This is a genomic window from Pseudomonas sp. GD04019, from assembly GCF_029837695.1.
GTDB lineage: Bacteria > Pseudomonadota > Gammaproteobacteria > Pseudomonadales > Pseudomonadaceae > Aquipseudomonas.
On sequence record NZ_JAOEEA010000010.1, the window covers coordinates 1 to 55728 of the forward strand.

The 55728-nt window shown below is 65.5% G+C and carries 56 protein-coding genes (1 of these 56 only partly in view); 31 read left to right on the top strand and 25 right to left on the bottom strand.

Annotated elements, in window-relative coordinates; all coding sequences use genetic code 11:
• Positions 1–12 precede the first annotated feature (12 nt).
• The 3 genes from N7607_RS16195 to nfuA all read right to left on the bottom strand — a co-directional run bounded on the left by N7607_RS16195 (position 13) and on the right by nfuA (position 2920).
• Complete coding sequence (locus N7607_RS16195) at positions 13–969, bottom strand: diguanylate cyclase (protein WP_279924029.1); 957 nt, start codon at positions 967–969, stop codon at positions 13–15.
• A 2-nt stretch (positions 970–971) separates the two neighbouring features.
• On the bottom strand, positions 972–1973 hold the full coding sequence (locus tag N7607_RS16200; protein WP_279924030.1) for a response regulator: 1002 nt from the start codon (positions 1971–1973) through the stop codon (positions 972–974).
• Positions 1974–2335: 362 nt separating this feature from the next.
• The gene (nfuA, locus tag N7607_RS16205; RefSeq protein ID WP_279924031.1) at positions 2336–2920 is read right to left on the bottom strand and encodes a Fe-S biogenesis protein NfuA; all 585 of its coding nucleotides are present in this window, start codon (positions 2918–2920) and stop codon (positions 2336–2338) included.
• A gap of 137 nt (positions 2921–3057) precedes the next feature.
• Between nfuA and N7607_RS16210 the strand changes: the two genes are divergently transcribed.
• On the top strand, positions 3058–4008 hold the full coding sequence (locus N7607_RS16210; RefSeq protein ID WP_279924032.1) for an adenosine deaminase: 951 nt from the start codon (positions 3058–3060) through the stop codon (positions 4006–4008).
• Positions 4009–4049: 41 nt separating this feature from the next.
• Complete coding sequence (locus tag N7607_RS16215) at positions 4050–4838, top strand: outer membrane protein OmpK (protein ID WP_279924033.1); 789 nt, start codon at positions 4050–4052, stop codon at positions 4836–4838.
• 137 nt (positions 4839–4975) lie between these two features.
• Here N7607_RS16215 and N7607_RS16220 read toward each other — a convergent pair whose 3' ends face one another.
• Complete coding sequence (locus N7607_RS16220; protein ID WP_279924034.1) at positions 4976–7252, bottom strand: fatty acid cis/trans isomerase; 2277 nt, start codon at positions 7250–7252, stop codon at positions 4976–4978.
• A gap of 155 nt (positions 7253–7407) precedes the next feature.
• Between N7607_RS16220 and metH the strand changes: the two genes are divergently transcribed.
• The 5 genes from metH to N7607_RS16245 all read left to right on the top strand — a co-directional run bounded on the left by metH (position 7408) and on the right by N7607_RS16245 (position 13566).
• Positions 7408–11118, top strand: coding sequence for a methionine synthase (gene metH, locus N7607_RS16225; RefSeq protein WP_279865940.1), 3711 nt, complete (start codon positions 7408–7410; stop codon positions 11116–11118).
• A gap of 46 nt (positions 11119–11164) precedes the next feature.
• A complete protein-coding gene (locus N7607_RS16230) occupies positions 11165–11617 on the top strand; it encodes a hypothetical protein (protein ID WP_279865941.1) in 453 nt (150 codons plus the stop codon).
• A 158-nt stretch (positions 11618–11775) separates the two neighbouring features.
• Positions 11776–12339 (top strand): nicotinamide riboside transporter PnuC, encoded by a 564-nt coding sequence (gene pnuC, locus N7607_RS16235; RefSeq protein WP_279865942.1) that lies wholly within the window; start codon positions 11776–11778, stop codon positions 12337–12339.
• Positions 12336–12857, top strand: coding sequence for an AAA family ATPase (locus tag N7607_RS16240; protein WP_279865943.1), 522 nt, complete (start codon positions 12336–12338; stop codon positions 12855–12857). The genes pnuC and N7607_RS16240 overlap by 4 nt, the downstream gene beginning before the upstream one ends.
• Positions 12858–12912: 55 nt before the next feature.
• Positions 12913–13566, top strand: a complete 654-nt coding sequence (locus N7607_RS16245; RefSeq protein WP_279865944.1) for a potassium channel family protein — start codon at positions 12913–12915, stop codon at positions 13564–13566.
• 259 nt (positions 13567–13825) lie between these two features.
• On the opposite strand, the gene N7607_RS16250 is transcribed toward N7607_RS16245, so the two are convergent.
• On the bottom strand, positions 13826–14371 hold the full coding sequence (locus N7607_RS16250) for a hypothetical protein (protein WP_279865945.1): 546 nt from the start codon (positions 14369–14371) through the stop codon (positions 13826–13828).
• 212 nt (positions 14372–14583) lie between these two features.
• Between N7607_RS16250 and osmE the strand changes: the two genes are divergently transcribed.
• Complete coding sequence (gene osmE / locus N7607_RS16255) at positions 14584–14916, top strand: osmotically-inducible lipoprotein OsmE (protein ID WP_279865946.1); 333 nt, start codon at positions 14584–14586, stop codon at positions 14914–14916.
• A 470-nt stretch (positions 14917–15386) separates the two neighbouring features.
• On the opposite strand, the gene N7607_RS16260 is transcribed toward osmE, so the two are convergent.
• The gene (locus N7607_RS16260) at positions 15387–15680 is read right to left on the bottom strand and encodes a DUF1883 domain-containing protein (RefSeq protein ID WP_279865947.1); all 294 of its coding nucleotides are present in this window, start codon (positions 15678–15680) and stop codon (positions 15387–15389) included.
• A 147-nt stretch (positions 15681–15827) separates the two neighbouring features.
• Between N7607_RS16260 and N7607_RS16265 the strand changes: the two genes are divergently transcribed.
• Genes N7607_RS16265 through N7607_RS16295 form a run of 7 tightly spaced genes read left to right on the top strand, consistent with a single transcriptional unit; the run spans position 15828 to position 21665 of the window.
• Positions 15828–16304 (top strand): DUF2846 domain-containing protein, encoded by a 477-nt coding sequence (locus tag N7607_RS16265; protein WP_279865949.1) that lies wholly within the window; start codon positions 15828–15830, stop codon positions 16302–16304.
• A 16-nt stretch (positions 16305–16320) separates the two neighbouring features.
• Complete coding sequence (locus N7607_RS16270; RefSeq protein ID WP_279865951.1) at positions 16321–16923, top strand: hypothetical protein; 603 nt, start codon at positions 16321–16323, stop codon at positions 16921–16923.
• Positions 16924–16949: 26 nt separating this feature from the next.
• A complete protein-coding gene (locus N7607_RS16275; protein ID WP_279865952.1) occupies positions 16950–17270 on the top strand; it encodes a cupin domain-containing protein in 321 nt (106 codons plus the stop codon).
• A 48-nt stretch (positions 17271–17318) separates the two neighbouring features.
• Positions 17319–18350, top strand: a complete 1032-nt coding sequence (locus N7607_RS16280) for an RNA methyltransferase (RefSeq protein ID WP_279865953.1) — start codon at positions 17319–17321, stop codon at positions 18348–18350.
• A 53-nt stretch (positions 18351–18403) separates the two neighbouring features.
• Positions 18404–19291: an alpha/beta hydrolase gene (locus N7607_RS16285; protein WP_279865954.1), complete on the top strand. Its 888-nt coding sequence runs from the start codon at positions 18404–18406 to the stop codon at positions 19289–19291.
• A gap of 43 nt (positions 19292–19334) precedes the next feature.
• Positions 19335–20636, top strand: coding sequence for a leucine-rich repeat-containing protein kinase family protein (locus N7607_RS16290; RefSeq protein WP_279865955.1), 1302 nt, complete (start codon positions 19335–19337; stop codon positions 20634–20636).
• A 60-nt stretch (positions 20637–20696) separates the two neighbouring features.
• The gene (locus N7607_RS16295) at positions 20697–21665 is read left to right on the top strand and encodes an endonuclease/exonuclease/phosphatase family protein (protein WP_279865956.1); all 969 of its coding nucleotides are present in this window, start codon (positions 20697–20699) and stop codon (positions 21663–21665) included.
• Between the two features lie 3 nt (positions 21666–21668).
• On the opposite strand, the gene N7607_RS16300 is transcribed toward N7607_RS16295, so the two are convergent.
• From N7607_RS16300 to N7607_RS16320, 5 genes are read right to left on the bottom strand one after another with little or no spacing between them, the layout of a single operon-like run.
• Positions 21669–22745, bottom strand: coding sequence for a polyamine ABC transporter substrate-binding protein (locus N7607_RS16300; RefSeq protein ID WP_279865957.1), 1077 nt, complete (start codon positions 22743–22745; stop codon positions 21669–21671).
• 51 nt (positions 22746–22796) lie between these two features.
• Entirely contained in the window at positions 22797–23138 is a 342-nt protein-coding gene (locus N7607_RS16305; protein ID WP_279866125.1) for a cupin domain-containing protein, read from the bottom strand.
• A gap of 14 nt (positions 23139–23152) precedes the next feature.
• Positions 23153–24559: an FAD-binding oxidoreductase gene (locus N7607_RS16310; RefSeq protein ID WP_279865958.1), complete on the bottom strand. Its 1407-nt coding sequence runs from the start codon at positions 24557–24559 to the stop codon at positions 23153–23155.
• Between the two features lie 45 nt (positions 24560–24604).
• A complete protein-coding gene (locus tag N7607_RS16315) occupies positions 24605–25426 on the bottom strand; it encodes a nuclear transport factor 2 family protein (protein WP_279865960.1) in 822 nt (273 codons plus the stop codon).
• 52 nt (positions 25427–25478) lie between these two features.
• Positions 25479–26258: an AraC family transcriptional regulator gene (locus tag N7607_RS16320; protein ID WP_279865961.1), complete on the bottom strand. Its 780-nt coding sequence runs from the start codon at positions 26256–26258 to the stop codon at positions 25479–25481.
• Between the two features lie 228 nt (positions 26259–26486).
• Here N7607_RS16320 and N7607_RS16325 point away from each other — a divergent pair, with 228 nt between their 5' ends.
• Both N7607_RS16325 and N7607_RS16330 read left to right on the top strand, forming a co-directional pair.
• Positions 26487–27431 carry a triacylglycerol lipase gene (locus tag N7607_RS16325; protein WP_279865962.1) on the top strand — a complete coding sequence of 315 codons (945 nt, stop codon included), beginning with the start codon at positions 26487–26489 and terminating at the stop codon, positions 27429–27431.
• 54 nt (positions 27432–27485) lie between these two features.
• Positions 27486–28532 (top strand): lipase secretion chaperone, encoded by a 1047-nt coding sequence (locus N7607_RS16330; protein WP_279865963.1) that lies wholly within the window; start codon positions 27486–27488, stop codon positions 28530–28532.
• On the opposite strand, the gene N7607_RS16335 is transcribed toward N7607_RS16330, so the two are convergent.
• Complete coding sequence (locus tag N7607_RS16335; protein WP_279865964.1) at positions 28529–29401, bottom strand: DMT family transporter; 873 nt, start codon at positions 29399–29401, stop codon at positions 28529–28531. The genes N7607_RS16330 and N7607_RS16335 overlap by 4 nt on opposite strands.
• Before the next feature lie 91 nt (positions 29402–29492).
• Between N7607_RS16335 and N7607_RS16340 the strand changes: the two genes are divergently transcribed.
• Together N7607_RS16340 and N7607_RS16345 are read left to right on the top strand one after the other, a co-directional pair.
• Positions 29493–30407, top strand: a complete 915-nt coding sequence (locus N7607_RS16340) for a LysR substrate-binding domain-containing protein (RefSeq protein WP_279865965.1) — start codon at positions 29493–29495, stop codon at positions 30405–30407.
• Positions 30408–30430: 23 nt separating this feature from the next.
• On the top strand, positions 30431–30649 hold the full coding sequence (locus N7607_RS16345) for a DUF2970 domain-containing protein (protein WP_279865966.1): 219 nt from the start codon (positions 30431–30433) through the stop codon (positions 30647–30649).
• On the opposite strand, the gene N7607_RS16350 is transcribed toward N7607_RS16345, so the two are convergent.
• Positions 30646–31632 (bottom strand): ABC transporter substrate-binding protein, encoded by a 987-nt coding sequence (locus tag N7607_RS16350; RefSeq protein WP_279865967.1) that lies wholly within the window; start codon positions 31630–31632, stop codon positions 30646–30648. The genes N7607_RS16345 and N7607_RS16350 overlap by 4 nt on opposite strands.
• Before the next feature lie 552 nt (positions 31633–32184).
• Here N7607_RS16350 and N7607_RS16355 point away from each other — a divergent pair.
• Both N7607_RS16355 and N7607_RS16360 read left to right on the top strand, forming a co-directional pair.
• Entirely contained in the window at positions 32185–33843 is a 1659-nt protein-coding gene (locus tag N7607_RS16355) for a nitrite/sulfite reductase (protein ID WP_279865968.1), read from the top strand.
• On the top strand, positions 33827–34324 hold the full coding sequence (locus N7607_RS16360; protein WP_279865969.1) for a DUF934 domain-containing protein: 498 nt from the start codon (positions 33827–33829) through the stop codon (positions 34322–34324). The genes N7607_RS16355 and N7607_RS16360 overlap by 17 nt, the downstream gene beginning before the upstream one ends.
• A 129-nt stretch (positions 34325–34453) precedes the next feature.
• Here N7607_RS16360 and N7607_RS16365 read toward each other — a convergent pair whose 3' ends face one another.
• Positions 34454–35032: a TetR/AcrR family transcriptional regulator gene (locus N7607_RS16365; protein ID WP_279865971.1), complete on the bottom strand. Its 579-nt coding sequence runs from the start codon at positions 35030–35032 to the stop codon at positions 34454–34456.
• A gap of 106 nt (positions 35033–35138) precedes the next feature.
• Here N7607_RS16365 and N7607_RS16370 point away from each other — a divergent pair, with 106 nt between their 5' ends.
• On the top strand, positions 35139–35576 hold the full coding sequence (locus N7607_RS16370; protein WP_279865973.1) for a hotdog fold domain-containing protein: 438 nt from the start codon (positions 35139–35141) through the stop codon (positions 35574–35576).
• 46 nt (positions 35577–35622) lie between these two features.
• On the opposite strand, the gene N7607_RS16375 is transcribed toward N7607_RS16370, so the two are convergent.
• Together N7607_RS16375 and sohB are read right to left on the bottom strand one after the other, a co-directional pair.
• A complete protein-coding gene (locus N7607_RS16375; RefSeq protein ID WP_279865975.1) occupies positions 35623–36612 on the bottom strand; it encodes a YhdH/YhfP family quinone oxidoreductase in 990 nt (329 codons plus the stop codon).
• A 10-nt stretch (positions 36613–36622) separates the two neighbouring features.
• Positions 36623–37645 (bottom strand): protease SohB, encoded by a 1023-nt coding sequence (sohB, locus tag N7607_RS16380; protein ID WP_279865977.1) that lies wholly within the window; start codon positions 37643–37645, stop codon positions 36623–36625.
• A gap of 209 nt (positions 37646–37854) precedes the next feature.
• Between sohB and N7607_RS16385 the strand changes: the two genes are divergently transcribed.
• The 4 genes from N7607_RS16385 (at position 37855) to N7607_RS16400 (ending at position 41012) form a co-directional block, all read left to right on the top strand.
• Positions 37855–38565 carry a histidine phosphatase family protein gene (locus N7607_RS16385; protein WP_279865978.1) on the top strand — a complete coding sequence of 237 codons (711 nt, stop codon included), beginning with the start codon at positions 37855–37857 and terminating at the stop codon, positions 38563–38565.
• 61 nt (positions 38566–38626) lie between these two features.
• The gene (locus N7607_RS16390) at positions 38627–38941 is read left to right on the top strand and encodes an SCP2 sterol-binding domain-containing protein (RefSeq protein WP_137972692.1); all 315 of its coding nucleotides are present in this window, start codon (positions 38627–38629) and stop codon (positions 38939–38941) included.
• Positions 38942–39152: 211 nt separating this feature from the next.
• Complete coding sequence (locus N7607_RS16395) at positions 39153–40220, top strand: phosphotransferase family protein (RefSeq protein ID WP_279865980.1); 1068 nt, start codon at positions 39153–39155, stop codon at positions 40218–40220.
• Between the two features lie 24 nt (positions 40221–40244).
• Positions 40245–41012, top strand: a complete 768-nt coding sequence (locus N7607_RS16400) for an SDR family oxidoreductase (RefSeq protein ID WP_192400806.1) — start codon at positions 40245–40247, stop codon at positions 41010–41012.
• A 59-nt stretch (positions 41013–41071) separates the two neighbouring features.
• Here the strand turns inward: N7607_RS16400 and N7607_RS16405 are convergent, their stop codons facing one another.
• Positions 41072–41722, bottom strand: coding sequence for a hypothetical protein (locus N7607_RS16405; protein WP_279865981.1), 651 nt, complete (start codon positions 41720–41722; stop codon positions 41072–41074).
• 100 nt (positions 41723–41822) lie between these two features.
• Between N7607_RS16405 and N7607_RS16410 the strand changes: the two genes are divergently transcribed.
• Positions 41823–42599 (top strand): TSUP family transporter, encoded by a 777-nt coding sequence (locus N7607_RS16410; RefSeq protein ID WP_279865983.1) that lies wholly within the window; start codon positions 41823–41825, stop codon positions 42597–42599.
• A 9-nt stretch (positions 42600–42608) separates the two neighbouring features.
• A complete protein-coding gene (locus N7607_RS16415; RefSeq protein WP_279865985.1) occupies positions 42609–42974 on the top strand; it encodes a glyoxalase superfamily protein in 366 nt (121 codons plus the stop codon).
• Between the two features lie 3 nt (positions 42975–42977).
• On the opposite strand, the gene nudC is transcribed toward N7607_RS16415, so the two are convergent.
• The 3 genes from nudC to N7607_RS16430 are packed head-to-tail and all read right to left on the bottom strand — an operon-like array spanning position 42978 to position 46313.
• Positions 42978–43811: an NAD(+) diphosphatase gene (gene nudC / locus N7607_RS16420; RefSeq protein WP_279865986.1), complete on the bottom strand. Its 834-nt coding sequence runs from the start codon at positions 43809–43811 to the stop codon at positions 42978–42980.
• On the bottom strand, positions 43811–45484 hold the full coding sequence (locus N7607_RS16425; protein WP_279865987.1) for a ferrous iron transporter B: 1674 nt from the start codon (positions 45482–45484) through the stop codon (positions 43811–43813). Before N7607_RS16425 ends, nudC begins: the two co-directional genes overlap by 1 nt.
• A 16-nt stretch (positions 45485–45500) precedes the next feature.
• Positions 45501–46313 carry a crotonase/enoyl-CoA hydratase family protein gene (locus N7607_RS16430; protein ID WP_279865988.1) on the bottom strand — a complete coding sequence of 271 codons (813 nt, stop codon included), beginning with the start codon at positions 46311–46313 and terminating at the stop codon, positions 45501–45503.
• 222 nt (positions 46314–46535) lie between these two features.
• On the opposite strand from N7607_RS16430, the gene nhaB reads away from it, so the two are divergent.
• Positions 46536–48032: a sodium/proton antiporter NhaB gene (gene nhaB, locus N7607_RS16435; protein WP_279865989.1), complete on the top strand. Its 1497-nt coding sequence runs from the start codon at positions 46536–46538 to the stop codon at positions 48030–48032.
• A 9-nt stretch (positions 48033–48041) separates the two neighbouring features.
• Here the strand turns inward: nhaB and N7607_RS16440 are convergent, their stop codons facing one another.
• The 5 genes from N7607_RS16440 to N7607_RS16460 form a co-directional block, all read right to left on the bottom strand.
• The gene (locus N7607_RS16440) at positions 48042–49385 is read right to left on the bottom strand and encodes an amino acid permease (protein ID WP_279865990.1); all 1344 of its coding nucleotides are present in this window, start codon (positions 49383–49385) and stop codon (positions 48042–48044) included.
• Positions 49386–49426: 41 nt separating this feature from the next.
• Positions 49427–51679, bottom strand: coding sequence for an Orn/Lys/Arg decarboxylase N-terminal domain-containing protein (locus N7607_RS16445; protein ID WP_279865991.1), 2253 nt, complete (start codon positions 51677–51679; stop codon positions 49427–49429).
• Between the two features lie 127 nt (positions 51680–51806).
• Entirely contained in the window at positions 51807–52550 is a 744-nt protein-coding gene (gene dnaQ / locus N7607_RS16450; protein ID WP_279865992.1) for a DNA polymerase III subunit epsilon, read from the bottom strand.
• A complete protein-coding gene (rnhA, locus tag N7607_RS16455; protein ID WP_279865993.1) occupies positions 52543–52998 on the bottom strand; it encodes a ribonuclease HI in 456 nt (151 codons plus the stop codon). Before rnhA ends, dnaQ begins: the two co-directional genes overlap by 8 nt.
• Positions 52999–53006: 8 nt before the next feature.
• On the bottom strand, positions 53007–53765 hold the full coding sequence (locus N7607_RS16460) for a methyltransferase domain-containing protein (RefSeq protein ID WP_279865994.1): 759 nt from the start codon (positions 53763–53765) through the stop codon (positions 53007–53009).
• Positions 53766–53838: 73 nt separating this feature from the next.
• Here N7607_RS16460 and gloB point away from each other — a divergent pair, with 73 nt between their 5' ends.
• Both gloB and N7607_RS16470 read left to right on the top strand, forming a co-directional pair.
• A complete protein-coding gene (gene gloB, locus N7607_RS16465; RefSeq protein ID WP_279865995.1) occupies positions 53839–54621 on the top strand; it encodes a hydroxyacylglutathione hydrolase in 783 nt (260 codons plus the stop codon).
• A 92-nt stretch (positions 54622–54713) separates the two neighbouring features.
• Positions 54714–55728, top strand: the 5' portion of a protein-coding gene (locus N7607_RS16470) for a LysM peptidoglycan-binding domain-containing protein (protein WP_279865996.1). It continues 566 nt past the right edge of the window; only the first 1015 of its 1581 coding nucleotides appear in the window; its start codon is at positions 54714–54716; its stop codon lies off the right edge, out of view.

The following is a 55728-nucleotide window of genomic DNA, read 5'->3' on the forward strand; positions in this document are numbered from 1 at the left end:
ACGCAGTTTCAACTAGCCGCCGTGTACCGAGACCTGATTGCGCCCGCCGTGTTTGGACTGGTACAGGGCACGGTCGGCCCATTCGATCAGTTGCTGATGGTCCTGGCTGGTCTGTCCCAGGTCCGCCACGCCGAGGCTGATGGTGAAGCGGATTTCCTGGCCATCGGCCTCGACCACCAGCGCCTCCACCAATTGGCGCAGGCGTTCGGCGAAAAGACGGGCGCTGACCTTGTCGACGTCCGGCAGCAGCACCACGAACTCTTCGCCGCCATAGCGCCCGGCGATGTCGGTGTCGCGGATGGCCTCGCGCACCACCTCGGCGACGAACTGGATCACCTTGTCGCCAGCCGGATGACCGTAGGTGTCGTTGATCTTCTTGAAATGGTCGATATCGAAGATCACCAGCGCCGCCATGCTGCCGTAGCGGCGATGGCGCGAGTATTCGCGGCGCAGCTCCTCTTCCCAGTACCCGCGGTTGTTCAGGCCGGTGAGCCGGTCGGTGCGCGACAGGTGCTTGAGCTGGCTGTTGGCCGACTGCAGCTGGTGCTTGTTCACCGCCACATCGGTGACGTCATAGATGATCAGGCAGATGTGCTCGATGCGGCTGTTGGTGGCCTGCAGCGGCAGGATGGTGGTGTTCTGGTACATGAAGTCTTCCTGCCCGGTGATGGGCTGGTAGTTCTTGAACCGCACCAGGTAAGGCCGCTGCTCCCAGATGGTGAACGCCGGGGTGCCGAGGGTGGCGACGCTGTCCACCTTGTGGCGGAACCACTCCTGCTCCACCTCGGGGAACAGGTCGAAGAAGGACTTGTGCAGCACCTCTTCCGGGGTGCGCCCGGAGCGGTTCTCCATGAAGCTGTTCCACACCTCGACGCTGAACTCGCGATTCAGCACCACCACGCCCACGTCGATGCTCTGCACTATCGTCAGCAGCCAGTGGAACTCGTTGAGATCGATGTTCTCGGCCATGTTCAACCCATCATGTAGGCGAGTTTTTTGGTCAGCAGCGGCACCGAGTCCTCGGTGAACAGCAGCATCAGGTCGAAGTGGATATCGTGCCCCTCGATGCTGTAGCTGAACTCCACCGCCAGGGTCTTGCGCCAGCGCTGCTGATTGATGCGGATCAGCTCGTCGATCGGCGCATGCTGGCCGAGAATCTGCGGGTGGCCCTGGGAGAACTTGATGTTGATCTGCTCGGCGATGCCGCTGAGGCAGGCGCCGATCAGCACGCTGGACATGTCCAGCAGCATCTCCATGGAGGAGCTCTCGGTGGCGCTGCGGTGCAGCAGCTTGGCCATGTCGGCCACTTCCGAGTCATGGAAGATCAGCAGCGCCTCGCCGGAAATGCCGCCGCCGATATAGCCCTGGCACACGGCGGTGAGGCGTTCGTCGCTCTGCGCATCGGCTAGCGCCATGTGCAGCTCACCGACCTCGAGGATGTTGACGTTGGGCAGCGGTAGTTGCACGAACACGCCCAGCACCCGCGCCAGCAGCGCGGCGGCGCGGCCCATGGCGACGTTGATCACCTCGCGGAAGGCATCGCGGAAGTTCACCGACGGCTCGCCCAGCTCGCTCAGCTCTCGCGGCGGCGCGGCGGCGGCCGCGTCGAACAGACCGAGGCGCTGCAGGGTCTCGCGCACCAGTTCGGGCTCGGCCGGCTTCTTCAGGAAGGCCAGCGCGCCCAGCTCGGTGACGCGGCGCACGGCCTCGTCCTGCACATCGCCGGAAACCACGATGACCCGGCACTCCAGCCCCTCGTCACGCAGGCCGGCGAGCACGCCGTAGCCGTCCAGCACCGGCATGGTCAGGTCGAGCAAAAGCAGATCGATGCCGCCCTCGCGAATCCGCTGCAGGGCCTCCGCCCCATTGGTGGCCTGGCTGATCTGCACGGGCCATTCCGCCGGCAAGGCACGCAGCAGCTGCTTGCGCGCCATGGCGGAGTCATCGCAGACCAGCAGGGAAATGGTCGCCATCGGCAATCCTCGTAACGCATGGGCCGGATCGATACTGCCAGCCTTCTTGTTAGCACTGTTGCCGCGTCGAGTCACGACCATGCGGCAAAGGGGCCCATAAGGAAGCACCTTTCGCCGGCAAAAGCCATATCAATGTGCCATCACCTGCAGTCTATATCGCCATTTGCGAAGGCGCGCACGCTTGGACCGAAGCCTTTCCCTCTAAAGCGCCACCACTACGGCTGAACCCATGGCCCCGCCCAACCCCAGGCGCCCAGGAGTCACCGAAGATTGCCCGACGTCGCGCGGTACAGTAGCGGGAGCGATCTCCCGGGCCAAAAAAAAGGCGCCCGCAGGCGCCTTTTTCCAACAGCGAGGAGCACTCAGTAGTAGGCGTTCTCGCGGTTGCTGTGGTCGGTCACGTCGCGCACGCCCTTGAGCTCGGGAATGCGCTCCAGCAGGGTCTTCTCGATGCCTTCCTTGAGCGTGTAGTCGGCCTGGCCACAGCCCTGGCAACCACCGCCGAAGCGCAGCACGGCGATGCCTTCCTCGACCACGTCCACCAGGCTCACCTGGCCGCCGTGGCTGGCCAGGCCTGGGTTGATCTCGGTCTGCAGGTAGTAGTTGATGCGCTCGGTGACCGGGCTGTCCTCGTTGACCATCGGCACCTTGGCGTTCGGCGCCTTGATGGTCAGCTGGCCGCCCATGCGGTCGGTGGCGTAGTCGACCACGGCGTCTTCCAGGAAGGGTTCGCTGACGGCATCGATCCAGGCGGTGAATTCCTTCAGCGCCAGGGCAGTGTCTTCGGCCTTCTGCTCTCCCGGCTTGCAGTAGGCGATACAGGTTTCCGCGTAGGGCGTGCCGGGCTGGGTGATGAACACACGAATGCCGATGCCGGTGGTGTTCTGCTTCTTCAGCAGATCGGACAGGTAATCGTGGGCCGCGTCGGTAATGATGATGGCGCTCATGGCAACTCCTCGCAAAACATGGAGGCCAGTGTACGCCAATCGACCGGCAGGGATAAAGTCCTAGTAATTTAGTAGGAATAATTCCCAGCACCGACTCCGCTAGAATGCGCACTCGATCTCCCTGAGTTAGTCCCACCATGACCGATTGGATCACCGCCCTGCCCAAGGCCGAACTGCACCTGCACCTGGAAGGTTCGCTGGAGCCCGAGCTGCTGTTCGCCCTGGCCGAGCGCAACAAGATCGCCCTGCCCTGGGCCGACGTGGACAGCCTGCGCGGCGCCTACGCCTTCAACAACCTGCAGGAATTCCTCGACCTCTACTACCAGGGCGCCAACGTGCTGCGCACCGAGCAGGACTTCTACGACCTGACCTGGGCCTACCTGCTCAAGTGCCAGGAACAGGGAGTGATCCACACCGAACCCTTCTTCGACCCGCAGACCCACACCGACCGCGGCATCCCCTTCGAGGTGGTGCTGCGCGGCATCCAGCAGGCACTTATCGATGGCGAGAAGCAGCTGGGCATCAGCCACGGCCTGATCCTCAGCTTCTTGCGCCACCTGTCCGAGGAAGAGGCGTTCAAGACCCTGGAACAGGCCATGCCGTTCCGCGACGCCTTTGTCGCCGTCGGCCTGGACAGCTCGGAGATGGGCTTCCCGCCGCGCCTGTTCGAGCGGGTGTTCGCCAAGGCCCGCAGCGAAGGCCTGCTGACCGTCGCCCATGCCGGCGAGGAAGGCCCGCCCGAGTACATCTGGGAGGCGCTGGACCTGCTCAAGATCGAGCGGATCGACCACGGCGTGCGCGCCATCGAGGACGAGCGTCTGATGCAGCGCATCATCGACGAGCAGATCCCGCTGACCGTCTGCCCGCTGTCCAACATCAAGCTCTGCGTGTTCGACCATATGCGCCAGCACAACATCCTGCAAATGCTCGAACGCGGCGTGAAAGTGACGGTGAACTCGGACGACCCGGCCTACTTCGGCGGCTACGTCGGCGAGAACTTCGCCGCCCTGGAGCGCGACCTGGGCATGACCCGCGAGCAGGCCGCCCGTCTGGCCAGCAACAGCCTCGAAGCGAGACTGGTAAAGTAGCGCGCTTTTTTCGTCACCCCAGTCAAGAATCGGAGTTGCAGATGTCCCGTTTCGCCACCAGCCTGAGCCTGGCCGCCACCCTTCTCAGCGGCCAGGCCATGGCCGCCGACCTGTTGCAATGGCAGGACAACAGCCTGACCTACCTCAACGGCATCGACTTCAAGGTCGACCCGCCCCGGCAGCAGACCCTGACCTTCGAGCACGCCAGCGGCTGGAGCTTCGGCGACCTGTTCGTCTTCGTCGATGGCATCAAGTACAACACCGAGGCCACCAACGGCGCCGGTGACGGCCACAGCTTCTACGGCGAGATCAGCCCGCGCCTGTCGTTCGGCAAACTCAGCGGCAGCGACCTGGCGTTCGGCCCGATCAAGGACGTGCTGCTGGCCGCCACCTACGAGTTCGGCGAGGACGATGTCGACTCCTACCTGCTCGGCCCGGCCGTTGACCTGAACGTGCCCGGCTTCGACTTCTTCCAGCTCAACACCTACTACCGCGAGACCGACGGCAAGCGCGACGGCAGCGGCGTGTGGCAGATCACCCCGGCCTGGAGCTACACCGTGGCTGTGGGCAACTCGGACCTGGTCATCGACGGCTTCATGGACTGGGTGGTGGACAACGACGACAGCTACCACGCCAACCTGCACTTCAACCCACAGATCAAGTACGACATGGCCAAGGCCATGGGCTGGGGCAAGCGCTTCTACGTGGGCGTCGAGTACGACTACTGGAGCGACAAGTACGGCATCGACGATGACAGCGTGCTGGGCGACGAGATCCTCGGCGGCACCGACCAGAGCGCCATCAGCCTGCTACTCAAGGGCCACTTCTAAGCGCCTGCTGCTGACACAAAAAAGCCCGCCATCACGGCGGGCTTTTTTATGGCTTCCAGCTCCTGTAGGGCGGGTGCAACCCGCGTCGCTGTCCATCGCGGGTTGCACCCGCCCTACACATGCCCCTCGTCAAATCATCAGAGGTTCTGGTAGCGGTTCATGTCCAGCACGCCCGCCTCCACCGGCTCGGTCTCTCGGATATAGGCCGACAGGTCGTGGAAGTAGTGCCAGAACTGCGGGTGGCTGCGGCGAATGCCCCAACGCTGCACCACCTTGTCCAACGCCGCCGGGTCGCGCGCCTGCTCCAGGGCTCCGACGAACTCCGGCACCTGGCTCGCCGGCAGGCTGAACATGAAGTTCGGATAGCTGGTGAGCACCCCCGGATACACCGTCAGGGTATCCAGCCCCGGCTGGTAGCGCAGGGATTCGCCAGTCATGAAGGCCACGTTGCTGTGCGCGCGGTTGCGCAGCAGGCTGTACACCTCGCGCTTGCCGTCGGCCAGCTCGACCCGCAGCAGGGTCGTTTCCGGCAGATGGTCGATCACCTTGAGCCCGCCGGCCGGACGCCCGGTCAGGCGACTCAGGGCCTGCTCGGCATCCTCCAGCTCCGCTGGCAGGCCCGGACGATGGCAATCGGCGCCCTCGCAACGGTTGAGCGGGTCGGGCCGCGCATTGAGGTCGGCATAGCGGGCCAGCAACGCCTGGGCGAAGGCGCCCTTGGCGCCCTGCTCCGGCAAATCGATGCCGGTGGCGGTATCCAGATCGGCCTCGGTGTAGTCCAGCCACATTTTCAATTTGCCGCCGTCCTGGTACCAGTCGTCCAGGTAGACCTGGCGCGACTGTGCTGGCAGCAGGCGAAGGAAGTTCAGCTCGGCGCCATTGCGGATCAGGTCGAAGTACAGGCGGGTCTGCGCCTGATGGGCGACATTGCCGAACACATCGAAGTTGACCACCAGTTGGTAGTAGGTGCGCTCGAACAGTGGGTAGTCCATTAGCCACATCGTCTGCGGGATCTCGCCGATCAGGCCCTTGCGCACCATGGCGCTGTCGTAGTGGCGGTAGATCGACAGCAGCGCGTTATCGTTACCGCCCCAGACGCTCGACCAGCCCGGCAGCGGCGCATCGGCATAGGCGCCGCGACGCAGATCCTCGTACTCGTTGCGCTTGTCGCGGAAGGCCTTCCACAGGCCGAGCAGGTCGCCGATCTCGTCGAACTGGCCGGGCATGGCCAGCAGCGGCGTGGCCTGGGCGCGGTACTCGGCATCGGTGATGTAGAGGTCGTGCTGCGGGTCCTGGAACACCGCCCAGAAGTTGTCGCGGATCACGTCGGTGGCGATCTGTCCGCGGCACACCGGACCCCGGATAAAGGTGCGCACGAAGTACTCGGCGTTATCCAGCATGAACTGGTAGCGCGCCTGGGCCGGAATCGCGGCGAAGGTCTCGAACGGGTTGGCGCGGCGCTGGGCGCCGTAGCCGGGCACCGCATCCACCGTCCAGTCACTGGCGTAGAACAGCTCGCGGGTGCGCTCGAGCTTCTTGGCGCTGAGCGGATAGGTGATGTGGGTCTTGTGCACGATCACGCCCTGGATCGGCCACAGGCGGTAGTACACCTGGGTGCCGGGGTCCTCGTTGGGGCGGCGCGTGGCGATAGGGTCGATCGGCTGGCCGCTCGGCGTGCGCGAGCGCACCAACTGGAAGAAATGCCCCGGCTCGCCGCCCTCGAAGTACAGATGAGCCAGGAACAGGTGCTCGAACAGCCAGCGGTTGACCAGGCTCTCCCGCGCGCCGGGCGCATTGAGGAAGGCTTCCCATTCGGCCAGCTGCTTCTGCTCGGTGGCAGACGGCTGCAGCGCATGCTCCTCCACCTGTGCGCCCTCCTTCAGCCACTGCTGCAGGGTGGTGTACTCGGTATCGTTGAGGCCGGTGACGGCGAAGGGCATGCCGGCATGGGCGAACTTCTTCGCGTAGGCGTCGAACTCGCCGGGCAGCGGGCACTGGTTGTCCCGCTCCAGGGAGATATCCAGATCGGCCGGCAGCTTGGCGTTGGGCTGCAGCGGGTTGCTGCGCCCCAGCTCCAGCATGCGCGTCACCAGCGCGGCCTGGCTGGCCTGCGGGTCGAGCACGGAGTGGAAGCCCTTTTCGCGCCAGGCTGCCTCGCCCTGGGCATCGAAGTACAGCCTTGTGCTGGCCTGTGCCTTGGTCCGCGCGCCGTCGTACACCGGCAGCTTGTTGGCCCCGCGCAGCACGCCCTCGCCGCTACCCAGGTTGAGCTGGCAGGGCGAGTCGTAACAGGCGTGGCAGGCCACGCACTTGTTGGTCAGGATCGGCTGAACGTCATGGTTGTAGGAGATCGGCTCGGCAGCGAACAGCGGCGCGCACAACAGCGCCAACGGAGCGAGAAAACGACGGGGCATGGCAAAGTCCTTATGCGGCGAACGGGCATTGTAAGGCTATGACAGCGAAACGGCCCAATATGAGCCATTTTCATGCAGATCCCGCAGGCGTCTGAGAGCCATGCAGCTTTGCTATCATCCACGGCCTTTCTACACGCTCACCCCCAGGTAGTCCCATGTCCGACCGCAGCGCCCGCCTCCAGGCCCTTCAGCAAGCCCTGAAAGAACGCATCCTGATCCTCGACGGCGGCATGGGCACCATGATCCAGAGCTACAAACTGGAGGAAGAGGACTACCGCGGCGCACGCTTCGCCGACTGGCCGAGCGATGTGAAGGGCAACAACGACCTGCTGCTGCTGAGCAAGCCGCAGGTCATCGCCGAGATCGAGAAGGCCTACCTGGATGCCGGCGCCGATATCCTGGAAACCAACACCTTCAACGCCACGCGGGTCTCGCAGGCCGACTACGGCATGGAGGCCCTGGCCTACGAGCTGAACGTGGCCGGCGCCCGCGTCGCCCGTGAAGTGGCGGATGCCAAGACCCTGGAAACCCCGGACCGTCCGCGCTTCGTCGCCGGCGTGCTCGGCCCGACCAGCCGCACCTGCTCGATCTCCCCGGACGTCAACGACCCGGGCTTCCGCAACGTCACCTTCGACGAGCTGGTGGAGAATTACACCGAGGCCACCCGCGGCCTGATCGAGGGTGGCGCCGACCTGATCCTGATCGAGACCATCTTCGACACCCTCAACGCCAAGGCGGCGATCTTCGCCGTGCAGCAGGTGTTCGACGAGGACAATGTCGAGCTGCCGATCATGATCTCCGGCACCATCACCGACGCCTCCGGCCGCACCCTGTCCGGCCAGACCACCGAAGCCTTCTGGAACTCGATGCGGCATGCCCAGCCGATCTCCATCGGCCTGAACTGCGCCCTCGGCGCCAAGGAATTGCGCCCCTACCTGGCCGAACTGTCGGCCAAGGCCGATACCCACGTTTCGGCCCACCCCAACGCCGGTCTGCCCAACGCCTTCGGCGAGTACGACGAGACCCCGGCGGAAATGGCGGCGGTGGTCGAGGAGTTCGCTGCAAGCGGCCTGCTCAACATCATCGGCGGCTGCTGCGGCACCACCCCGCCACACATCAAGGCCATCGCCGAGGCCGTGGCCAAGTACAAGCCGCGCGCGATTCCGGAAATCGCCAAGGCCTGCCGCCTGTCCGGCCTGGAGCCGTTCACCATCGACCGCAGCTCTCTGTTCGTGAACGTCGGCGAGCGCACCAACATCACCGGCTCGGCCAAGTTCGCCCGGCTGATCCGCGAGGAGAACTACGCCGAGGCCCTGGAAGTCGCCCAGCAGCAGGTGGAAGCCGGCGCCCAGGTGATCGACATCAACATGGACGAAGGGATGCTCGACTCCCAGGCGGCCATGGTGAAGTTCCTCAATCTGATTGCCTCGGAGCCGGATATCTCCCGTGTGCCGATCATGATCGACTCCTCCAAGTGGGAAGTGATCGAGGCCGGCCTGAAATGCATCCAGGGCAAGGGCATCGTCAACTCGATCTCCATGAAGGAAGGCGTCGAGCAGTTCAAGCACCACGCCAAGCTGTGCAAGCGCTACGGCGCCGCCGTGGTGGTGATGGCCTTCGACGAGGTCGGCCAGGCCGACACCGCCGCGCGCAAGAAGGAAATCTGCAAGCGCTCCTACGACATCCTGGTGGGCGAAGTCGGCTTCCCGCCGGAAGACATCATCTTCGACCCGAACATCTTCGCCGTGGCCACCGGCATCGAGGAGCACAACAACTACGCGGTGGACTTCATCGAGGCCTGCGCCTTTATCCGTGACGAGCTGCCCTACGCGCTGTCGTCCGGCGGCGTGTCCAACGTGTCGTTCTCGTTCCGCGGCAACAACCCGGTGCGCGAGGCGATCCACTCGGTCTTCCTCTACTACGCCATCCAGAACGGCCTGACCATGGGCATCGTCAACGCCGGCCAGCTGGAGATCTACGACGAGATCCCCAAAGAGCTGCGCGACAAGGTCGAGGACGTGGTGCTCAACCGCACGCCCGGCGGCACCGACGCGCTGCTGGCCATCGCCGACAACTACCGCGGCGGCGGCGCGGTTAAGGAAGCAGAGAGCGAGGAATGGCGCTCGCTGCCGGTGGCCAAGCGCCTGGAACACGCGCTGGTCAAAGGCATCACCACCTTCATCGTCGAAGACACCGAAGAATGCCGCCAGCAGTGCGCGCGCCCTATCGAGGTGATCGAGGGCCCGCTGATGTCCGGTATGAACGTGGTCGGCGACCTGTTCGGGGCCGGCAAGATGTTCCTGCCCCAGGTGGTCAAGTCCGCCCGTGTGATGAAGCAGGCCGTGGCCCACCTGATCCCCTTCATCGAAGCGGAGAAAGGCGACAAGCCGGAGGCCAAGGGCAAGATCCTCATGGCCACGGTGAAAGGCGATGTGCACGACATCGGCAAGAACATTGTCGGCGTGGTGCTCGGCTGCAACGGTTATGACATCGTCGACCTGGGCGTGATGGTGCCGGCGGAGAAGATTCTGCAAACTGCCATCGCCGAGAAGTGCGACATCATCGGCCTGTCCGGCCTGATCACCCCATCGCTCGACGAGATGGTCCACGTCGCCCGCGAGATGCAGCGCCAGGGCTTCACCCTGCCGCTGATGATCGGCGGCGCTACCACCTCCAAGGCGCATACGGCGGTGAAGATCGAGCCCAAGTACCAGAACGACGCGGTGGTCTACGTCACCGACGCCTCGCGCGCCGTGGGCGTCGCGACCCAGCTGCTGTCGAAGGAACTCAAGGCCGACTTCGTGCAGAAAACCCGCGACGAGTACGTGGTGGTGCGCGAGCGTACCTCCGCGCGCGCCTCGCGCACCGAGCGCCTGCCCTACGCCGACGCCCTGGCCAACAAGCCGCAGTTCGACTGGGCCGGCTACCAGCCGCCGAAGCCGAGTTTCACCGGCGTGCAGGTACTGGACGACATCGACCTGCGCGAACTGGCCGAGTACATCGACTGGACGCCCTTCTTCATCTCCTGGGACCTGGCCGGCAAGTACCCGCGCATCCTCACCGACGAGGTGGTCGGCGAGGCGGCGACTGCGCTGTTCACCGACGCCCAGGCGCTGCTCAACAAGCTGATCGACGAGAAGCTGATCAAGGCCCGCGCCGTGTTCGGCTTCTGGCCGGCTAACCAGGTACGCCACGACGATATCGAGCTGTACGGCGACAACGGCAAGACCCTGGCCACCCTGCACCACCTGCGCCAGCAGACCATCAAGCCGGACAGCAAGCCGAACCTGTCCCTGGCCGACTTCGTCGCGCCCAAGGAAAGCGGCAAGACCGACTACGTCGGTGGCTTCATCACCACCGCCGGCATCGGCGCCGAGGAAGTGGCCAAGGCCTACCAGGACAAGGGCGACGACTACAACAGCATCATGGTCAAGGCCCTCGCCGACCGCCTGGCCGAAGCCTGCGCCGAGTGGCTGCATGAGCGCGTGCGCAAGCAGTACTGGGGCTACGACGCCGACGAGCAACTGGACAACGAGGCGCTGATCAAGGAGCAATACGTCGGCATCCGTCCCGCTCCCGGCTACCCGGCCTGCCCGGACCACACCGAGAAAGCCACCCTGTTCAAGCTGCTCGACCCCGAGGCGGAGGTCGGCAAGGCCGGCCGCAGCGGCGTGTTCATCACCGAGCACTACGCCATGTTCCCGGCCGCCGCCGTCAGCGGCTGGTACTTCGCCCACCCCGAGGCGCAATACTTTGCCGTCGGCAAGGTCGACCAGGATCAGGTAGAAAGCTACTCCAAGCGCAAAGGCCAGGACCTGGCGGTCAGCGAACGCTGGCTGGCGCCGAATCTGGGGTACGACAACTGACCCGGTGCTGACTCAACCGCATTTCCCATCAGAGGACAAGGACGTCATGGAAAACAACACGGATCGCAGAGTCGCTACCGCAACTCCCCTGTTGGTGCTGCTTCTCAACTATCTGATCGGTGTGTGGCTGTTCTGGCTACTGCCACCGCTGATGTACTTCTTCTATCGCAAGCGTGGCTGGCTCCTGGCACGGGAGCTGTCACTGAAGCTGACCGACCTGCATCTCTCCCTGCTGGTACTGGCAGTGCCTCTAGGCTTGCTACTTGGCGCATTAGGCATCGTCGCCAACGATGCGGAAATGCCCCGCTGGCCTCTGGAGATTCTCACCAACCTGCTGATCATCGCTTTGGGCATCTACATCCTTATCAGCTATGTCTTCTTCGTCGTGAAGGCCTACAAGGGGCAGCTGCATTCGCCCAAGTTGAACATGGGAATAATCGAGGCAATGCGCGGTAAACGCGCCGCTCAACAGCCCGCAGATCAGCCCACGGTGGACTAATCCTTTATTCTCAGGCCGCTCCTTGGACGTCAAAGCCCTACCGATCCGCCTCCGATGCCGTGTATCGCCAACTGGTTACCTGGGCCCCCAGCTGCATGATCGACTGCGAGCTGCTGGTCGATCTGCAGCCTGACCGCAATCACCACTGAAGCATCCGAATGACTCCGCTAGAAATCATCGCCTCCGCCCTCGGCATCACCTCCGTCTGGCTGACCGTGCGGCAGAACATGCTGTGCTGGCCCATCGGCCTGGTCATGGTGCTGCTCTATGCCTGGTTCTTCTTCTATGCCCGCCTGTACTCGCTGGTGCTGCTGCACGGTGTGTTCGCCGCCATGCAGCTGTACGGCTGGTGGCAATGGCGCCAGGGCGTGGATGAGAGTGGCCGGCGCCCCGTCAGCGGTACCAGCACCCACGAGATGGCTGTCGGCCTTGGCGTTGCGCTGGTCGGCGGCTTGCTGCTGGGCCTGGTCATGGATCGCTTCACCGAGGCCGTATATCCCCAGGCTGATGCCCTGCTCACCGCCTTCAGTTTGCTCGCCCAGTTGTGGATGGCGCTCAAGCGCTGGCAGTGCTGGGTACTGTGGATAGTGGTCGATGTGCTCTATGTCGGCTTCTTCGCCTTCCAGGGCTACTGGCTGACCGCCGCCCTGTACGGCGTATTCACCGCCCTGGCCGTGCTCGGCCTGCGCGAATGGCGCAGTGCCTGGAAGGCGGCCCCATGAAAGTGGTGGTGCTGACCGGCCCCGAATCGAGCGGCAAGACCTTTCTCGCCGAGCGCCTGCAGCAGCGCTTCGGCGGCCTGGTGGTCGGCGAGTACGTGCGCCATTTCATCGAGCAGGAACGGCGCGATACCTGCCTGGCGGACATTTCCGCCATCGCCCGCGGCCAACTCGCCTGGGAAGATGCGGCGCGCACCCAGGCGCCGGAACTGCTGATTCTCGATACCCACCTGCTCAGCAATATCCTGTGGAGCCAGACGCTGTTCGGCGACTGCCCGGCCTGGCTGGAGTCGGAGCTGCTGGCACGCGAGTACGATCTGCACCTGCTGCTGTCACCGCAGGGTGTCGAATGGGAAAGCGATGGCCAGCGCTGCCAGCCGGACCTGGCCGACCGCCTATGCTTCCACCAGGGCTGCCGCGACTGGCTGCAGCGTCACCAGCGCGCCTGGGTCGATATCGACGGCGACTGGACGGCGCGCGAGCGCCAGGCCATCGAACAGGTACATCGACTGCTCGGCTGAAGCCCGCCGCCGCGCCACCTACACTGCCCTTCCACTTCGAGAACAGCGCTGGATCATGTCGCCCATTACCTACATCCGCCTCCACCCTTCCGCCGGTCTGCTGTTCGTGCAACTGCTCGGCGTGCTGCTGTACCCCTGGATGGAAGACACGCAGATCGGCCGCGCGCTCTTCGGCGCCTTCGGCGTGCTCGTGCTGGGCATGGCCCTGCATGTGGTCAAGCGCAGCCCGGTGCAGACCTGGGTGGCCGGCCTGCTGGCGCTGCTGGTCATAGGCCTGAACCTGCTCGACATGTTCGCCCCCAGCACGCTGCTGGAGGCGCTGATCGCCATCCTGGAGGCGGCGTTCTACTTCTATGCCGCAGCCAGCCTGATCGCCTACATGAGTGCCGATCTGCATGCCAGCACCGATGAGCTGTACGCCGTCGGCGCCACCTTCACCCTGCTGGCCTGGGCTTTCGCCCATCTGTTCACCTTCTGCCAGTTGCTGGCGCCGGGCAGCTTCGCCGCGGCCATCGACCCGGAGGCTGCGCGCACCTGGATGGAGCTGCTGTTCCTCAGCTTCACCACCCTCTCCGGCGTCGGCCTGGGCGACATCATCCCGCTGACGCCGGTGGCGCGCTCGCTGGTGATGATCGAGGAGTTCGCCGGGGTGATGTACCTGGCGCTGGTGGTGTCGCGGCTGATCGCCATGACCGTGGCCAAGCGCTGAGAACCTGTTAGGAACTCTTGATCGTCGGCCATGCGTGATTAAAAACAGGCTCGGACTGCTCATTTACACCTCGTAAACTGCGCGTCTTCACCCACTTGATTCGCTAACGCTCACCCTTCGGGCCAGCCTGCGGCTGTTACTCCCGCTGGTCGTTGCGCCTTGCCTGGCTCTAGCTCAAAAACTCCTAAACAGGTTCTAGGGCCTCGGTTCAGAAAAGAAAAAGCCCGCTGACGCGGGCTTTTTCATGCATGAGGGGCGGTTACTTCTTCACCTCGAAATCGCGCCCCCACAGGCGAATCGACCGCACCTCCGCGCTCGGCCCCTCGAAGACGAACTTTTGCCGCACACCGGTCAGCGCCGGGATGGTCACGTCGTCCGGGTTGAGCAGGCCCGGCAGCGGCGCGCTGGAATAGCCCTCCTGATCGATGGCCAGCAAGGCACCGGTCTGACGCAGGTTGATCAGGCGCAGCGGCTTGTCAGTGGTGTTCTTGAAGCCCAGCAGCGCGCTGAGATTGCCGTCTTCGACGGTCTCGATCTTGAGCAGCTGCACGCTGACCTGGCCATCGAGCTGCTCCAGGTTGGAGACGACGATCGAGCCATCGGCGCCCTGGGCATCCACACGGCCTTCGGTGACGCCGTCGGACACACCGCCCAGCAGGTTCTTGCCGGCGGTGATCGCCGTGGACACGGCCGCCTTGGCGGAGTCCTTGATGGTGCTCGGCTCGGCTGCGGCTTCGTCGGCCAAGGCAGCTGGCGCACCCAGCGCGATCGCCAGGGAGAGGGCCAGCGGGGAAATCCTGTTCATGGTGGTACTCCTGTGATGACGACGGCTGGAAACGCCCTACAGACTGCTCGCCGGGCGCCAAAAAAGCGAGTCGGCAAGCGAGGAATTGCCGGCTGGCTAACGATTCTCCCGCTCGCACCGCGCCAGGTGCCAACGAGAAAACTCGAACTCCGCGGCGGCGGCTTCGCTCCAAGTACCAGGAGCCAGTCCGGCTCGCACGACGGAGTGACAACATGTACAAGCACACTTTGGCGCTACTGGGCCTGGCCGCCGCGATAACCGGCTGCTCGACCATGGAGAACCCGGCGGACTATGCGACCTACCGCTACGAGCCGCTGGTGCAGGACGTTCGCGACGGCATGACCAAGGACGAGGTACTGACCATCGGCGGGCCACCCTCCTCCGAGGTGCAGAACACCGTCACCGCCGGCACCTGCAACAACTACATCCTCAATGTCGACGGCAAGGAGCAGCCCTACTACGTCACCTTCACCAGCGAAGGCCGAGTCGAGGGCAAGGGCTTCATGACCTGCGAGCAGCACCAGAACAACAAGCGCCGGCTCTGACAGCCAAACGAAAAGACCCGCTGCCTGGCAGCGGGTCTTTGCATGGGGCTTAGAACAACAGCTGGAACAGGCCGATCACCACGATCAGGCCGATGATGAAGATGATGCCAACGGTCCCGCCTAGAAACTTCAGCATGTTGGGGCTCCTTCTTCCGGGTTGACGCAGTTTCGACCTCCATAGCCGCCGCAACGTTTCCCCTGTTTGCCTCGCCCCGCACACACCTCTGCTGATTCGCTGGATGGAAAACCCAGGCGAATTGCTGGAGCGGCTGGGCATGCTGCCGGCATCACTGCCGAAAACGGATGCTCGCGCCTTCCCTGTCTCGCTCCTGCTGCTCTCCTGCGCCCTGTCCCGAAGCATGGACCGCCTAAACCACATCGCCGACCAGGCCATGTACGCGGCCAAGCGCAGCGACGACAACCAGTGCACCTGGGCCAGGCGCTGCCGCTACAGGCTCGGGGCGAGCGAATCAGACGCCGGAGCGGCGCACGAACTTGATCGAATATTCCATCTGCGGCTTGCGCGTCACGCTGATGGCGCGACGGGTGACGGTATCCAGGGTGATGTTCCAGAAGCCGCTGCTGGGCACCGTGATCCGCGCCGGGAACTTGTCGAAGGCGCCGCCGTGATAGGTATGGCGGCCGCCATTGCGGTAGCTGCGGAAGTTGGCGTCGTTCATCAGACGGATATTGCAGGGCTGCGAGCAGTGAATCACGACGATGTCGTCTTCGTTGAGCTGCTCGCGCTGGTGGATGAATTTCATGCGTCGTGGTCCTGAGGGGTGAAGCGGAGCGCGACGATACCATGGGGCCGCAGCGCAGGCAGGTTCCGGCGATGGAACGCAGCTATTCATCGCCAGGCGAAGCGCTGCTACGCTGGGTTGAGCCAAATCGTCCCCTCAGGAGTATTCATGCGTCTACCCGCTCTCGCGCTCGCCCTGTTCACGCTCGCCGGCTGCGCCGGCCCCGGTTACTTCGAGGCGGTGCCGCCGAGCAGCCCGGAGCAGGCCGTCGTCTACCTGTATCGCCCCGAGGCGGACAATCCGGGCCGGCAGCCGCTGCGTTTCTCCTACCCGGACGTGCTGATCGACGAGCAGAGCGTCGGTACCCTGCAATTCAATGCCTACCGCCGCATCGAACTGGCGCCGGGTCGCCACGACCTGCGCATCACCGGCCTCACCCGCCAGGCCAAGTGGGAACCGCGCGATATCAAGCAGACCTTCTCGGTCGCCCCCGGCGAGATCAAGTACCTCAAGCTCGACGTGCGCTTCAACCTGAGCGAGATGACCCTGGGCAGCCCCGGCCCCAGCTACCTGATCAACGTGCGCCCGATGCGCGCCGACGACGCCGTCTACGAGATCCGCAATACCCAACCGCAAACCCCATGAGGCAAGGAGCTACTCCATGAGAACCAAGCACTTTCTCGCCCTGTCGCTGACCGCCGCGCTGATCAGCGGCTGCCAGAGCAACGCCAACGACGAGCTGAGCAGCGAATACGACCGCACCGAGTCCTATACCGAGGGCGTGCCCGGCGGCGCAGTCACCGAGACCGACGAGATGCAGGCCAGCGTCACCGCCATCGACCCGGCCAAGCGCAGCTTCACCCTGAAGGATGACGACGGCAACAGCCGCACCTTCCAGGCCCCGCCGGAGATGCACAACTTCGATCAGCTCAAGGTCGGTGATCGGGTCCGCGCCGTGGTCGGCCTGGAGCGCATCGTCTACCTGCGTCAGCCGGGCGAGGTGGCGACCGATGGCGCCGCCGGCGTGGCGGCTACCGCGCCGCTGGGCAGCAAGCCGGGCATGCTGGTGGCCGACACCATCGAGATCACCGCGCTGGTCAAGGGCATGGACACCACCCTGCGCACCGCCACCCTGCAGTTGCCCGATGGCAGCGAGCGCACCATCAAGGTCCGCCCGGACGTCGACATGAAGACCGAATACCTCGGCCGTCAGGTGGTACTGCGCATGACCTCCGCCTTCGCCATCAGCGTCACGCCGCAGTAACGGCAGCGCCTCCACGAGGACAGCCCATGCCACCCGGAGTGACAGGTCTGCTGCAGGCTCCCGATGACAAGCCAGGGGAAGAGCAGTTCATTACCCTGCTGCAGACCGGGCAGCTTCGTCTGGAGCAGATCGTCTCTCGCGGCCAGGCCAGCCCCACGGGCTTCTGGTACGACCAGCCGACACCGGAATGGGTAGCGCTGCTAGCTGGCAGCGCCACCCTGGAATTCGACGACGGCCGCCTGCCACTGGCGGCCGGCGACGCCCTGCTGATTCCCGCCCACTGCCGACACCGGGTCGCCGAGTGCTCGCAGGACGCCATCTGGCTGGCCCTGCACTTCCAGCCCTGACCGGCTGCCCTACGCGCCACCGGCACCCGGTGGTAGCATGCGCGCCCCATGCGAATCTCCGACCTCCACCAGCGTCTCGCCGACCTCGGCGCCCTGCCCGCCCATAGCGGTCGGGTGGTACGCGCCTGGCTGCAGGGCAAGCCGCTGAACACCGGCACCAAGCGCCAACACACCGAGCACTTCCTGCCGCTGTCCGTGCGCAATGGTCTGCCGCAGCTGAGCGAGGAGCTGGGGGGCCTGGCCCGGGTACGCTCCGAGCACCCGGCCGCCGATGGTTCGGTGCGCCTGCTGGTGGAGCTGGGCGACGGCCAGATGGTGGAAAGCGTGCTGCTGCCGCGCGGCGGCCTGTGCGTGTCCACCCAGGTCGGCTGCGCCGTGGGTTGCGTGTTCTGCATGACCGGCAAGAGCGGCCTGCTGCGCCAGGTCAGCAGCGCCGAGATCGCCGCCCAGGTGGCCGTGGCGCGCCGCTACCGGCCGGTGAAGAAAGTGGTGTTCATGGGCATGGGCGAGCCGGCGCACAACCTGGACAACGTGCTGGAGGCCATCGACCTGCTCGGCACCGACGGCGGCATCGGCCACAAGAACCTGGTGTTCTCCACCGTCGGCGACCCGCGGGTGTTCGAGCGCTTGCCGCAGCAGCGGGTCAGGCCGGCCCTGGCCCTGTCGCTGCACAGCACCGATGCCGCCCTGCGCGAACGCCTGCTGCCCAAGGCACCGAAGATCACCCCCGCCGAACTGATGGAGCTGGGCGAGACCTACGCCCGCCAGGTCGGCTACCCGATCCAGTACCAGTGGACCCTGCTCAAGGGCGTCAACGACAGCCAGGAGGAGATGGACGCCATCCTGCGCCTGTTCAAGGGCAAGTACGCCGTGCTCAACCTGATCCCCTACAACAGCCTGGAAATGGACGAGTTCCAGCGCCCGGACGGCGAACGCATCGTGCAGATGGTGCGCTACCTGCACAGCCGCGGCGTGCTGACCAAGGTACGCAACAGTGCCGGCCAGGACATCTACGGCGGCTGCGGCCAGCTGCGCGCCCGCGCCTCAGGCCTGATCGACGCGCGCCAACTCGACCACTGACCCGCGCCGGGCACTGCGCTAGCATGCGGCCCATGCCCTCCGGAGCCGCCACCATGACCAGAACGCTCGGCCTGCTGCTACTGGTACTGCCGCTGATGACCTCGGCGGCCACCCTGCGCGAGAAACTCCAGGAGCGCCGCGAGGAACGTGCCCAGCAACGGCTCGACGCCAAGCTTCCGGCCGGCAGCCGAGTACTGCACGACCAGCCCTATGGCGAACACCCGCGCCAGCGCTTCGACGTCTATCTGCCACCCGCAGCGAAGCAGGCACCGATCCTGTTCATGGTCCACGGTGGCGGCTGGCACACCGGCGACAAGGCCATGGCCGCGGTGGTCGAGAACAAGGCCAGGCACTGGCTGAACAAGGGCTACGTGCTGGTTTCCAGCAACTACCGGCTGATCCCGGATGCGGACCCACTGGCCCAGGCCGCCGACGTGGCCGAGGCCTTCGCCAGCGTGCAGCAGCAAGCCGCCGGCTGGGGAGGCGACCCGGCGCGCATGGTGCTCATGGGCCATTCGGCCGGCGCCCACCTGGTCAGCCTGCTGGCCAGCGACAGCACCCTGGCGCCCAACGCCAAGCCGCTGTGGCTGGGGACCGTGGCGCTGGACAGCGCCGCCTTCGACGTACCGGCAATCATGCACGCTCGCCACTACCCGCTGTACGACAAGGCCTTCGGCAGCGACACCGCGCTATGGCGCGCCGCCTCGCCGCTGCGGGTGCTGCGCGCCGGAGCCGGGCCGTTGCTGGCCGTCTGCTCCACCCGGCGCGACGATGCCTGCCCACAGGCCGATGCCTACGCCGCCAAGGCGGCCACCCTCGGCATGCGGGTCAGCGTGCTGCGCCAGGACCTCTCGCACAGGGCGATCAACCAGGAACTCGGTGCCGAGCCGGCCTACACCGCCGCCGTCGACGCCTTCCTCAACAGCCTCGGCCTGCCCTGAGCCACGTGCTACCCTCGCCGCCCCGCAACCGGCAACCCGACCCATGCATACCCTCGAACAACTACGCCGTGGCGAACTGGCCGGCATCACCCGCCTGGACCTGGCCGCCGACCTCAGCGAATTCCCGCGCGAGATCTTCGACCTGGCCGACAGCCTGGAGGTGCTCAACCTCAGTGGCAATCGCCTGACCAGCCTGCCCCACGACCTCTCGCGGCTGAGCAAGCTGAAAGTGCTGTTCTGCTCGGACAATCCCTTCGAGACCCTGCCGGAAGTGCTCGGCGACTGCCCGCAACTGGAGATGGTCGGTTTCAAGGCCAACCGCCTCCGACACATACCGGCCGCCGCGCTGCCGCAACAATTGCGCTGGCTGATCCTCACCGACAACCGCATCGAGTCCCTGCCCACCGCACTGGGCGAGCGCCCGCGCCTGCAGAAGCTGATGCTGGCCGGCAATCGCCTGAGCACGCTGCCAGGGAGCATGGCGCAGCTGCACCGCCTGGAGCTGCTGCGCATCGCCGCCAACCACCTGGAGACCCTCCCCGACTGGCTGTTGCAGCTGCCGCGTCTGGCCTGGCTGGCCTTCGCCGGCAATCCGGGCAGCGACGCCAGCGAGGCCGACGCCCTGGCGCGCCATCCGCTGCCGGCCATCGACCGCAGCCAGATCAGCCTGGGCGAGATCCTCGGCCAGGGCGCCTCGGGCATCATCCACCGCGCAGATTGGCAGCAGCCTGGCCTGCCAACCCGCGCCATGGCCGCCAAGCTGTTCAAGGGCGAACTGACCAGCGACGGCCTGCCCCACAGCGAAATGGCCGCCTGCCTGGCCGCCGGCGCGCAGGACAACCTGATCCGCGTCGCCGGCCCGCTGGCCGAGCAGCACGGCGAGCCGACCGGCCTGCTGCTGGAGCTGATCGGCCCGCAGTACCGCAACCTGGCCGGCCCGCCCTCGTTGGCCAGCTGCACGCGCGATATCTACGCCGAGGATCGGCGCTTCAGCGCAGACGAAGCGCTACATATCGCCCGTGGCGCCGCCGCCGCAGTGGCGCACCTGCACGAGCGCGGCATCCTGCATGGCGACCTGTACGCCCACAACCTGCTGGTGAACCGGGCCGGCCACTGCCTGCTCGGCGATTTCGGTGCCGCCTCCTTCTTCGCCCCGCACAGCGCCACCGGCAGCGCGCTGCAGCGTATCGAGGCGCGCGCCTTCGGCTGCCTGCTGGAGGAATTGCTGCAACGCTGCGATTCCGGCGAGCTGGAGCCCCTGTGGCAACTGCAGCGTCGCTGCGTGTCGGCGACGCTCGACGAGCGCCCACACTTCGCTGAGATCCTCGACCAGCTCGGCGCCTGAGCCGCTTGCATGGCGCCCGGGTGGCGGCCATCCTCTGCGGCGTCCCCTCCGAGCCCGACCATGTCCCGATTGCATCGCTATCTCTGGCTGCTCGCTCTCGCCAGCCTCCTGGGCCTGCTGCTACCGCTGCTGAGCGGCCTGCTGGCCGGCGCCCACGGCACCCTGCCCTGGCTGCTGGACCTGGCCAGCCACTGGCAATGGCTGTTTCTCGCCGGCCTGATGCTCGCCGTGCTGCTCGGCGCCTGGTTCGATAGGCGCTGGCTGCTGCCGCTGCTGGCCGTGCCGCTACCCTGGCTGACCGCCGCCCCCGAGCTGCCGGCCGGTACAGGTGGGAGCGAACTGCGCGTGGCCAGCGCCAATGTGTACCTGAACAGCACCGACATCGCCCCGCTGGCCACCTGGCTGGAGCAGGCGCGGCCGGACCTGCTGGTTCTGCTGGAGGTATCGCCGCAGTACGCCAGCGCGCTGCAGCAGCTGCCCGGCTACCCGCACCGGCTGCTGCACCCCGACGGTTCGCCCTTCGGCATTGCCCTGCTGTCGCAGCTGCCGCTGCTGCATACCCAGGTGAACGAGGACGAGCAGGGCATCGCCCATCTGCGCGCGCAGCTGCGCCACCACGGCTGCAGCATCGCTCTGAGCGCCTTCCATCCCATGCCACCGCTGTCGCCGGACTACCACACCCGCCGCGACACGCGCCTGCGCGAGCTGCTGCAAGGCACTGGCCAACGGCCGGCCCTGCTCGCCGGCGACCTCAACGCCACGCCCTGGTCCAGCGCCTTCGCCGGCCTCGACCAGATTGGCTGGCGGCGCGCCAGCGGCCTGGCGCCGACCTGGCCGAGCCTGGGCGCGGGCCTCATGGGCATCCCCATCGACCATGTCCTGGCCAGCCGGCACTGGCGTCTGCTCGGCCACGAGCGCGGCCCGCACATCGGATCCGACCACTTCCCGGTACTGGCCAGGCTCGCCCTGAGCAACTGCCAGAACGACGAAGCCCCGGACACGGCCGGGGCTTCGGGGGACATTCGCTAGCGCTCAGGTGCCGCTCTTGACCTTGCTCCAGATGCGCGTGCGCACCCGGTCGATCTTCAGCGGCATGGCCTCCAGGGCGTACAGCTTGCTCATCACGTCTTCCGGCGGATAGACCTTGTTGTCGGCCTTGAGCGCCGGGTCGACCAGGGCATCGGCCTTCTGGTTGCCGTTGGCGTAGTGCACGTGGTTGCTGATGGCGGCCATCACCTCCGGCTGCAACAGGTAGTTCATGAAGGCGTAGCCGGCGGCCTCGTTCGGCGCATCGGCCGGCATGGTGACCATGTCGAACCACATGGGCGCGCCTTCCTTGGGGATCACGTACTCGATCTTCACCCCGTTGCCGGCCTCGGCGGCGCGGCTGGCGGCCTGCATGATGTCGCCGGAGAAGCCGATGGCCACGCAGATATCGCCGTTGGCCAGGTCGCCGACGTACTTGGAGGAATGGAAGTAGCGCACGTTGCCGCGCATCTGCATCAGCAGTGCCTCGGCCTGCTTGTAGTCGTCGAGGTTCTGGCTGTGGTGCGGCAGGCCCAGCTGATGCAGGGCGATCGGCAGCATCTCCGGGCCGTTGTCGAGGATGGCCACGCCACACTTGGCCAGCTTGGCCATGTGTTCGGGCTTGAAGATCAGGTCCCAGGAGTCCACCGCCACGCCCTCGCCCAGCACGGCCTTGACCTTGTCGACGTTGTAGCCGATGCCGGTGGTGCCCCACAGGTAGGGGAAGCCGTGCTGGTTGCCCGGATCGTTGGTCTCCAGCGCCTTCATCAGCACCGGGTTGAGGTTGCTCCAGCCGGGCAGCTGGCTGCGGTCGAGCTTTTTCAGCGCGCCGCCCTGGATCTGCCGGGCCATGAAGTGGTTGGACGGGAACACCACGTCGTAGCCGGAGCGCCCGGCCATCAGCTTGGCATCGAGGGTCTCGTTGCTGTCGTAGACGTCGTAGTGCGCGGTCTGGCCGCTGGCCTTCTCGAAGCTCTTCAGGGTGTCCGGGGCGATGTAGTCGGTCCAGTTGTAGATGCGCACGCCATCGGCGGCCTGGCTGGCCGATGCGATCAGCATCAGCGGGAGGATCTTCTTCAGCATGGGTTACCTCGTTGATTGTTCTTGTTAGGCAGTGACTCGGGGCTGCGCCGATCAGAAGATCAGCACGAAGGTCTTGCGCACCGTCTCCTGGATATCCCAGATGCCGGTGGTGTTGGCCGGCATCATCAGCGCGTCGCCGGCACGGATCTCGATCGGCTCGCCGCCGTCCGGGGTGAAGGTGCAGCGCCCGGCGATGAAGTGGCAGAACTCCTGCTGCACGATCTGCCGACGCCAACGGCCGGGACTGCACTCCCATACGCCGGCCTCGACGCCATCCGTACGCTCGACGCTGTGGGTACGGGTCACCGCATGGGGCTCGCCCAGCGGCACGGCCACCGGATGGACCTCGTCCAGGGCCAGCTCGGCGGTGTTCTTGAAGTGGTCGATGTTCATCGGATTCTCCGCAGTCATTTCATGAAACCTTCCATAAAGCCCGCCACGCCTTGCGCCAGACGGCGGCGCCAGGGCGCACTGGCGGGGTCGGCCAGCACCCGGTCCTCGTGCACGAAGCTGCGGATGATGGCGTTGTAGCCGAGCCAGCGCAGCGGCTCCGGCTCCCAGCCGGGTAGGCGCTCCAGGCCGGAGTCGCCGTACACCCAGGGTTGGCGGGTCAGTTCGTTGTCCTGGTCGAGGATCAGCGCGGCCAACGTGCGGCCGCCCAGGTTGCTGGCGCCGACGCCCTCGCCGCCGTAGCCGCCGGACAGGGCGATGCCGTTGCGCGTGTCACGCAGCATGTGCGGATGGAAGCGCCGGGCCATGCCCAGATTGCCGCCCCAGGCGTGGGTCAGGCGCACGTCGCGCAGCTGCGGGAACAGCTCACCGAACAGATAGCGGCGCAGCTCGCGCTCATCCTCGGTCAGGTTGAAATCGCTGCGCAGCTGGCCGCCGAAGCGATAGCCGCCGCGGGCGCCGAACACCAGGCGATCATCGGCACTGCGCTGGCCATAGGTGACCTGGCGACTGGCCTCGCTGAAGGCCTGGCCACGTTCCAGGCCGATCTCGGCCCAGGTGGCGGCCGGCAGCGGCTCGGTGGCGACCAGCAGGCTCTGCACCGGCAACTGGTGGTGGCCCAGCGGGGGCAGGCTGGCGGCGTAGCCCTCGACGGCCGGCACCACCCAGTCCGCGCTGACGCTGCCGCTGCCGGTACGCACCAAGCCGCGCTGCCACTCGGTCACCCGGCTCTGCTCGTAGAGCTCGACACCCATGGCTTCGACGCAGCGCGCCAGCCCGCGCACCAGCTTGGCCGGCTGGATGGTGGCGCAGTGCGGGCTGTAGAGCGCGCCATAGGGATTGGCCATGCGCAGCTGCTCGGCCAGCTCGGCCGGTTCGAGCCAGCAGTAGTCGCCCTCGCCCAGCCCGAGGCCACGCAGGTGCTGCAGATGTTCCTGCAGACCGCTCAGCTGTTCGGGATAGCGCGCCGCGCAATAGAGCACGCCGCCCTTGCGCAGATCGCAGGCGATGCCCTCACGCTCGGTGACGCTCGCCACCTCATCGGGGATGCCGTGCAGCAGGTCGAAGGCCGCGCGCCGTGCCTCGGCCGGCAGGCCGGCGAGCAGGCGATCCTCGCCGAGGATATTGCCCATCAGCCAGCCACCGTTACGCCCGGAGGCGCCGAAACCGGCGGTCTCGGCCTCGAGCACGACGACGCGCAGCTGCGGCGCCTGGCGCTTGAGGTAGTAGGCGGTCCACAGGCCGGTGTAGCCGGCGCCGACGATCACCACATCGGCACGCAGGTCGGCCTGCAGGCTCGGCCGCGGCGTCAGCGGCTCGTCGAGCTGGTCCATCCACAGGCTGATAGTGCGCCACGAGGTCATCGGGGTCTCCGTCGTCGGTTGATCGACAGAGACTAGTCAGGTGGCTCAGGGCTTGTCTTGCGTGCGGGCCCGCGAGGAAATTTGCTTGAGGTAGGTCTTGGGCGTCACGCCCATACGCTCGCGGAAGCACTTGTAGAAGGCCGACAGCGAGTTGAAGCCGGCAGCGAAGGCCAGCTCATCCACCCGCCGCGGATCGCTGCCCGCCGCCAGGCCGTCGAGCAGGTGCTGCAGGCGCGCCTGGTTGACGTAGCGATAGAAGCTCTGCCCCAGCACCTGGTTGAGCAGGTGGGAAATCTGATTGCGGCTGTAGCCGGTGGCGGCGGCCACCTGCTGCAGGTCCAGCTCCGGATCGAGAAACGGCCGGTGCTTGTGGAAGTAATCCTGCAGGTCCTGCGCCAGCAGGCTCAGCTGGCGTGCGGACAGGCCCAGTCGGCTGATGGCCGGACGCGAACTGCCACCCTCGCCGCCCGAGCGCGCCTCGTGCACCAGCGTGGCGTATTCGTTGATCCGCCAGATCAACCCGTCGCGCACGGTGATCGCCTCACCGGTACGGAACGACGCCAGGCGCTCGCCACCCTGCAGGGCGAAGCGGTACTGGATGAACGCCGTATGGCCATCGATGCGGATGCGGTCGACATGCTCCAGCAGCTCGCCGGGGCGCCGCGGCAGGTTGTTCTCCACATACTCGCGCAGGTCGGCCAGGTGCATGGTGCGCTGCTGGAAGAAGTCGTTGTACTCGATATCCGGGTGATACAGCGCCAGCACCGCCTCAAGGTCGCGGTGCTTCCAGCTCAGGTGGTAGCGCAGGATGGTCTCGCGGGTACGCTCGGTCTGCGCGGCGTCGTCGGGGAAGTCGCTGGCGTGCATGGGCAATTGGCCGGAATGGATGCTGCAGCTTGCCCGATTCGCCGGCGCCAGCCTAGCCAGCAAACAGGCGAATGCCACGCGGCTGGGCCAGCGCGGCGGATGGGCTCATGCCGATGATGGTGCGGAAGGTGTGGCTGAAATGCGCCGAGTCGGTGAAGCCGGCGGCCATCGCCGCATCGGTCAGGTTGAGGCCGCGGGCCACGCCGACGCTGGTGACGAACAGCCGGTGCCACTGGCGATAACGGCGGATGGGCACGCCGATCTTCTGGCGGAACAGCTGGGTCAGGCGCGGTACCGACAGGCCTACCTGCTCGGCGAGGAAGTCGATGGACTGGTTGCACGATACGTCGGTCTTGATCAGCGCGATGGCGCGAACGATACGCGGGTCGCTGGTGAAGCCGGGGGGCGCTTCCTGGCGCGGATTGATCATGCGCTCCAGCCACTCGTAGACCTCAGGAGGTGCGGCCGTGCGCCGGTGCAGGTCATCGAAACCGGCGATACAACTGTCCTCCTCATCCAGGGCGAAGTGCACCGCTCCCCGGCGCCCGGCCATACGCGGCGCCAGCAGCGCGTGGTCCTCGCCGAATACGTCCAGGTAGCAGATGGCGACGCGTGAATCACCGCTGTCCACCGTCAGTTCCAGACCTGCGGGCAACAGGGCGCTGCGACAGGTCAGCACCTCGTTGCGGCAATGGATCAGCAGTTCGCCATCGAGGGCAACCAGCAGCATGGCCGCGGCCTGCGACAAAAGCAGCGGCTCGGCGAAGGGGCTGAGGCAGAAGGTGCGCTTGTCCCACAGATACAGCAGGGACGGGGCATCGATCGGGTGCATGGACGTGTTCCGCCCTGTTCTTGTTGTTCTTGTGGGCGGCAGGGTAACCACAGACGCACGAACGTTGAAAGTCCATCTGCCAACGCCGTCGCAATAATTTATGTGCCACCGGGTTGATTTCATCAGTTCTTACAAGCCGGTCCTGTGTCCGGGTGCTTTCATGGCCGCCAGCTCCGCTGCTGTGTGCGGAGATACAAAAACAAAAAACGAACACACAGGTACCCCACCATGAAGAAGCTGCTCATCCCAGCGCTGGCCACTCTCGGCCTGTGCGCGACCCTCCCTGCCCTGGCCAACACCCAGTCGCAGACCAAGCACCCCATCGTCCTCGTCCCCGGCATTTTCGCCTTCGACACCATCGCCGGCGTCGATTACTGGCACCAGATCCCCAGCGCCCTGCAGAGCCAAGGCGCCAAGGTCCACGTGCCGAAGATCAATGCCTTTGACAGCTCGGCCAAGCGCGGCGAATCGCTGATCGCCCAGCTCGAGCAGATCCGCGCCAGCTCGGGCGGCACGGTGAAGAAGTTCAACCTGATCGGCCACAGCCAGGGTGGCCTGACCACTCGCTACGTGATGAACACCCGCCCCGACCTGGTGGCTTCGGTGACCACCCTCAACTCGCCGCACAAGGGTTCGCCGCTGGCCGACCTGGTCACCGGCGTCGCGCCACCCGGCAGCCTGCAGGGCGTAGCCTTCGACGTGTTCGCCAACGCCGTGGGCAACCTGGTCAACCTGTTGTCGAACAACAAGAAGAGCCCGTCGGACGTGCGCGCCATGCTCGCCGAATTCAACAAGCCGGGCGCCGCGGCCAACAACCAGCGCTTCCCCACCGGCGTGCCGACCTCCTCCTGTGGCGAGGGCCCGGAAACCGTCACCCTCAACGGCAACAGCATTCGTCTCTACTCCATGAGCGGTACCGCACCACTGACCCATGTGGCAGACATCTCCGACCCGCTGTTCGGCGTCACCTACCTGGCCTTCGGCCTGAGCGAAGCCAACGACGGCGTCACCGGTCGTTGCTCAAGCCACTTCGGCAAGGTGCTGAAGGACAACTACTTCATGAACCACCTGGACATCACCAACCAGGTATTCGGACTGGTGTCGCTGTTCGAGACCAACCCGAAGACCGTGTATCAGAACCAGGCCAACCGCCTGAAGAACCTCGGCCTGTAATCCGTGCTCGGGCATGGCGCACTCCCGCGCCATGCCCGTCGCGAGGAGCGTTCTATGTCCAGCAGAATCATCCTGGCCGCACTGGCCACGGGCGCGGTGATAGTCGGCGGCACCTTGCTGCTGTATCGCCCGCAACCCATCCCCACCGCACAATCCGTGTCCCCAACCGAATCCGCCCCGCTCGCCGCCACGCTGCCGAGCGACGAGCGCAGCCAGCAGGCCAGCGCGCTCAATCGACAGCTGCGCCAGACGCCTGCCGCCGCCCTGAGCGATCCCGGGCCACTGCCACCTTCGCTGCAGGGCAGCAGCCACGGCGTGACCCTGCGCGCCGATGCCCAGGGCAACCTGCAGCTGCAACCCAACCTGCTGCACCTGTTCGACTTCTACCTGGCCGGCCGCGAAGAGGAAGGCCTGGACAAGGTGCTGACCCGCATCCATCAGGACCTGGCCGCGCAGCTCAAGGGCCACGCCCTGGACCAGGCGCGCGACCTGCTGAGCCGTTACGTGGACTACCGCATCGCCCTGCAGAACCTGCCCGAAGCCGATAGCTCGATGGACGCCGGCGCCCTGCGCCTGCGCCTCGACGCGCTCAACGCGACCCGCCAGCAGTACTTCAGCGCCGAGGAGTACGCGCTGTTCTTCGCCAACGAGAACGCCGAGAACGCCGAGAACGAATACATGGTGCAGCGCCTGGCGCTGGGCCAGCAGACTGGTCTGAGCGAGGAACAGCGCCAGCAGGCCGTGGCCGAACTGGAGCTGCAGCTACCGGAGGAAGTTCGTGAGACCCGAGCCGCCAGCACCCGCCAGGGCGAGCTGTACGCAACCACGCAGGCCATGCTGGAGCGCGGCGCCAGCGCCGAGGAAATCCGCCAGGTACGCGAGCAGGCACTGGGCAGCGAGGCCGCCAATGCCCTGGCCGAACTGGATCGCCAGCAGGCCGCCTGGAAGCAGCGTCTGGCCGACTACGCCAGCGAGCGCAATCGTCTGCGCGCCGCCGGGCTCAGCGACAACGAGCTGCAGAGCGCCGTCGCCGAGTTGCAGGCCAGCCGTTTCGACGAGCTGGAGCGCAAACGGGTGCAGGCACTGGACGCGGATCTCTAGCGAGGACGTGGTAGGCGATTGCACAGGTAGATGCCGGCAATCGCCAGCGCCCCGCCGATGCAGATTTGTGGAGTCAGGCGCTCGTCCAGCAGCAACGCGCCGAACAGCACGGCGGTCAGCGGATTGAGGGCGATGAATACGCCGGAGCGGGTTGCACCGATCTGGCGGATACCGTCGTAGTACCAGATGTAAGCCAGCGCCGAGCCGATGGCGCCGAGGTAGAACAGGCTCAACCACTGGCCGCCTGTTGGCAGCGCCCAGGTCCCGGGCACCAGAGCCAAGGTGGTGGCGCATAGCATCAGAGTGCCCAACCAGATCGAGTAGCTCACCGTGTGCAGCGGCCCCAGCGCCTGGGAGAGCCCACGGGAGAACACGCTATAGATCACCCAGCTCAGCACGCAGCCGAAGATCAGCAGGTCGCCCCACCAGGCGCCATCGAGTAGCGAGCCCTCACGACCGAGGATCACCAGCCCAGCCCCTAGCAAGCACAGACTGATGCCCAGCAGTCGCAGCGGTGTCAGGCGCTCGCCGTAAAAGCAGAAACCCGCCAGGGCGATCAGCGCCGGATTCAGCGCGACGATCAGCGCCGCCCGCGAGGCGCTGGTGTGCTGCAAACCGAAGAAGAAGCACAGGTTGTACAGGAAGATGCCGCAGCCACCGAGCAGCGCCAGCCGCCCCCATTGCCGTGGCGACGGCCGTGCCCAAGCCCCACCAATGAAGGGCAGCACCAACGCCAGCGTCAGGCTGGCGATGATGAAGCGGGTGCTGGCCGCCAGCAGCGGCTCCATGTCACCCGCCAGGTAGCGCCCGGCGACGAAGGTGCCGCCCCAGATCATCGCCACCGCCACCAACTTCACGTAGACCCACATGCCAGATGCCCATCGATGCTTATTTCACCCAGCATCCAGCTAATTCAGGCTAATAGTAAAATGAGTGAAAACTCATGACGGCAGCCTGCACATGACCCTCACCCAACTGCACATCTTCACCGTGGTCGCCGAACTCGGCGGTTTCACCAGCGCGGCGGCGCGCCTGGGCATCAGCCAGTCGGCGGTGTCCCACGCGATCAAGGCGCTGGAACAGGAACTGGATATCGTGCTGCTGCACCGCCATCAGGCCCGGGTGGAGCTGAGCGATATCGGCCAGCACCTGCTGCAGCGCGCCCGCGCCATGCTCGGCCTGGCCGAGACCATGCGCCAGGAAGCTGCTGCCGCACGCGGCATGAAGCTCGGCACGCTACGCATCGGCTCCTTCGGCCCTAGCGCCTCGATGCGCCTGCTGCCGCTGATCCTGCAGCGCTTTCGCGAGATGTATCCGGGAATAGAAGTACTGATCGACGAGGGGCCGGATCGCCAGATCGTGCAATGGCTGCAGGAGCGCAGGGTCGATATCGGCTTCGTGGTGTTGCCGGAACCGCGCTTCGACAGCGTGCCGCTGTTCGAGGATCAACTGGTCGCCGTGCTGCCCGCCGAACACCCTCTGGCCGCGCAATCGGCAGTTGCACTGGCGCAGCTATGCGGACAGCCCTTCGTGCTGACCGAGGCCGGCTCATCCGAACTGGTCGACAACCTGTTCCGCAGCGCCCGCCTGCAACCCGACATCCGCTATCGCTGCAGCCAGCTGATCAGCACCTTGGACACGGTCGCCAGAGGCGACGCGGTCACGGTGGTGGCGGAGCTGTCGGTGCCGGATGGCGGCGCGGGGCGCTACTGCATCAGGCCATTGCGACCCGCGGTACCGCGCCGAGTCGGCCTGGCCCTGCCGGACCGGCGCCAGGCCTCGCCGGCGACCACTGCCTTCATTGAGCTGGCCACCGAGCTGCTGCGCAGTGGCACGCTGAGTCTGGCGGTCGAACCCGCGCGGACTAACCTCTAAGGCAAAACCGAGGGGAAACCACCATGGACGAGCAGGACAACGACAAGCCGCTGACCTTCCGCGAGATGCTGCAGAGCGTGCTGGCCGCCGCCTTCGGCGTGCAGAGCGGCAAGAACCGCGCGCGCGACTTCAGCCGGGGCAAGCCGAGCCACTTCATCTTGCTTGGCGTGTTGTTCACCTCGATCTTCGTGCTGCTGCTGTTCGCCCTGGTCCAGTTGGTGCTGCACCTGGCCGGGGTCTAGCGCAGCAACTCGTCGATGGAGAACGAATAGGCCTGCATGGCCGGATTGCGGGTGGCGCTGAAGCGCTTGAAGTTCAGGCCGATGTCGGAGCGCTTGAGGCGTGCCTGCAGCTTCTTCGCCTGCTGCGCATCCACCAGGCGCAGCAGACGGGCCATCTGGTCCTTGCCGCCACGCTCGGCGAAGTCCAGCCCCGCGGCATGGTCGTGCAACATCACAAGGGCGCAGCCGCCGAGGATGAAATGCCCGGTGGCCAGTGCCGCCAACTTGCCGTCCACGCGCGCCTGCAAGGCACTCGGAGAATTGTTCAGCGCCGTGAAGCGCAGCTGCCGGCCCTGCTCCTGCGCCGCCTGCATGGCACCGAAGGCCATCTCGTCGTTGGCCGACCAGACCATCTCCACGTCCGGGTAGCGCGGCAGCAGGGCCTTGGCCTGCTCGTAGGCGCGCTGCTGGCGCCATTCACCGTAGAGCAACTGACGCAGGCGCACCTGTGGGTACTCCGCCAACGCTCGATGCAGCCCCGCCTCGCGCAGGGTGGCCGAGGGAGTGTTCTTCACCCCGGAAAAGGCCACCAGCTCGCTGCCGTCCTTGGCCTGCTGCAGCAGCGCCTTGGCCATCAGGTAACCGGCTTCTTCGTCGTTGGTGACCAGGCTGCCGATCCAGTTGCGGTATTTGTCGCGCGGGCCGCCGACCCTCTGCTGCTGCTCCTCGGTCAGGGTGCTGTGCAGGGCGAACAGGCGGATGCCGCTGTCGGCCAGCAGGCGCAGGATCTCCGGCCCCAGGTATTGCTCGTTGACGAACAGCACGTAATCCGGCTTGTGCGGACGCTCCAGCAGCGCACGGGCGTTCTGCAGGATGGTCTCGGCATTACGCTCGCCATAGACCACCTCCAGCTGCATGCCGAGGTCGTCAGCGGCGTCCTGCATATAAAGGCTGTAATTGACCCAGAAGCGCTCGTGGGAATAGCCCGGATTGAGGAAGACCACCGAAGTGGCCTGGGCCGAGAGGCAAAAAAGGCTCAGACAGAGAAGCAGAATGGCACGCGCGAACAAAACCATGAATCCAGATTCAGCATTATCGCGGCGCATTATACAGAGCATCCTCTGGCCAAGTGCCACCATCGATCATGCCGAGCCATAAAAAAGGGCCAGCGTCGGTTGCCCGCGACTGGCCCTTCCTCTTCTTTATGCCGGCTATTGATGGCTGACCCAGAACACTGCGGTGCTTACCGCCAGCAGGATCAGGGCGAAGATGGCCCAGGCGTCGACAACGCTGTCCTTTTCGTCTGCAGTGGTGTGCTCGGTCATGGTGCCCCCGTTTGTTGTGGTTATGGGTTTCCCAGAGTTAAGACCAGCCGCGCTGCGCTCTCAAGTCGGCTCGCTTATCTACTTTAGCTATGTACTTATATGGAAACTTCATTTTTTCGAATATTCACGAACTGATATCTTTGCCCGGCCCTGATAAAGAGCGCGTTTACCGTGCGCGCGAAAAAGCCAATTTCTGCCTGATGAAGCAGTAGCCTGACCCACAGGACCCCTATGTACGTATACGACGAGTACGATCAGCGGATCGTCGAGGACCGCGTCAAGCAGTTCCGCGACCAGACCCGCCGCTACCTGGCCGGTGAGCTCTCCGGTGAGGAGTTCCGCCCCCTGCGCCTGCAGAACGGCCTGTACATCCAACGCTTCGCGCCGATGCTGCGCGTCGCCGTGCCCTACGGCCTGATGTCCTCGGCCCAGGTGCGCATGATGGCCAAGATCGCTCGCGACTATGACAAGGGCTACGCGCATATCAGTACCCGGCAGAACGTGCAGTTCAACTGGCCGGAGCTGGAAGATGTGCCGGACATCCTGGCCGAGCTGGCGACCGTGCAGATGCACGCCATCCAGACCAGCGGCAACTGCATCCGCAACACCACCACCGACCAGTTCGCCGGTGTGGCCAAGGACGAGATCGTCGACCCGCGCCCCTGGTGCGAGATCATCCGTCAGTGGTCGACCTTCCACCCCGAGTTCACCCACCTGCCGCGCAAGTTCAAGATCGCCGTCAACGGCGCCGTGAGCGACCGCGCCGCCATCGAGGTGCACGACATCGGTCTGGAAGCGGTGAAGAACGAAGCCGGTGAGCTGGGCTTCCGCGTCTCCGTCGGCGGCGGCCTGGGCCGTACCCCGATCGTCGGCAGCTTCATCAACGAGTTCCTGCCGTGGCAGCACCTGCTCGGCTACCTCGACGCCATCCTGCGCGTGTACAACCGCTATGGCCGTCGTGACAACAAGTACAAGGCGCGCATCAAGATCCTGGTCAAGGCACTGACTCCGGAAGTCTTCGCCGAGAAGGTCGAGGCCGAGTTCGTCCACCTCAAGGATGGCCCGACCACCCTGACCGAGGCCGAAGTCGCCCGCGTCGCCGCCCACTTCGTCGATCCGGCGTACCGCGAGCTGGCCGACCAGACCGCCGAACTGGCCGCCCTCGATGCCCAGCACCCGGGCTTCGCCCGCTGGCGCCAGCGCAACACCTTCGCCCACAAGAAGCCTGGCTACGTCGCCGTGACCCTGTCGCTGAAGCCTACCGGCGTGGCACCAGGTGATGTTACCGACAAGCAGCTGGACGCCATCGCCGACCTGGCCGATCGCTACAGCTTCGGTGAGGTACGCAACAGCCATAACCAGAACATCATCCTCGCCGACGTCGAGCAGCAGCAGCTGTTCACCCTGTGGGGCGAGCTGCGCGAACTGGGCTTCGCCACGCCGAACGTGGGCCTGCTGACCGACATGATCTGCTGCCCGGGCGGCGACTTCTGCTCCCTGGCCAACGCCAAGTCGATCCCGGTGGCCGAAGCCATCCAGCGCCGCTTCGACGACCTGGATTACCTGTTCGACATCGGCAACATCGACCTGAACATCTCCGGCTGCATGAACGCCTGCGGCCACCACCACGTCGGCCACATCGGCATCCTCGGCGTGGACAAGAAAGGTCAGGAGTTCTATCAGGTGTCCCTCGGCGGCAGCGCAGGTCGCGAAGCCAGCCTGGCGCAGATTCTCGGCCCGTCCTTCGCCCAAGAGCAGATGGCCGACGTGATCGACAAGCTGATCAAGGTCTACGTGGAGACCCGCACCGAAGAAGAAACCTTCCTCGATACCTTCCGCCGTGTCGGAATCGACCCGTTCAAGGAGCGCGTCTATGCAGCGAATCATTAAGAACGGCCAGATCCTGGACGAGACCTGGCACCTGCTGCCGGCCGACGCCAGCCTCGACAGCATCAGCAACAGCGACGACCTGATCGTGCCGCTGGCCCTGTGGCGCGAGCACGCTCATGCTCTCAAGGCCCGCGACGGCGGCCTGGGCGTATGGCTGGAAGCCGGTGAAGAGATCGAGGAAATCGTCGACCAGTTGGACAACTTCCAGGTGATCGCCCTCAACTTCCCCGCCTTCACCGACGGCCGCCACTGCTCCAGCGCCTACCTGCTGCGCAACCGCTACGGCTACAAGGGCGAACTGCGCGCCATCGGCGACGTGCTGCGCGACCAACTGTTCTCCTACCAGCGCGTGGGCTTCGACGCCTTCGCCCTGCGCGCGGACAAGGACCCGGTCGATGCGCTGAAGGCCTTCGAAGAGTTCGGCGAGGTCTACCAGGCCTCCACCGACCAGCCGCTGCCGCTGTTCCGCCGCCGCGCCTGATTCGGCCCCATGAAAAAGCCCCGCACCGCGGGGCTTTTTCGTTTCAGGCCAAGCCTTATGTAAGAGCGAGCTCTGCTCGCGAACCAGGCCAAGCAACAGCTTCGCGAGCAGAGCTCGCTCCTACCCAGACTATGCCCGCACCGACTCCCAGGCCACGCTGGCCAGCAGCTCTCGGCAGTCGGCCAGCTGTGTCTGCGTCCGCCCTGCCAGCCAGTTCCGGGCGAAGTCGTGGGTCGGGCCGATGATCACTGAGCCGAAGCAGTCCGTCGGCATGGCCTTGAACAGACCCTCCTGGCGATAGCCGGCCAGGGCATCGAGGATGCGCTGATAGTGCACGCGATTGGCCTCGCGCAGTTGCTCCCCCATTTCGCTGGCCTCGACCCGTCCGCGGCTGTGCAGGACGAAGCGCGCCCAGTCCGGGTTGGCCGCCACCCAGTCGATATAGCTGGTAACCAGCAACCGGACGCAGGCCTCGGCGCTGTCAGCCGTGGCGAAGCCCTCCTCCAGCAAAGCGGCGTATTCGGCAGTGCCGGCCAGGTAGAGCGCGCCGATGATCCGTTCCTTGTTGCCGAAGTGATGGTAGAGGCTACCGATGCTGGCGCCGGAGCGGTCGCGGATCATCTCGATGGTGGTGGCATCTACGCCGGTTTCGGTGAAGCAGGCCAGGGCGGCCTGAAGGATTTCGTCTTTGCGGGAACGGCGAGCCATGAGGCTTCCTCATCAAACTAGAATAAATTTCTAGAATTAAATTCTGATATTCGTATACTGCCTCGGCGCGCGCTTCTCTTCAATGCCATCCCTTTCAGGAGCACCCATGAGTCAGATGATGCAGATGTACAAGCAGGCAGGCCCGGCACAGTTCAGCGCCATGATCGGCCAGGTCGCCCCCTACTTCGCCAGCATCGCCCCGCAGTTCGTAGAGCTGCGCCCGGGCTACGCCGAAGTGACCTTCCCCAAGCGCCGCGAAGTGCTCAATCACATCGGCACCGTGCACGCCATCGCCCTGTGCAACGCCGCCGAACTGGCCGCCGGCACCATGACCGATGCCTCCATTCCCGCCGGCTGCCGCTGGATTCCCCGCGGCATGACCGTGGAATACCTGGCCAAGGCCAAGGGCGACGTACGCACCGTGGCCGACGGCAGCGCCATCGACTGGAGCCAGACCGGCGACATCAAGGTGCCGGTGGTGGCCTACGTGGAAGGCGAGCCGGTGTTCCGCGCAGAGATCACCATGTACGTCAGCCAGGCGTAAACGAAAAGGCCCGGCATATGCCGGGCCTTTCCTTCTACTCGACGTCTCAGCCGAGATTGACCAGCACCCGGCCGACCATCTGGCCGGCGAGGATCTGCTCGATGGCCTTGGGCAACTGCTCCAGGCTGACTTCCTCGGCCAGACTCTCCAGGTTGCCGAGCTTCCACTGCAGGGACAGCTTGTCCCACATGGAGGCCTTGACCACCAGTGGCAGTTCCACCGAATCCACCCCCAGCAGATTGACCCCGCGCAGGATGAAGGGCGCCACGCTCCCCTTGAAGCCCATGCCGGCGGTCAGGCCGCAGCAGGCGGCGCTGGCGCCATAGCGCAGCGACTTGACCACGTTGAACAGGATGTCGCCGCCGACCGTATCCACCGCACCGGCCCAACGCTCCTTGAGCATCATCTTCTCGCTGCCATCCTGCAGCTCCTCGCGCGGCACGATCTGCTGCGCGCCGAGCTGACGCAGGAACTCGCCCTGCCCAGCCTTGCCGGTGGACGCCGCAACGTTGTAACCGAGGCGCGATAACAGGGCCACGGAGATCGAACCGACGCCGCCGGTAGCGCCGGTCACCAGCACTGGGCCGGCAGCCGGGGTCAGCCCGGCCTGCTCCAGCTTGTCCACACACAGCGCGGCGGTCAGGCCGGCGGTGCCGAGCAGCATGGCCTCTCGCAGCGACAGGCCCTTGGGGCGCTTGATCACCCAGGCGGCCGGCACGCGGATGTACTGGCCGAAACCGCCGGCGGTGTTCATGCCCAGGTCATAGCCGGTGACGATGACCTCGTCGCCCGCGGCGAATTCGCTTACCGAGGACTCGGCCACCACGCCGGCGGCGTCGATGCCCGGAGTATGCGGGAAGGCCTTGGTCACACCGCGATTGCCGCTGGCGGACAGGGCGTCCTTGTAGTTGAGCGAGGAGTACTGCACGCGAATCAGCACCTCGCCGGCCGGTAGATCGGCGACGGCGCGCTCGACCACCTTGGGCACGAAGGCGCCGTTTTCCTCGCTGACCAGCAATGCCTTGAACTGGCTCATGCCTAGCTCCTTACCAGAACCGTTGTTGATTGAGACGACTCCACCAGCTCAGTAGCAGGCGGTCCAGCGTGACACTGGCGGCCAGGCCGAAACGCTCCGGCAGGCTCTTCTTCTCGGCGAAATGCAGATGGAACAGCTCGGCCTCGCGGGCGCGCTCGGCCAGGTATTCGTCGCTGGTCTTGAGTTCATCGACCAGGCGCTTTTCCAGCGCGGCGATACCCAGCCAGACTTCACCGGTGGCGATCTCGTCGATATTCAACTGTGAGCGATAGCGGGCCACGAAGTTCTTGAACAACTCATGGGTAGTTTCCAGGTCTTCCTGGAACTTCTCCCGGCCCTTCTCGGTGTTCTCGCCGAGTACGGTGAGGGTGCGCTTGAACTCGCCGGCGGTGAGCAGCTCGACGTCGATGTCGTGCTTTTTCAGCAGGCGATGGATGTTGGGCAGCTGGGCCACCACGCCGATGGAACCGAGGATGGCGAACGGCGCGGACAGCACCTTGTCGCCAATGCAGGCCATCATGTAGCCGCCGCTGGCGGCCACCTTGTCCACGCACACGGTGAGCGGCACGCCGGCCTGGCGGATGCGCGCCAGCTGCGAGGAGGCCAGGCCGTAGCCATGCACCATGCCGCCGCCGCTTTCCAGGCGCAGCACCACTTCGTCCTCGGCAGTGGCCAGGCTCAGCAGCGCGGTGACTTCGTGGCGCAGGTTGTCGGTGGCCGAGGCCTTGATGTCGCCATCGAAGTCGAGCACGAACACCCGCGGCTTGTGCCCGCCTTCCTTCTTCTGCTGCTTGGCCTGCTTCGCCTCGGCCTTGCGCTGAGCCTTGAGCTGCGCCTTGTCCAGCAGCTCGTGTTCCAGACGCTCGCGTAGCGCCTTGTAGAAATCGTTGAGCTTGTGCACCTGCAACTGGCCACCGCCTTTCCCGCGCCCCTTGCCACGCAGCGCGGCAATGGTCAGCAGTACCACGATGATCGCGACCACCACGGTCAGGGTGCGGAGCAGAAAGTCCGCATAATCCAACAGAAACTCCACAGGTTCCCCCTCGTCTATCCTGTCCCAGGGCCCAAGCCAGCACCCGCCGGCCCCCAGCATACCGGCGCGAACAGCTGCCGGCCAATCGCGACGAACCGCGCATCGGCCGTCTTCAGTGAATTCAAACAAGCGTATGTTTTTTCGTTGACAGCGGCCCGACTCCGGCCCTACCCTCGCGAAACTTCAACCCGCCGGGATCGACTGCGGACGTGGGCAGCATCTACCTGATACGACATGGCCAGGCCTCATTCGGTGCAGACGATTACGACGTGCTGTCGCCGCTCGGCGTGCGCCAGGCCGAAGTGCTCGGCGACCATCTCGCCCAGCTCGGTATCGGCCTCGATCGTTGCCTGAGCGGCAGCCTGCGCCGTCAGCAGCACACCGCCACCGCCGCCATGCAACGCTGCGTGGCCGCCGGACTGAGTGCCCCGGAGCTGGAAATAGACCCAGCCTTCAACGAATTCGATGCCGAAGCGGTGATCCGCAACCTGCTGCCGGCCATGCTGCCGGACGAGCCGGACGCCCTGGCCATCATGCGCAACCCGAAAGAAAACCGCGCCGCCTTCCAGCACCTGTTCGCCCGTATCATCCGGCGCTGGGTTAGCGGCGAGTACGACCAGCCCGAGCATGCCAGCTGGCAAGGCTTCGTCGATACCGTGCAGGGCGGCCTGCAGCGTGTGCTCGAACGCGCCGAGCGCGGCCAGAATATTGCCGTGTTCACCTCCGGCGGCACCATCACCGCCCTGCTCCACCTGCTGACCGGCGTACCGGCCGACAAGGCCTTCGAACTCAACTGGCAAATCGTCAATACTTCGCTCTCGCGCCTGCAGTTCCGCGGCAGTGAGGCGACCCTGGCTTCCTTCAACAGCCGTGTGCATTTGGAGCTGTTGAAGGCCCCGGAACTCATCACCTATCGCTGAGTCCGGCCCACAGCGGCCCGTATAAGGCCGTCAGTAACCCTTGATAACAAAGGATGAAACCATGAGCTCCGTTGCCGACACCATCAACACCATGAAGTCCAAGTTCAACGCCAGCGCTGCCGCCGGCCTGGACCTGGTGTTCCAGTTCAACATCGAAGACGGTGAGAACTACGCGCTGATCGTCAAAGACGGCACCTGCGACGTGCAACAGGGCGACAATGCCAATGCCAACGTCACCCTGATCATGGACAGCGCCACCCTGGCCGGTATCGCTTCCGGCGAAACCGACGGCATGCAGGCCTTCATGGGCGGCAAACTGCGCGCCGAAGGCGACATGATGCTGGCCATGAAACTGGCCGAGCTGTTCCCGGTATAAGCCCTCGGGCATACGCCGCGAAACGCAGAAAACCGGAGTCCTCGGGCTCCGGTTTTTTTTCGCCCGCACCCAGGGCAAATGCGGCAATCAGGCCCCTTGATCGACAACCAACAGCCACATCTATAACGCTGTGCTTTGCTTGTTAGGGCCCACGGGCAACATTAGATTAGCCAATGATAAGTGGCACCCATCATCATCAGAAGGGATAAGCATGACGCTGACAGACCAGTCCACCGGCATCCGCGAAGGCGAAGAGCTCGATGCCGCGCAGATCGACCCGTACCTGAAGGCGCACATCCCGGGTCTCACCGGCACGCCGCGTATCAGCCAATTTCCCGGCGGCGCCTCCAACCTGACCTATCTGCTGGAATACCCCGAGCAGGAATTCGTTCTGCGTCGCCCGCCATTCGGCCACAAGGCCAAGTCGGCTCACGACATGGGTCGCGAATACCGCATCCTCAACCAGCTCAACGATGGCTTCCCGTACTGCCCCAAGGCCTACGTGCACTGCACCGACGAGTCGGTGATCGGCGCAGAGTTCTATGTGATGCAGCGGGTCAAGGGCATCATCCTGCGCAGCGACATGCCGGCCGAGCTGAACTTCAGCGCCGAGCAGACCAACGCCCTGTGCAAGAGCTTCATCGACAAGCTGGTCGACCTGCATAACGTCGACTATCAGGCCTGCGGCCTGGCCGACCTGGGCAAGCCGGAAGGCTATGTGAAGCGCCAGATCGAAGGCTGGAGCGACCGCTACGAGAAAGCCCTGACCCCCGACGCCCCGACCTGGGAGCCGGTCAAGGCCTGGCTGCGCGAGAAGATGCCAGCCGACCACCACAAGCCGGGCATCGTGCACAACGACTACCGCTTCGACAACGTGATCCTCGACCCGGCCAACCCGATGCAGATCATCGGCGTGCTGGACTGGGAGCTGACCACCATCGGCGACCCGCTGATGGACCTGGGCAACACCCTCGCCTACTGGATCGAAGCCGCCGACCCGCAGCCCATGCAGCTGATGCGCCGCCAGCCGAGCAACGCCCCGGGCATGCTGAGCCGCCAGGAGTTCGTCGACTACTACGCCCAGCGCGCCGGCATCCAGATCGACAACTTCGACTTCTACTACTGCTACGGCCTGTTCCGCCTGGCCGGCATCGTGCAGCAGATCTACTACCGCTTCTTCCATGGCCAGACCAAGGACAAGCGCTTCGCCCAGTTCATCATGATGAACAAGCTGCTGGAGCAGGCTGCCCTGCAGGTCATCAAGAAATCCACCCTGTAACCCGGCTCAGACAAGGTACTCGCAATGTCCAAGACCAACCTGTTCGACCTCGACGGCAAGATCGCTTTCGTCTCCGGCGCCAGCCGCGGCATCGGTGAGGCCATCGCCAAACTGCTGGCCCAGCAAGGTGCCCACGTGATCGTCTCGAGCCGCAAGATCGACGATTGCCAGAAAGTCGCCGACGCCATCGTCGCCGACGGCGGCAAGGCCACCGCCATCGCCTGCCATATCGGCGAGATGGAACAGATCAGCAACGTGTTCGCCTTTATCCGCGAGCAGTTCGGCCGCCTCGACATCCTGGTCAACAACGCCGCCACCAACCCGCAGTTCTGCAACGTGCTGGACACCGACCTGGGCGCCTTCCAGAAGACCGTCGACGTCAACATCCGCGGCTACTACTTCATGTCCATCGAAGGCGGCAAGCTGATGAAGGCCAACGGTGGTGGCTCGATCATCAACGTCGCCTCGATCAACGGCGTCTCCCCGGGCGAGTTCCAGGGCATCTACTCGGTGACCAAAGCCGCCGTGATCAGCATGACCAAGGTCTTCGCCAAGGAGTGCGCGCAGTTCGGCATCCGCTGCAACGCCCTGCTGCCGGGCCTGACCGACACCAAGTTCGCCTCGGCGCTGACCAAGAACGACGCCATCCTCAACGTCGCTCTGCAGCGTATCCCGCTCAAGCGCGTGGCCGCTCCGAGCGAAATGGCCGGCACCGTGCTGTACCTGGCCAGCGATGCCTCCAGCTACACCACCGGCGTGGCGCTGAACGTGGACGGCGGCTTCCTCTCCTGAGGATTCGCCGGACATGAAAAAGGGACCCTCGGGTCCCTTTTTGTTTGCCTCGCGAAAAGCTATTGCCAGTCCTTCAGCGCCTGCTCGGCGGCCTGGTTCATCGGCCTGGCTAGCAGCCCGGTGGGGCTGAGGCTGACGGTGAAGGCGGCGCCGTCGGCAATCGGCAGATAGGTGACGCGCGCGGCCTGCGGATCGAACAGGAACAGGTCGCGCTGGCTCAGGCGCAGCCAGCGCCACAAGTCGATGCCATAGGGGCTCTGCGCCAGCTGGACCTGGGCATGGCGGGCATTCTGTTGCTGCTCGATGGCGAGGAAGCGACCGGAGAGCTTCTCCAGGCGGTAGCCCGGCTCCAGGCCGATCAGCGCGGCCAGGCCCTTCCAGCCCAGCAGGCGAGCGTCCAGCTGCCACAGGTCGCCCTCCAGTGTCACCTCACGCTCTTCGCCGCCCTCCAGCAGGTTGACCCGGTAGCGCTGCGGGCCGTCGGCGGCGAAGCTCAGGGTCACCAGCGGCTTGTCCTGCGCCTGGGCGTCATAGCTGCGCAGGTCATAGGCGACCACCCCAACCAGCAGCGCCAGAGCCAGGAAGGCCAGACCGGCGGTGCCGCGCAGCCAGGCGAGGAACCAGTTGGGAGCGAACAGGATGCGGGCGGCGATGAACAGCGCCAGCAGGGCCAGCAGGCCGGTGAACCAGGCCAGGCCGTCGTACTGCATGCGTGTGATTCCTTATACGAATTTTTCTCGGCATTATGCTCAGCAGCTGCGCGGCGAACCAGCAACGGCGCCGCACAATTGAACCCACTTCGAGTTTTTTATGCCCTTTCCCTTCGAGCTGGGAGTCGACCCGACCACCCTGCTGATCCTCGCCATCGTCGCCTTCACCGCCGGTTTCATCGACGCCATCGCCGGCGGCGGCGGCCTGCTGACCATTCCCGCCCTGCTCACCGCCGGCCTGCCGCCGCACCTGGTGCTGGGCACCAACAAGCTGTGCGCCACCTTCGGCTCGGCTACCGCCAGCTACACCTTCTACCGGCGCAAATTGTTCCAGCCGCGGCAATGGCGCAACGCGCTGATCGCCACGGCGATTGGGGCGGCGATTGGCGCGATCATCGCCCACTGGCTGCCAGCCGCCTGGCTCAACCAGATGCTACCGGCGGTGGTATTCGGCTGCGGCCTGTACCTGCTGTTCGGCAAGACACCGGAGACCCACGGCCAGCAGGACGCGCCGGTGGCCCAAGGCCGCCAGTGGCCACAAGGACTCGGTCTGGGCTTTTACGATGGCGTGGCCGGCCCCGGCACGGGGGCCTTCTGGACCGTCAGCACCCTGCTGCTCTACCCCATGGATCTGGTCCGCGCCAGCGGCGTGGCGCGCAGCATGAACTTCGTCAGCAACGCCATGGCCCTGACGGTGTTCATCCTTGCCGGCCAGGTGGCCTGGCTGCTCGGCATCAGCATGGGCCTGGCGCTGATGGCCGGCGCCTTCTTCGGCGCACGCACGGCGATCAGCGGCGGCTCCAAGTTCATCCGCCCGGTCTTCATCCTGGTCGTGCTGGCACTGACCGCACGCCTGGCCTGGCAGCACTGGTTCTGAGGAGTCGTCATGCAACTGAGCAAAACCACACCGATCCTGCGCATCTTCGACGAGGCCAAGGCGCGGGAATTCTATGTGGAGTATCTGGGCTTCCGAGTCGACTGGGAGCACCGCTTCGCCCCCGGCATGCCGCTGTATCTGCAGGTCTCCCGCGACGGCTGCGTGCTGCATCTGTCCGAGCACCATGGCGATGCCTGCCCGGGCGCGGCGATGCGCATCGAGACCGATGCCCTGGACGCGTTCCACCAGGAGCTGGAGCAGAAGGGCTATGGCTACGCGCGGCCTGGTATCGAGGCCCAGCCCTGGGGGAGCCGAGATATGAGCGTGAGCGATCCTTTCGGCAACCGCCTGACCTTCACCGACGCCGTGGGCTGACCCTCAACGCGGCAGCTGCGGCTCCGGCTGACCAAGGCGACGAGCCACATAGAGATCGATCAGATAGCGGGCGATGGAGCGGTGCATCGGCAACGGCGGCAGCTGGTCGATGGGGAACCAGCGGGCGTCCTCGATCTCGTCGGCCTGCGGCACGATCTCGCCGCCGACATATTCGGCGTGGAAGCCGAGCATCAGCGAATGGGGGAACGGCCAGGCCTGGCTGCCCAGATACTGCAGGTTGCCGACCGCGATGCCGACTTCCTCGTGCACCTCGCGGGCCACGCACTCCTCCGCCGACTCGCCCGGCTCGACGAAGCCCGCGAGGGTGCTGTAGACCCCGGGCACGAAGCGCGGCGAACGGGCCAGCAGCACCTCGTCGCCACGGCTGACCAGCACGATCATGCTCGGCGAGATCCGCGCGTAGCTGTCCAGGCCGCACTCGGGGCAGCGCATGCAGCGCTCGCCAGGCACCTGGCGATTGCGGCTGCCACAGCGACCACAGAAGCGGTGATTGAGATCCCAGGTGCCGACCTGCTCGGCGAACGACAGCATGCGGAAGGTCGGGTAGTCGGCCTGCAGCATGAACTGGCGCAGACCTTGCCAGAAGCAGCCGGGCATCTCTGCCGGCCGATCCAGCGCCAGCAGCCAGACCGGTTCGCCATCGAAGTGACCGAGGCCGTGTTCGGCCACCACCGGCAGGTCCTGGCGCTTAAGCCACTCACGGGGAAACAGCACGCCGTTGCTGTCGGCGAGGAAGCCCTGCGGGCAACGCACCAGCGCCCAGCCACCGGTCTGGGCGTTGTCCAGCGGCGGCGTGGTCTGCCAGCCGGAAGCCATCAGGGGGTTACCGACAGGCCCAGGGCACGCACGCTTTCCTCGGCCAGATCGAGCACGCTCGGCGTGGTCTCGGGACGCAGCACGGCGCCACCTTCGAGGTAGTACTCCAGGCTGCTGAGGGCATCGGCCAGGGTTTCCAGCATCTGCTCGGAAGGCATCTGCCGGGCATCGAGCATCTGCGTCTGGATGTAGTCGGCGCACAGGCCGATCAGCTTGGCCGCACGCTCCTGTCCGAGGAACCAGAGGCCGCCACGCACCGCCTGCAGGCTGAACGGCACGTTGGCCAGGTGCAGCTTGTCGCCGTTGGCTTCCAGATAGGAAGTGATCGCCCGCTTGGCCAGGGCCAGACCGCCCTGGGCCTCGTCGACCACCACAATGCGTGCTTCGACCAGCTGGTGAGCGGCGAAGGCCTCACCCTCGTCACCCGGCTGCACCGGCGCCGGACGCTGGTTGCGCTGCTCGCCACGATCCAGGCTGGCGACCATGCTCTCCACATAGAGCACCGCTTCGGCCAGCTTGTGCAGATCGGTATTGGCGGCAGGGCTGTTCTCGCCCCAGCCATTGACCACCGGCAGCTGCACCTGCAGCGCGTTGGCCGCCGAGCTGAGGCCGACCATGCTGAGGGTCTTGGCCAGCTTGCCGAGCAGGGCGTGCAGGTTGCCGAAGCTGTCGGGCTGGGCGGTGCCGCGCTCGATCAGGTCGAGCAGGTCCTTGACGCTGGCCAACTCCTCGCGGATGGCGGTGGACAAGGAGCGCATCACGCCCTGGCCGGGGCCGGACAGGCGCTGGTATTCCTCGTCGAGCAGGTGGTCGGTGAACGGCAGCGGGGTCAGGCCGAACACGTCACGCACGGCGCTGGCCTGCGGGCCACGGCTGTCGGCCAGAGCCACCAGGTAGAGCAGCTCCTTGAGCAGGCTGCGCGGCGCCTCGTAGCTGCCGTTGGCAGCCAGGGCCTGCTTGATCTCGCGATCCAGGCGCGAGAACAGTTGCTTGCGCGACTTGCGCGGCAGCAACTGACCGTCCAACTGCGACTCCACGGCGGCGGCGCCGGCCCAGTACAGGCGACCGGCCGGCTTGTCGACGAACAGGCTATCCAGGCGACCCAGGGCGCGCAGCATCAGCTTCAAGCCGGCCTGGGGATTGTCTTCGCGGATGAAGCCGAGCAGGCCGACCTGGAACATGTGGCGCAGACGGCGCGCATCTTCGGCGCTGGCATTACCCAGCGGCACACCGGCCGGTCGCGCCTGATCCAGGCGCACGCTGAAGAAGAAGCTCTCCGGCAACGGCGGCTGGGCACCGGCCTGACGCAGATCGTTGATCGCCGGCAGCAGCAGCTCGGGCATTTCCTGGCGGCTGGCGTCGACGTTTTCCAGATAGCGGCGCAGCACGTAAAGAGCATTGCTCAGGGCCGCCAGCTGACCGTCGCGCTCCTCGCCGGCACCGGCGGGAATATCGGTGGCCTGCTGCAGCACTTCCTGGGCCAGCAGCTCGGCGCCGGCCAGTTCGATCAGATTGAGGGTGCCACGCACCTGCTGCAGGTTTTCCACGGCCTGCTGCAGCAGGCTGCCGTTGTTCCGTTCGGCAATGAACTGTTCGAGACTCTGTTCGGTCTCTTCCATGGTGGTGAACAACTCGTCACGCACCAAGCTCAGGGATGTCGCTCCAGTGACCATGGGTCCGATAAACCTCTCAGTCGGCGAATTCCGGTTTCTGCTTGCTCATGTGCGCGGCCATGGCCACGCGCAGATCGGCAGACTGCAACATCGCGCCATTCCAGTTGGCGACGTACTCGAGGCCATCGTCGACCCGGTGGTCGCGCATGTAGCGAATCATGTGTTTGGTGCCGCGGATGGCGATCGGCGACTTGGCGGCGATCTCGCGGGCGATCTCGAACACGCCGGCCAGCAATTCTTCCTGGCTGGCGTAGGTGCGGTTGACCAGGTTGATGCGCAGTGCCTCATTGCCGTCGATGGTGCGGCCGGTGAAGGCCAGCTCACGCATCATGCCGTCGCCGATGATACGCGGCAGGCGCTGCAGGGTGCCGACGTCGGCGGCCATGCCCATGTCGATCTCCTTGATGGAGAACTGCGCATCCGCCGTGCTATAGCGCATATCGCAGGCCGAGATCAGGTCGATGGCGCCACCCAGGCAGTAGCCCTGGATCGCCGCAAGCACCGGCTTGCGGCAGTTGTCGACGGCGTTGAACGAGCCTTGCAGCTGGAGGATCTTGCGGCGCAGGGCTTCGGCGTTGCGGCCGACGTCCTTGCCCAGGGCGCTCCCGGCCTGGGCCAGCAGCATCAGGTCGATGCCCGAGGAGAAGTGCTTGCCGGCGCCGGAAAGCACCACCACGCGAGCCTCGTCGGTTTCGTCGACCCAGCGGAAGATCTCGATGATCTCTTCCCAGAAGTCGACGTTCATCGCGTTGACCTTCTCCGGGCGGTTGATCTGCACATGGGCGATCTTGTCGATGAGTTCGACGCGGAAAGCTTTGTATTCGGGCACGCAGATCATCCTCGAGGGCAAGGCGCACGGCAGCGCGCATAGATATGTTGTTTTGGAATCAATCGGCCCACTATAACAAGCACGAAACAAAAGTCGATGCTGGCTACTGTGATGCAGAACACGCTAGCAAAGCTAAGAAGATTTCTGACTATATTCGTTAAACGCTTGATCTTTTTGGAGCTGGTCCGGAATCTTCGCCCTTTTCTTCAGGGGACAGAACCGATGAAGCGATCCTTGGCAGGCGCCCTCGCGCACAACTTCCTCGGTGGCTCGCCGTCCTGGTACAAGCTGACCATTCTCTTCTTCTTGATCGCCAATCCGGTGGTGCTATGGAGCGCCGGCCCGGTGGCGACCGGTTGGCTGCTGGTGGGCGAATTCATCTTCACCCTGGGCATGGCGCTCAAGTGCTATCCGCTGCTGCCTGGCGGTCTGCTGGTGCTGCAGGCCATCCTGCTCGGCCTGGCCACACCGAAGGCTCTCTACGACGAGCTGGCGCACAACTTCCCGGTGATCCTGCTGCTGATGTTCATGGTCGCCGGCATCTACTTCATGAAGGACCTGCTGCTGTTCCTGTTCTCCCGCCTGCTGCTGGGCGTGCGTTCCAAGGCGCTGCTGGCCCTGCTGTTCTGCCTGCTCTCGGCCTTCCTCTCGGCCTTTCTCGATGCGCTGACCGTGACCGCGGTGATCATCAGCGCGACCCTGGGCTTCTTCTCCGTCTATCACCGGGTCGCTTCGGGCCGTGGCGTCCAGGACGAGGAGTCCCTGGAGGCCGAGGCGATAGAGCTGCACCGCGAGGACCTGGAGCAGTTCCGCGCCTTCCTGCGCAGCCTGCTGATGCACGGTGCCGTGGGCACCGCACTGGGCGGGGTGTGCACCCTGGTAGGCGAGCCGCAAAACCTGCTGATCGGCCACGAAATGGGATGGAGCTTCGTCGAATTCTTCCTCCAGGTAGCGCCGGTGTCGATGCCGGTGCTGGCCGCCGGCCTGGCAACCTGCGTGCTGCTGGAGCGCCTGGGCTGGTTCGGCTACGGCGCCCAGCTACCGGCCGCCGTGCGCCAGGTGCTGGCCGAGCACGCCCGCGCCAGCGATGCCCGGCGCACCCCGGAGCAGCTTGCCGCACTCTTGGTTCAGGGCCTGGCGGCAGTGCTGCTGATCATCGGCCTGGCCCTGCACATGGCCGAAGTCGGCCTGATCGGCCTGGCGGTCATAGTGCTGATCACCGCCTTCTCCGGCATCACCGACGAGCACCGTATCGGCCGCGCCTTCCAGGACGCACTGCCGTTCACCGCGCTGCTGGTGACCTTCTTCGCCGTGGTCGCGGTGATCCAGCAACAGCAGCTGTTCACCCCGCTGATCCAATGGGTGCTGGCGCTGCCCATGGAGCAGCAGCCGGGCATGCTGTTCATCGCCAACGGCCTGCTTTCGGCGATCAGCGACAACGTGTTCGTCGCCACCATCTACATCACCGAGGTCAAGCAGGCGTTCCTCGCCGGCAACATGAGCCGCGAACACTTCGAGGCGCTGGCGGTGGCCGTCAACACCGGCACCAACCTGCCCAGCGTGGCCACGCCCAATGGCCAGGCGGCCTTCCTGTTCCTGCTCACCTCGTCCATCGCCCCCCTGGTGCGCCTGTCGTACGGGCGCATGGTGTGGATGGCCATGCCCTACACGGTGGTCATGGGTGGCCTGGGCTGGTGGGCGGTCAGCTACTGGCTGTGAGGCCCGGCCTCACTTGCCGAGGTTTTCCGCCTGCACCCGGTTGCGCCACTGGCGCCAGGTGTAGAGCGGAATGCCGACCATCAACACCAGGAAACCCCAGAAGATCGCCTGCTCGCCGGTGCCGTACAGCGCCCACATCGAGTAGATGAAGGCGCAGCAGCCGATCCACAGCAGCCGGCCGCTCTCACGGTGGCCGAAGTCGCCGGGACGCATCGCCATCAGGTGCAGCAGCGCCGCGGCGCAGAATACATAGGGCACGACGCCGGCCATGGTGCCGAGCAGGATGATCACGTTGAACACCTCGACCAGCTCGCCCTGCCCGTCCACGATCACCAGCAGGGTCACCAGCACGCCCGACACCAGCAGACCATTGGCCGGCACGCCGTAGCGATTGGTCTTGGCCAGGGACTCCGGCAGCAGGCCGTCGCGAGCGGTGGCCATGGGAATCTGGCCCTGCAGCAGGACCCAGCCATTGAGCGCGCCGAGACAGGCGATCACCGCACCGCCAGCGATGAAGTAGTAGCCCCAGTCGCCCAGCATCACCCGCGCCGCGTCGGCGAAGGGCGCAGTGGATTTAGCCAGCACTTCCGGCGGCAGAATGCCCTGCACGGCGGTGATCGAGAGGATGTACACCACCGCCGCCACCAGAGTGCCGACCAGCGTCGCCCGTGGAATGGTGCGGCGTGGATCGCGCACATGCTCGGCCGGCACCGTGGCCGACTCCAGGCCGATGAAGGACCACAGGGTCAGCGCCGCCGTGGTGGCGATGGCCTGGGCATAGCCGCCGCCGGGTAGCTGCGCCGGCTCGGGGATGGTCAGGTACTCGGGGTTGAAATAGAACCAGCCGAGCACACCGACCAGCAGCAGGGGCACCAGCTTGAGCAGGGTGAGGATGTTCTGCACGTAGCCGAAGGCGGTGATGCCGCGCAGGTTGATCAGCGTACACAGCCAGATGGCGCCGATGGCGGTAGCCACCATCGGTATCGGTGCGCGCAACGCCGGCAGGAATACCTGCAGGTAACCGACCAGGGTCACGGCGATGGCGGCATTGCCGATCCAGGCCGCCTTCCAATAGGTCCAGGCGCACAGATAACCGGCGAAGCCGCCGAAGGCATCTCGGGTATAGGCGTAAGGGCCGCCCGCCGCCGGATTGAGCCGCGCCAGACGCGAGAAGGTCAGGGCCAGCAACACCGCACCGGTGCTCGACACCAGCCAGCCGACCAGGCTCAGGCCACCGTAGGGCGCCAGGCTGGATGGCAGGAGGAACACCCCCGAGCCGACCATGTTGCCCACCACCAGGGCGGTACAGGTCCAGAAACCCATCTCGCCCTTGCCACTCTTGTCCTGAGCCATGTTCCCCCCGGATTTGCACAGGCCCGGTCACCTGACCGGCGCTACTCCTTGATGCAATCCACTGTATAGCAGGCCTGCCCCGCCACTTCCTCCCGCTGCAGACCATGCACGTCGGCGTCGAAGCCGGGGAACTGGCTGTCGAAGGTGCGGGCGAACTGCAGGTAGTCGATGATTGAGCGGGTCTCGGGGGTGAAGCGTTCGCCCGGCATGATCAGCGGGATGCCCGGTGGATAGGGCACCAGCATCACCGCGGCGATGCGCCCTTCCAGCTGTTCGATCGGCACCGCCTCGACCTCGCCACGCACCAGCTGGTTGTAGGCGTCGGCCGGCTTGATCGCCACCTGCGGCAGCACCGTGTACATGCGCTTGAGCGCCTTGGCCGTGGCGTTCTCCCGGTAGCAGCCGTGCAACTGGTCGCACAGGTCGCGCAGGCCCATGCCGGCATAGCGCGCTCCACCCTCGCGGGCGATCGACGGCAGCGCGTCGAGCAGCGGCACGTTGGCGTCGTACAGGCGCTTGAACTCCAGCAGCTCGGTGAGCAGGGTGCTCCACTTGCCCTTGGTGATGCCCATGGAGAACAGCACCAGGAAGGAGTACAGGCCGGTCTTCTCCACCACCAGGCCGCGCTCCCAGAGGAACTTGCTGACCACCGCGGCAGGGATGCCGGCCTCGGTCAGCTTGCCGTCGGCGGACAGCCCCGGCATCACCAGGGTGACCTTGATCGGGTCGAGCAGCACGTAGTCCTCGGCCACCTCGCCGAAGCCGTGCCAGTCGGCGTTGGGCTGCAGCAGCCAGTCGGCGGTCTGCACACCCTCGCCGCCGGCCTGTTCCGGCTGCCAGATGCTGAACCACCAGTCGTCCTGCTCCAGGTTCTGGCGCAGGTTGGCCAGGGCGCGGCGGAAGCTCAGCGCCTCGTCGAAGGTTTCCTGGATCAGCGAGCGCCCGGCCGGGCCCTCCATCATCGCCGAGGCCACGTCCAGCGAGGCGATGATGCCGTACTGCGGCGAAGTGGAGATGTGCATCATGAAGGCTTCGTTGAAACGATCACGGTCCAGCTGGCGCGCACCGCCGTCCTGCACATGGATCATCGAGGCCTGGCTGAAGGCGGCCAGCAGCTTGTGCGTGGAGTGGGTGGTGAACACCAGCGGCGAATGCTCGTCGCACTGGGTGCCCATGCCGTAGCGCCCGGCGTAGAACTCGTGGAAGGCGGCGTAGGCGTACCAGGCCTCGTCGAAGTGCAGCACTTCCACCGAGTCGCCCAGGGCCTGCTTGACCATCTCGGCGTTGTAGCAGAGGCCGTCGTAGGTGGAGTTGGTCACCACCGCCAACTTGACCTTGGGTGCGCGGCCGCGGGCCAGCGGGCTGGCGTCGATCTTGGCCTGGATTGACTCCCTGCTGAACTCACTCAGTGGAATCGGCCCGATAATGCCCAGCTCGTTGCGCTCCGGGCACAGGTACAACGGGATGGCGCCGGTCATGATGATCGAATGCAGGATCGACTTGTGGCAGTTGCGGTCCACCAGCACCAGGTCGTCGCGGCCGACCATGGAGTGCCAGACGATCTTGTTCGCCGTCGAGGTGCCGTTGATCACGAAGAAGGTGTGGTCGGCGCCGAAGTTGCGCGCGGCGCGTGCCTCGGCCTCGGCCAGCGGGCCGGTGTGATCGAGCAGCGAGCCCAGCTCCGGTACCGACACCGAGAGGTCGGAACGCAGGGTGTTCTCGCCGAAAAACTGGTGGAACGCCTGCCCCACCGGGCTCTTGCGATAGGCCACGCCGCCGCCATGGCCGGGCGTGTGCCAGGAATAGTTGGACTGCGCGGTGTGCTGCACCAGCGCCTTGAAGAATGGCGGCAGCAGGCCGTCGAGGTAGTTGTGCGCGGCGCGCGCCACCTGGCGGGCGAGGAAGGACACGGTGTCTTCGTACAGGTAGAGAATGCCGCGCAGGTGGTTGAGGTCGGCCATGGCTTCGGCCGGCGCGTTCTCGATGGTCACCTGCTCACCCAGGGCGAAGATCGGCAGCTGCGGTGCGCGCACGCGGGCAATGCGAATCAGCTCGACCATGTCCTGCAGCAGTCGCTGGTTCTCCCCCGCCCCTTCGGCGGCCACCAGGATGCAGGCCAGGCCATGGTGGGTGGAGGCGACAATGCGGCCTTCGGCGGAGCTGGCGGTGGGGAGGATAGTGAAGCCGTCCTTGCTCAGCTCTTCGGCAATGGCACGGACACGCTCACCGGCGACGGTATCGGCCTTGATGTCGCGGTGAACGATGAGGATGGGGAAGTTCAGGTCTTTATACATTGGAGGTTCCTGAGGGTGGTGCTCTCAGGCACCTATCCCCTCAGGTTAGAAGTTCGCCCGAACGGGCGGAACCCCCAGTGCGGAAGGCTGTAAGAAAAGGTCGCATTGGCCATACGACCGGTTCCGCTCAGCTCACCGGCTCCTCGGCCGGCGCGTCCATCTTGGCCCACAGCGACGGGCCGCCGGCGGACTTCTCGATGATCGCCAGGCGCGCCGCATGGGCCGCCAGCTCCTCGTCGCTGGCGCGCAGCACGCGGGTCAGGTTGCGGCCCGGATCGAGGCGACGGATCGGGCTGGGCAGCACGCGACCGGAACCGTCACCGCCTTCACCGGCCAGCGACAGGTGGGTCTGGCCACCGGTCATGGTCAGGTAGACGTCGGCGAGAATCTCGGCGTCGAGCAGTGCGCCGTGCAGGTCGCGGCCGGAGTTGTCGACGCCATAGCGCTTGCACAGGGCGTCGAGGTTGTTGCGCTGGCCCGGATGGCGCTCACGCGCCATCAGCAGGGTATCGAGAATCCCGCAGTAGTCGCTGACATCGCTGCGTTCGGTCTGCCCGAGCAGGGCAAATTCGTTGTTGATGAAGCCAACGTCGAACGCTGCGTTGTGGATGATCAGCTGGGCGCCAGTGATGAACTCGAAGAACTCGTCGGCCACATCCTTGAAGCGCGGTTTGTCGGCGACGAATTCGTTGGTGATGCCGTGGACCGCGATGGCGCCCTCGTCGATCTCGCGATCGGGGTTGAGGTAGACGTGGAAGTGGCGGCCGGTCAGGCGGCGGCCCTCCAGCTCTACGCAGCCGATTTCGATGATGCGGTGACCATCGGTAACCGGCATGCCGGTGGTTTCGGTGTCCAGTACCACACTACGCATGCTTCATTGCCCTCACTTCATCTACACCGCGGTTGGCCAGCTGATCGGCCTTCTCGTTGCCCGGGTGGCCGGTATGCCCGCGCACCCATTGCCACTCGACCTTGTGGCGGCCCACTTGCTCGTCCAGCGCCTGCCACAGGTCGGCGTTCTTTACCGGTTCCTTGGTCGAGGTCTTCCAGCCGCGTTTCTTCCAGTTCGGCATCCATTCCTGGATGCCCTTCATCACGTACTGCGAGTCGGTCACCAGGCGCACCGAGCAGGGCCGAGTCAGGGCGATCAGCGCGCAGATCGCCGCCATCAGCTCCATGCGGTTGTTGGTGGTGTTGGGCTCGCCGCCCCAGAGTTCCTTTTCAGCACCTTTGAATACCAGCAGCGCTCCCCAGCCACCCGGGCCGGGATTGCCCTTGCAGGCGCCATCGGTATAGATCTCGACTACGTCTTCGCTCATTGAATGCTCTAGTTATCCGAATCGCGCCGGCTGACCTTGGCCACCGGCATCGGCAGCAGCTTGCCCATGCTGGCCCGCTGTACCGGCCGCAATGGGCGCAGGCCGACTACCAGCTTGCGCGCCACCAGCAGATAGAAGCCGGCACCAGGCGCCTGCAGACGACCGCCCCAGCGTTCCAGTCCAGCCAGGCGCGCCTGCCAGGCCGGCGCGGAAAGCGGCGGACGATAGCACCCGAAGCGGCGTTTCTCCAGCGCGAATCCCAGCAGGCTGAGCCAGTCCGCCAGGCGGCTGGGCGAGATGCAGCGGGCCTGGCGAAAGCCATCGCGAGCGAAGTAATGACGCAGGCCCCAGGTGCTCCAGGGATTGACCCCGGTAACCAGCAGATAGCCGCCCGGACGCACGCTGCGCGCCGCCTCGCGCAGCAGCCCATGGGGCGACAGGCTGAAGTCCAGGCCGTGCTGCAACACCACCACATCGGCGGCGTGTTCGCCCAGCGGCCAGGCCTGCTCCTCGCAAGCAATATGCACGCCGGCCAGCGGTGCGCCCAGGCGCACATTGCAGCGAATCTGCGGCGCCTTGGGCGGCTCGGCCGCGGCCGGGCCGTAATGCACCAGGTAGCCACCGAAGTAGCGCGCCAGTTCCTCATCCAGCGCCTGGCGCTCTTCGCTCAGCAGCAGCTCGCCCAGCGGTGAAGCCAGCCACTCGCGGGCGGCGGCGGTCAGTTGCAGCCAGTCGGCATCGGCCTGGGCGAAGGGTGGTTCGCTCATCGGGACCTCCATGACACAAGCGGGACGTTGCCGATTAAGATGCGCCATTGCTCTCAAAATGGCGACCCCGCACATGTTTCAGATCGACGCCCTGCCCGCCTTCAGCGACAACTACATCTGGCTGCTGCAGGACAACGCCACCCGCCGTTGCGCCGTGGTCGACCCAGGCGATGCGCAACCCGTGCTGAACTGGCTGGCCGCGCACCCGGACTGGCAGCTCACCGATATCCTCGTCACCCATCACCACCCGGACCATGTCGGCGGCGTGGTCAAGCTGAAGGATGCGACCGGCGCCCGGGTCAGCGGCCCGGCGCAGGAGAACATCCCGGCCCGCGACCTGGCGCTGGACGATGGCGCGCAGGTCGAAGTGCTCGGGCGCAACTTCCTTATATATGCGGTGCCCGGCCACACCCTCGGCCATATCGCCTACTACCAGGCCGAGGAAGGCTGGCTGTTCTGCGGCGACACCCTGTTCGCCGCCGGTTGTGGCCGTCTGTTCGAGGGCACGCCGCAACAGATGAACGCCTCCCTGCAACGCCTGGCCGCCCTGCCGGACGCCACCGCCGTGTACTGCACCCACGAATACACCCTGAGCAACCTGCACTTCGCCCGCGCAGTGGAGCCGCACAATCCGGCGGTAGCCGCGCGCTTCGCCGAAGTCAGCGCCTGGCGTGCCAATGGACGCATCAGCCTGCCCTCCAACATCGCCCTGGAGAAGGCGACCAACCCCTTCCTGCGCTGCGACGAAACATCCATTAAAGAAAAAATCGACGAGCGGAACGGCGCCCAGCAGCGTACGGCGGACGAGGTGTTTGCTTGCCTGCGCAGTTGGAAAGACCAGTTCAAGGCGGCCTGACAACTGACCGGAGGGCTGGTGAAAACTTGACCACCCCTAGGGGCATTCCTAGAATCCCCCCACTTTTTTGCGCCGGCAGATGCTACCGACCGATGTTCTTATTACCTTTCGGAACCCTTGATCCAGCAGTGCTGACCCGGCGAGCGAAGGCTCTGGCGGTGCTGCTGTGCCTGGGTCTGGCGGGTTGCCAGAACATGGCGCCGAGCGACGACGATGGCAGCGACACCGACCGAGCCGTGGCCCTGCAGCAGGAGCCGGAATGGCTCAACGAGCCCGCTGAACCGCAAGCGCCCACGGATATCTGGGAGCGCATGCGCGACGGTTTCAAGCTGCAGGACGAGATTGGCATCAACCCGCGCATCGAGAACCAGCGCCTGTGGTTCGTCAGCAACCCCTCCTTCCTGGAAAACGCCAGCGAGCGCGGCAGCCTGTATATCCACTACGTGGTCGAGCGTCTGGAAGAGCGCAACATGCCGATGGAGCTGGCCCTGCTGCCGGTGATCGAAAGCGCCTATAACCCCCTCGCCTACTCGCGCAGCCATGCCGTCGGCATCTGGCAGTTCATTCCGTCCACCGGTCGCCACTTCAACCTGCGCCAGACCAACTGGTACGACGGCCGCCGCGACATCACCGCCTCGACCAATGCCGCGCTGAGCTACCTGACCCGCCTGCACGACATGTTCAACGGCGACTGGCTGCTGGCCCTGGCCGCCTACAACGCCGGCGAAGGCACGGTGAGCCGCGCCATCGAGCGCAACCAGAAGCTTGGCCTGCCCACCGACTACTGGAACCTGCCGCTGCCCCAGGAGACCCAGAACTACGTGCCGAAGCTACTGGCCCTGTCGCAGATCGTGCTGTCGCCCGAGGCCTACGGCGTGCGCCTCAACCCGATCGCCAACGAGCCGTACTTCGAGCAGGTGGCGAGCAAGCCGGGCCTGGACCTGGCGCGGGTGGCGGCCATGGTCGACATGGAAGAGGACGAGCTGGAGAGCCTCAACCCCGCCTTCAAGAAGGGCATCACCATGGACGGCCCGCAGCACCTGCTGGTGCCGATCGCCAAGGCCGAGCTGTTCAACGCCAACCTGGCCCTGATGAAGCCGCAGGAAG

What these genes read in the sequence shown, in the direction of transcription:
- N7607_RS16210 (WP_279924032.1), top strand. Translation starts at nt 3,058, where the DNA reads ATGACCGATTGGATCACCGCCCTGCCCAAGGCCGAACTGCACCTGCAC.
- N7607_RS16460 (WP_279865994.1), bottom strand. Translation starts at nt 53,765, where the DNA reads ATGAGCGAACCACCCTTCGCCCAGGCCGATGCCGACTGGCTGCAACTG.
- metH (WP_279865940.1), top strand. Translation starts at nt 7,408, where the DNA reads ATGTCCGACCGCAGCGCCCGCCTCCAGGCCCTTCAGCAAGCCCTGAAA.
- N7607_RS16360 (WP_279865969.1), top strand. Translation starts at nt 33,827, where the DNA reads ATGCAGCGAATCATTAAGAACGGCCAGATCCTGGACGAGACCTGGCAC.
- N7607_RS16355 (WP_279865968.1), top strand. Translation starts at nt 32,185, where the DNA reads ATGTACGTATACGACGAGTACGATCAGCGGATCGTCGAGGACCGCGTC.
- N7607_RS16415 (WP_279865985.1), top strand. Translation starts at nt 42,609, where the DNA reads ATGCAACTGAGCAAAACCACACCGATCCTGCGCATCTTCGACGAGGCC.
- N7607_RS16335 (WP_279865964.1), bottom strand. Translation starts at nt 29,401, where the DNA reads ATGTGGGTCTACGTGAAGTTGGTGGCGGTGGCGATGATCTGGGGCGGC.
- osmE (WP_279865946.1), top strand. Translation starts at nt 14,584, where the DNA reads ATGTACAAGCACACTTTGGCGCTACTGGGCCTGGCCGCCGCGATAACC.
- N7607_RS16265 (WP_279865949.1), top strand. Translation starts at nt 15,828, where the DNA reads ATGCGTCTACCCGCTCTCGCGCTCGCCCTGTTCACGCTCGCCGGCTGC.
- N7607_RS16285 (WP_279865954.1), top strand. Translation starts at nt 18,404, where the DNA reads ATGACCAGAACGCTCGGCCTGCTGCTACTGGTACTGCCGCTGATGACC.
- N7607_RS16260 (WP_279865947.1), bottom strand. Translation starts at nt 15,680, where the DNA reads ATGAAATTCATCCACCAGCGCGAGCAGCTCAACGAAGACGACATCGTC.
- N7607_RS16320 (WP_279865961.1), bottom strand. Translation starts at nt 26,258, where the DNA reads ATGCACCCGATCGATGCCCCGTCCCTGCTGTATCTGTGGGACAAGCGC.
- N7607_RS16275 (WP_279865952.1), top strand. Translation starts at nt 16,950, where the DNA reads ATGCCACCCGGAGTGACAGGTCTGCTGCAGGCTCCCGATGACAAGCCA.
- nhaB (WP_279865989.1), top strand. Translation starts at nt 46,536, where the DNA reads ATGAAGCGATCCTTGGCAGGCGCCCTCGCGCACAACTTCCTCGGTGGC.
- N7607_RS16230 (WP_279865941.1), top strand. Translation starts at nt 11,165, where the DNA reads ATGGAAAACAACACGGATCGCAGAGTCGCTACCGCAACTCCCCTGTTG.
- N7607_RS16290 (WP_279865955.1), top strand. Translation starts at nt 19,335, where the DNA reads ATGCATACCCTCGAACAACTACGCCGTGGCGAACTGGCCGGCATCACC.
- rnhA (WP_279865993.1), bottom strand. Translation starts at nt 52,998, where the DNA reads ATGAGCGAAGACGTAGTCGAGATCTATACCGATGGCGCCTGCAAGGGC.
- N7607_RS16330 (WP_279865963.1), top strand. Translation starts at nt 27,486, where the DNA reads ATGTCCAGCAGAATCATCCTGGCCGCACTGGCCACGGGCGCGGTGATA.
- gloB (WP_279865995.1), top strand. Translation starts at nt 53,839, where the DNA reads ATGTTTCAGATCGACGCCCTGCCCGCCTTCAGCGACAACTACATCTGG.
- N7607_RS16300 (WP_279865957.1), bottom strand. Translation starts at nt 22,745, where the DNA reads ATGCTGAAGAAGATCCTCCCGCTGATGCTGATCGCATCGGCCAGCCAG.
- N7607_RS16315 (WP_279865960.1), bottom strand. Translation starts at nt 25,426, where the DNA reads ATGCACGCCAGCGACTTCCCCGACGACGCCGCGCAGACCGAGCGTACC.
- N7607_RS16220 (WP_279924034.1), bottom strand. Translation starts at nt 7,252, where the DNA reads ATGCCCCGTCGTTTTCTCGCTCCGTTGGCGCTGTTGTGCGCGCCGCTG.
- N7607_RS16325 (WP_279865962.1), top strand. Translation starts at nt 26,487, where the DNA reads ATGAAGAAGCTGCTCATCCCAGCGCTGGCCACTCTCGGCCTGTGCGCG.
- N7607_RS16295 (WP_279865956.1), top strand. Translation starts at nt 20,697, where the DNA reads ATGTCCCGATTGCATCGCTATCTCTGGCTGCTCGCTCTCGCCAGCCTC.
- N7607_RS16215 (WP_279924033.1), top strand. Translation starts at nt 4,050, where the DNA reads ATGTCCCGTTTCGCCACCAGCCTGAGCCTGGCCGCCACCCTTCTCAGC.
- N7607_RS16305 (WP_279866125.1), bottom strand. Translation starts at nt 23,138, where the DNA reads ATGAACATCGACCACTTCAAGAACACCGCCGAGCTGGCCCTGGACGAG.
- N7607_RS16250 (WP_279865945.1), bottom strand. Translation starts at nt 14,371, where the DNA reads ATGAACAGGATTTCCCCGCTGGCCCTCTCCCTGGCGATCGCGCTGGGT.
- dnaQ (WP_279865992.1), bottom strand. Translation starts at nt 52,550, where the DNA reads ATGCGTAGTGTGGTACTGGACACCGAAACCACCGGCATGCCGGTTACC.
- nfuA (WP_279924031.1), bottom strand. Translation starts at nt 2,920, where the DNA reads ATGAGCGCCATCATCATTACCGACGCGGCCCACGATTACCTGTCCGAT.
- N7607_RS16425 (WP_279865987.1), bottom strand. Translation starts at nt 45,484, where the DNA reads ATGGTCACTGGAGCGACATCCCTGAGCTTGGTGCGTGACGAGTTGTTC.
- N7607_RS16405 (WP_279865981.1), bottom strand. Translation starts at nt 41,722, where the DNA reads ATGCAGTACGACGGCCTGGCCTGGTTCACCGGCCTGCTGGCCCTGCTG.
- N7607_RS16195 (WP_279924029.1), bottom strand. Translation starts at nt 969, where the DNA reads ATGGCCGAGAACATCGATCTCAACGAGTTCCACTGGCTGCTGACGATA.
- N7607_RS16245 (WP_279865944.1), top strand. Translation starts at nt 12,913, where the DNA reads ATGTCGCCCATTACCTACATCCGCCTCCACCCTTCCGCCGGTCTGCTG.
- N7607_RS16280 (WP_279865953.1), top strand. Translation starts at nt 17,319, where the DNA reads ATGCGAATCTCCGACCTCCACCAGCGTCTCGCCGACCTCGGCGCCCTG.
- N7607_RS16365 (WP_279865971.1), bottom strand. Translation starts at nt 35,032, where the DNA reads ATGGCTCGCCGTTCCCGCAAAGACGAAATCCTTCAGGCCGCCCTGGCC.
- N7607_RS16375 (WP_279865975.1), bottom strand. Translation starts at nt 36,612, where the DNA reads ATGAGCCAGTTCAAGGCATTGCTGGTCAGCGAGGAAAACGGCGCCTTC.
- N7607_RS16440 (WP_279865990.1), bottom strand. Translation starts at nt 49,385, where the DNA reads ATGGCTCAGGACAAGAGTGGCAAGGGCGAGATGGGTTTCTGGACCTGT.
- N7607_RS16345 (WP_279865966.1), top strand. Translation starts at nt 30,431, where the DNA reads ATGGACGAGCAGGACAACGACAAGCCGCTGACCTTCCGCGAGATGCTG.
- N7607_RS16370 (WP_279865973.1), top strand. Translation starts at nt 35,139, where the DNA reads ATGAGTCAGATGATGCAGATGTACAAGCAGGCAGGCCCGGCACAGTTC.
- N7607_RS16310 (WP_279865958.1), bottom strand. Translation starts at nt 24,559, where the DNA reads ATGACCTCGTGGCGCACTATCAGCCTGTGGATGGACCAGCTCGACGAG.
- nudC (WP_279865986.1), bottom strand. Translation starts at nt 43,811, where the DNA reads ATGGCTTCCGGCTGGCAGACCACGCCGCCGCTGGACAACGCCCAGACC.
- pnuC (WP_279865942.1), top strand. Translation starts at nt 11,776, where the DNA reads ATGACTCCGCTAGAAATCATCGCCTCCGCCCTCGGCATCACCTCCGTC.
- N7607_RS16390 (WP_137972692.1), top strand. Translation starts at nt 38,627, where the DNA reads ATGAGCTCCGTTGCCGACACCATCAACACCATGAAGTCCAAGTTCAAC.
- N7607_RS16395 (WP_279865980.1), top strand. Translation starts at nt 39,153, where the DNA reads ATGACGCTGACAGACCAGTCCACCGGCATCCGCGAAGGCGAAGAGCTC.
- N7607_RS16410 (WP_279865983.1), top strand. Translation starts at nt 41,823, where the DNA reads ATGCCCTTTCCCTTCGAGCTGGGAGTCGACCCGACCACCCTGCTGATC.
- N7607_RS16340 (WP_279865965.1), top strand. Translation starts at nt 29,493, where the DNA reads ATGACCCTCACCCAACTGCACATCTTCACCGTGGTCGCCGAACTCGGC.
- N7607_RS16445 (WP_279865991.1), bottom strand. Translation starts at nt 51,679, where the DNA reads ATGTATAAAGACCTGAACTTCCCCATCCTCATCGTTCACCGCGACATC.
- N7607_RS16200 (WP_279924030.1), bottom strand. Translation starts at nt 1,973, where the DNA reads ATGGCGACCATTTCCCTGCTGGTCTGCGATGACTCCGCCATGGCGCGC.
- N7607_RS16270 (WP_279865951.1), top strand. Translation starts at nt 16,321, where the DNA reads ATGAGAACCAAGCACTTTCTCGCCCTGTCGCTGACCGCCGCGCTGATC.
- N7607_RS16400 (WP_192400806.1), top strand. Translation starts at nt 40,245, where the DNA reads ATGTCCAAGACCAACCTGTTCGACCTCGACGGCAAGATCGCTTTCGTC.
- N7607_RS16240 (WP_279865943.1), top strand. Translation starts at nt 12,336, where the DNA reads ATGAAAGTGGTGGTGCTGACCGGCCCCGAATCGAGCGGCAAGACCTTT.